This window comes from Flavobacterium sp. (assembly GCF_039930565.1).
GTDB lineage: Bacteria > Bacteroidota > Bacteroidia > Flavobacteriales > Flavobacteriaceae > Flavobacterium.
The window spans coordinates 1-40,595 of record NZ_JBDTTP010000034.1 but is presented as its reverse complement, the minus strand read 5'-3'; the positions used below and the strand labels follow the sequence as shown (position 1 = coordinate 40,595).

Annotated in this window: 33 protein-coding genes; 15 read left to right on the top strand and 18 right to left on the bottom strand. The window is 34.1% G+C overall.

The features are described from left to right. Positions 1–148: 148 nt before the first annotated feature. Positions 149–508 (top strand): DUF1508 domain-containing protein, encoded by a 360-nt coding sequence (locus tag ABI657_RS10310; RefSeq protein ID WP_348097176.1) that lies wholly within the window; start codon positions 149–151, stop codon positions 506–508. Between the two features lie 135 nt (positions 509–643). On the opposite strand, the gene ABI657_RS10305 is transcribed toward ABI657_RS10310, so the two are convergent. Together ABI657_RS10305 and ABI657_RS10300 are read right to left on the bottom strand one after the other, a co-directional pair. Continuing rightward, positions 644–856, bottom strand: coding sequence for a hypothetical protein (locus ABI657_RS10305; RefSeq protein WP_348097175.1), 213 nt, complete (start codon positions 854–856; stop codon positions 644–646). Positions 857–1,207: 351 nt separating this feature from the next. Then, positions 1,208–2,434, bottom strand: coding sequence for a glycosyltransferase N-terminal domain-containing protein (locus ABI657_RS10300; protein WP_348097174.1), 1,227 nt, complete (start codon positions 2,432–2,434; stop codon positions 1,208–1,210). A gap of 133 nt (positions 2,435–2,567) precedes the next feature. On the opposite strand from ABI657_RS10300, the gene ABI657_RS10295 reads away from it, so the two are divergent. After that, positions 2,568–3,701, top strand: a complete 1,134-nt coding sequence (locus ABI657_RS10295; RefSeq protein WP_348097173.1) for a DegT/DnrJ/EryC1/StrS family aminotransferase — start codon at positions 2,568–2,570, stop codon at positions 3,699–3,701. Positions 3,702–3,765: 64 nt separating this feature from the next. Here the strand turns inward: ABI657_RS10295 and ABI657_RS10290 are convergent, their stop codons facing one another. Beyond that, positions 3,766–4,545 carry an META domain-containing protein gene (locus tag ABI657_RS10290; protein ID WP_348097172.1) on the bottom strand — a complete coding sequence of 260 codons (780 nt, stop codon included), beginning with the start codon at positions 4,543–4,545 and terminating at the stop codon, positions 3,766–3,768. 264 nt (positions 4,546–4,809) lie between these two features. Between ABI657_RS10290 and nirB the strand changes: the two genes are divergently transcribed. From nirB to ABI657_RS10255, 7 genes are all read left to right on the top strand, one after another. Continuing rightward, positions 4,810–7,323, top strand: a complete 2,514-nt coding sequence (gene nirB, locus ABI657_RS10285; protein WP_348097171.1) for a nitrite reductase large subunit NirB — start codon at positions 4,810–4,812, stop codon at positions 7,321–7,323. 276 nt (positions 7,324–7,599) lie between these two features. Next, complete coding sequence (gene nirD, locus ABI657_RS10280; protein WP_348097170.1) at positions 7,600–7,977, top strand: nitrite reductase small subunit NirD; 378 nt, start codon at positions 7,600–7,602, stop codon at positions 7,975–7,977. Positions 7,978–8,010: 33 nt separating this feature from the next. Next, a complete protein-coding gene (locus ABI657_RS10275) occupies positions 8,011–8,595 on the top strand; it encodes a DUF4202 domain-containing protein (protein ID WP_348097169.1) in 585 nt (194 codons plus the stop codon). A 63-nt stretch (positions 8,596–8,658) separates the two neighbouring features. After that, a complete protein-coding gene (locus tag ABI657_RS10270) occupies positions 8,659–10,488 on the top strand; it encodes an ATP-binding protein (RefSeq protein ID WP_348097168.1) in 1,830 nt (609 codons plus the stop codon). 158 nt (positions 10,489–10,646) lie between these two features. Beyond that, positions 10,647–11,306 (top strand): response regulator transcription factor, encoded by a 660-nt coding sequence (locus tag ABI657_RS10265; protein ID WP_348097167.1) that lies wholly within the window; start codon positions 10,647–10,649, stop codon positions 11,304–11,306. A 99-nt stretch (positions 11,307–11,405) separates the two neighbouring features. Then, a complete protein-coding gene (locus ABI657_RS10260) occupies positions 11,406–12,902 on the top strand; it encodes an MFS transporter (RefSeq protein ID WP_348097166.1) in 1,497 nt (498 codons plus the stop codon). Between the two features lie 174 nt (positions 12,903–13,076). Then, positions 13,077–13,790 carry an endonuclease/exonuclease/phosphatase family protein gene (locus ABI657_RS10255; protein ID WP_348097165.1) on the top strand — a complete coding sequence of 238 codons (714 nt, stop codon included), beginning with the start codon at positions 13,077–13,079 and terminating at the stop codon, positions 13,788–13,790. 145 nt (positions 13,791–13,935) lie between these two features. On the opposite strand, the gene ABI657_RS10250 is transcribed toward ABI657_RS10255, so the two are convergent. From ABI657_RS10250 to ABI657_RS10230, 5 genes are all read right to left on the bottom strand, one after another. After that, positions 13,936–14,742: an ABC transporter ATP-binding protein gene (locus ABI657_RS10250; protein ID WP_348097164.1), complete on the bottom strand. Its 807-nt coding sequence runs from the start codon at positions 14,740–14,742 to the stop codon at positions 13,936–13,938. Positions 14,743–14,832: 90 nt separating this feature from the next. Further along, positions 14,833–15,714 carry a nitrate ABC transporter permease gene (gene ntrB / locus ABI657_RS10245; protein WP_348097163.1) on the bottom strand — a complete coding sequence of 294 codons (882 nt, stop codon included), beginning with the start codon at positions 15,712–15,714 and terminating at the stop codon, positions 14,833–14,835. A gap of 162 nt (positions 15,715–15,876) precedes the next feature. Beyond that, entirely contained in the window at positions 15,877–17,088 is a 1,212-nt protein-coding gene (locus ABI657_RS10240; protein ID WP_348097162.1) for a CmpA/NrtA family ABC transporter substrate-binding protein, read from the bottom strand. A 29-nt stretch (positions 17,089–17,117) separates the two neighbouring features. Beyond that, positions 17,118–18,551, bottom strand: a complete 1,434-nt coding sequence (locus ABI657_RS10235) for an alginate export family protein (RefSeq protein ID WP_348097161.1) — start codon at positions 18,549–18,551, stop codon at positions 17,118–17,120. 378 nt (positions 18,552–18,929) lie between these two features. Next, complete coding sequence (locus ABI657_RS10230) at positions 18,930–19,634, bottom strand: Crp/Fnr family transcriptional regulator (RefSeq protein WP_348097160.1); 705 nt, start codon at positions 19,632–19,634, stop codon at positions 18,930–18,932. 312 nt (positions 19,635–19,946) lie between these two features. Here ABI657_RS10230 and ABI657_RS10225 point away from each other — a divergent pair, with 312 nt between their 5' ends. Both ABI657_RS10225 and ABI657_RS10220 read left to right on the top strand, forming a co-directional pair. Then, a complete protein-coding gene (locus ABI657_RS10225; RefSeq protein ID WP_348097159.1) occupies positions 19,947–23,465 on the top strand; it encodes a molybdopterin-dependent oxidoreductase in 3,519 nt (1,172 codons plus the stop codon). Positions 23,466–23,557: 92 nt separating this feature from the next. Further along, positions 23,558–24,991: a rubredoxin gene (locus ABI657_RS10220; RefSeq protein WP_348097158.1), complete on the top strand. Its 1,434-nt coding sequence runs from the start codon at positions 23,558–23,560 to the stop codon at positions 24,989–24,991. Between the two features lie 72 nt (positions 24,992–25,063). Here ABI657_RS10220 and ABI657_RS10215 read toward each other — a convergent pair whose 3' ends face one another. Next, on the bottom strand, positions 25,064–25,927 hold the full coding sequence (locus ABI657_RS10215; RefSeq protein ID WP_348097157.1) for a helix-turn-helix transcriptional regulator: 864 nt from the start codon (positions 25,925–25,927) through the stop codon (positions 25,064–25,066). Between the two features lie 96 nt (positions 25,928–26,023). Between ABI657_RS10215 and ABI657_RS10210 the strand changes: the two genes are divergently transcribed. Next, positions 26,024–26,386, top strand: coding sequence for a DUF983 domain-containing protein (locus ABI657_RS10210; protein WP_348097156.1), 363 nt, complete (start codon positions 26,024–26,026; stop codon positions 26,384–26,386). A 72-nt stretch (positions 26,387–26,458) separates the two neighbouring features. After that, on the top strand, positions 26,459–27,334 hold the full coding sequence (gene fabD, locus ABI657_RS10205) for an ACP S-malonyltransferase (protein ID WP_348097155.1): 876 nt from the start codon (positions 26,459–26,461) through the stop codon (positions 27,332–27,334). A 244-nt stretch (positions 27,335–27,578) separates the two neighbouring features. On the opposite strand, the gene ABI657_RS10200 is transcribed toward fabD, so the two are convergent. The 5 genes from ABI657_RS10200 to ABI657_RS10180 all read right to left on the bottom strand — a co-directional run bounded on the left by ABI657_RS10200 (position 27,579) and on the right by ABI657_RS10180 (position 32,216). After that, positions 27,579–28,112 carry a YceI family protein gene (locus tag ABI657_RS10200; protein ID WP_348097154.1) on the bottom strand — a complete coding sequence of 178 codons (534 nt, stop codon included), beginning with the start codon at positions 28,110–28,112 and terminating at the stop codon, positions 27,579–27,581. 101 nt (positions 28,113–28,213) lie between these two features. Next, a complete protein-coding gene (locus ABI657_RS10195) occupies positions 28,214–28,441 on the bottom strand; it encodes a (4Fe-4S)-binding protein (protein ID WP_348097153.1) in 228 nt (75 codons plus the stop codon). A gap of 168 nt (positions 28,442–28,609) precedes the next feature. Then, positions 28,610–29,326 carry a pirin family protein gene (locus ABI657_RS10190; protein ID WP_348097152.1) on the bottom strand — a complete coding sequence of 239 codons (717 nt, stop codon included), beginning with the start codon at positions 29,324–29,326 and terminating at the stop codon, positions 28,610–28,612. 314 nt (positions 29,327–29,640) lie between these two features. Beyond that, positions 29,641–30,261 (bottom strand): response regulator transcription factor, encoded by a 621-nt coding sequence (locus ABI657_RS10185; protein WP_348097151.1) that lies wholly within the window; start codon positions 30,259–30,261, stop codon positions 29,641–29,643. Beyond that, entirely contained in the window at positions 30,258–32,216 is a 1,959-nt protein-coding gene (locus tag ABI657_RS10180) for a sensor histidine kinase (protein WP_348097150.1), read from the bottom strand. Before ABI657_RS10180 ends, ABI657_RS10185 begins: the two co-directional genes overlap by 4 nt. Before the next feature lie 178 nt (positions 32,217–32,394). Between ABI657_RS10180 and ABI657_RS10175 the strand changes: the two genes are divergently transcribed. Continuing rightward, positions 32,395–35,331 (top strand): T9SS type A sorting domain-containing protein, encoded by a 2,937-nt coding sequence (locus ABI657_RS10175; RefSeq protein WP_348097149.1) that lies wholly within the window; start codon positions 32,395–32,397, stop codon positions 35,329–35,331. 105 nt (positions 35,332–35,436) lie between these two features. Here the strand turns inward: ABI657_RS10175 and ABI657_RS10170 are convergent, their stop codons facing one another. The 3 genes from ABI657_RS10170 to purT are packed head-to-tail and all read right to left on the bottom strand — an operon-like array spanning position 35,437 to position 37,495. Then, the gene (locus tag ABI657_RS10170; protein ID WP_348097148.1) at positions 35,437–36,012 is read right to left on the bottom strand and encodes a Crp/Fnr family transcriptional regulator; all 576 of its coding nucleotides are present in this window, start codon (positions 36,010–36,012) and stop codon (positions 35,437–35,439) included. Next, positions 36,012–36,332, bottom strand: a complete 321-nt coding sequence (locus ABI657_RS10165; RefSeq protein ID WP_348097147.1) for a DUF6370 family protein — start codon at positions 36,330–36,332, stop codon at positions 36,012–36,014. Before ABI657_RS10165 ends, ABI657_RS10170 begins: the two co-directional genes overlap by 1 nt. 2 nt (positions 36,333–36,334) lie before the next feature. Then, on the bottom strand, positions 36,335–37,495 hold the full coding sequence (gene purT / locus ABI657_RS10160; RefSeq protein WP_348097146.1) for a formate-dependent phosphoribosylglycinamide formyltransferase: 1,161 nt from the start codon (positions 37,493–37,495) through the stop codon (positions 36,335–36,337). A gap of 805 nt (positions 37,496–38,300) precedes the next feature. On the opposite strand from purT, the gene ABI657_RS10155 reads away from it, so the two are divergent. Beyond that, a complete protein-coding gene (locus tag ABI657_RS10155; RefSeq protein WP_348097145.1) occupies positions 38,301–39,077 on the top strand; it encodes a hypothetical protein in 777 nt (258 codons plus the stop codon). A 37-nt stretch (positions 39,078–39,114) separates the two neighbouring features. On the opposite strand, the gene ABI657_RS10150 is transcribed toward ABI657_RS10155, so the two are convergent. Then, positions 39,115–40,595: U32 family peptidase (locus tag ABI657_RS10150; protein WP_348097144.1), on the bottom strand; the 1,481-nt coding region annotated here is incomplete at its 5' end.

The window sequence follows — 40,595 nt, the reverse complement described above, 5'->3', positions numbered from 1 at the left end:
CAAGTCCCGCTCTGAGTACTAAAGCCTCTTCTTTTGAAGAGGCTTTTTTTATTGTATAAACTTAACTTTGAGATAATAAATTTGCACAGTAAATTTATTTCGTTAGATTTAATAATCAATAATCAATAATCAACAATCAACAATCAACATGGGGGCTTTTGTAATTAGTAAAAGATTTAATGATGAATATAAATTTGTGTTTACATCCAGAAAAGGGAAGGTGATATTCACGAGTTTGAGTTATGAATTGAAATTTGAATGTGAAGAGGCTATTGAAAAGTTTAAAATTAACACAGGGCTTGCTAATTTTTTGAAATTTAAAGGCTCTGGAGGGAAATATTTCTTTAAATTGATGCTTGGGGATATTCATTTTGCAACAAGCCGTAAATACACTACTGAATTGCTTTTGCAGAAAGGAATAAAAGAAATTGTGTTGTATGCTTCAAAAGCAGAAATTTTAGATTTTTCTTCAAATGATTTGATTTTTGAAGAAGAGCCGGTTGTTTAAGATATTAGTAGAATAAAAAAAGCATTTTTCAAGAGGCAAATGCTTTTTTGCATGATTAAATTCATAATTAATAATGTAAAAAAAAACCATCTCGCTTGGCGGGATGGTTTTAAAATCTTTTAGAGCTGTGTCTAATTATTTTTTTGCTTCAACTTCTTTAGCAGTAGAATCAACTACAGCAGCAGCAGAATCAACTACAGCAGCAGCAGAATCAACAACAGCAGCAGCAGAATCAACAACTACAGCTGAAGAGTCAGCAGCAGCAGCATCAGCAGCAGCATCAGTTTTTTTACAAGAAACAACAGTTAAAACAGCAACAACAGCTAAACTTAAAAATACTTTTTTCATCTTACTTTATTATAAAAGGTTAATTATTAATTCGAGGCAAAGATATAAATTTTTTAATATGTAAAATATTTTTTTATTTTTTTTTTAAAATATTTTCCTTCACTACTCGATTTCATTACTCATCAAGTAATATGCCAAAGTAATTAAAATTAAAAATATTATTGTATTTTAGGTGTATTTCCTTTTTTATTAGATATTTTAAAAACAATTGGCTATTGTTGGTTTTTAAATTGTGGTATATTTTGATTTTGGAAATAATTCTTAATCAAGCACTGTCTTTATTTTTATTCAGATTACGGTTTTTAGATTAAAATTTTAGATTAAAAGTGTTTTGGATCTATTAAATAACTCTTAAATAGCTTTAATAATTGTGTTTGTAGCTCCTTTATTTTCCTGAATATAAGATTTGCAGATTTTACCGGTATTGATCAATAAATTTTCATCTGAAAGTAAGCGGTCAAAAGTTTGTTTGAGTTCTTCCTTGTTAGAAATAACCATACAGCCTCCAATATTGGCAAGCTCAATTGCTTCTGCAAAATTAGAATAATTAGGACCAATTACAATTGGAATTCCAAATGTTGCCGGCTCCAATACATTATGGATTCCAGGATTTCCAAATCCTCCTCCTACATAGGCAATAGTGCCGTAACTGTATATTTTTGTTAACATCCCAACTGTGTCAATAATAAAGACATTATAATCGGGTAGTAGTTTGTCTTCTTTTTCAGAAAACAAAATTGTTTTTTTTGAGATGGCATTTTTTAGATTTTCAATTTGTTCTGATTTTATATTATGAGGTGCAATTATAAATTTTATAGTATCAGAAGATTGGTTAATATATTCAATTATTAACGCTTCGTCTTTCGGCCAGGAACTTCCAATTATGATGGTTGTCTGATTGTTTTTAAAAGCTGCAATAAAATCAAGTGAATTGTCTCTTTCCAGTATAGCATCTACTCTGTCAAAGCGGGTATCCCCCGAAACAATAACGTTGTTGAAGCCAATTGACTCAATTTTGTCTTTAGAATATTGATTCTGAACAAAAAAACAGGTAAAAGTTTCTAAAGCTTTTCGGTAAAATCCTCCGTACCATTTAAAAAACAATTGATTGTCCCTGAAAATTCCGGAAATCAAATAAGTAGGGGTGTTATTTGTTTTCAGCTCTTGAAGATAATTCGGCCAAAACTCATATTTAATAAAAAAAGCTAATTCCGGATGCGCTAATTTTAAAAATTTCTTAGCATTTTTTTTTGTATCCAAAGGAAGATATAAAGTGACATCAGCTACTATATTGTTTTTTCTGACTTCATATCCTGAAGGCGAGAAGAAAGTAACTATGATTTTATGTGCGGTATATTTTTCTTTTATTTTTTCGATGACTGGCAATCCTTGTTCATATTCGCCAAGTGAGGCTGCATGAAACCAAATCGTTTTGTCTTCCGGTTTTATTTTTTCCTTTAAGAGAGTAAAAACATTTTTCCTGCCGTCTGTAAAAAGCTTGATTTTAGGACTAAATACTGCTATGATTTTAAGTACAAAAACTGCAATAGAAATGACTAAATTATATAGAAAAAGCATGTGTTTATTTTTGGTGCTAAAATACGTTTCTTTCGAATATTTTCATTGTTTGAAGGTATTAAATAACTATTTTTGCTTTTGATTTTAAAGATTTGATCTAAAACAGAATCTTCAGATTTAAATAAGAAAGTAAATGAAAAAAATTCAAATGGTTGACTTAAAGGGTCAATACGAGAAAATAAAAACTACTGTTGATGCTTCTATTCAGGAAGTTTTAAATACAAATACTTATATAAACGGACCTTTGGTTCATCAGTTCCAAAAAAATCTTGAAGATTATCTGGGAGTAAAACATGTAATTCCATGTGCTAATGGTACTGACGCTTTGCAGATTGCCATGATGGGTTTGGATTTGAAACCTGGAGATGAGGTTATTACTGCCGATTTTACTTTTGCTGCCACTGTAGAAGTTATTGCTTTACTGCAATTGACTCCGGTTTTGGTTGATGTTGATATGAATAATATGAATATTTCGCTTGACGGAATTAGAAAAGCGATTACACCAAAAACCAAGGCGATTGTTCCTGTGCATTTATTTGGTCGCGCCGCCAATATGGATGCGATTATGGAGATTGCAGCTGAACATAATTTGTATGTTATTGAAGATAATGCACAAGCAATTGGAGCTCATTATAAGTCTAAAGATGGTTCAAAAAAGAAATTAGGAACAATTGGCCATGTGGGCGCAACTTCTTTTTTTCCTTCTAAAAACTTAGGTTGTTATGGAGATGGAGGTGCAATTTTCACTAATGATGATAAATTGGCTCACATCTTGCGAGGTATCGTAAATCATGGTATGTATGAAAGATATCATCATGATGTCGTAGGCGTAAATTCACGTTTAGATAGCATACAGGCAGGTGTCTTGAATGCTAAATTACCCAATTTAGATGCATACAATAAAGCGCGACAAGCGGCAGCAAGAAAATATAGTTTGGCTCTAAGTGTAAGTTCAGATATTTGGTCGCCAACGATTTGTGAAAGTTGTGATTGCCACGTTTTTCATCAGTATGTGATAAGAATTCTAAATGGAAAACGAGATGGCTTATTAGCGCATTTGCAGGATAAAGGCATTCCTTGCGCTATTTATTATCCAATTCCGCTGCACAGCCAGAAAGCGTATACCAGTTCTCGATATAAAGAAGAACAATTTCAGGTAACGAATCAATTAGTGAAAGAAGTAATTGCGTTGCCAATGCATACCGAACTTGATGATGAGCAAATTAAATTTATTACGGATTCTGTTTTGGAATTTTTGAATAAATAATTACATGAGAATAATACAGAAATCCCAATTGTCAGTTTTGATAATTGGGATTTTTGTTTTTTAATTAGTCTACCTTCTTAAAAACTATCAATTTCCCAGAAGGATTCGATAAAGTCAATTGGTTATTTTCTATATTATAAATAGTTGTGTTTTGTAAAGCTTTCAAAAAATCCCTCTCCTTATTTCCTTGGGAACAAGCCATTAGAGTAGAAACGACCTTCTTGAAACGCAGCAAATCTTTTTCATAAAAAATTTGTCCGCTAACTGCATTACATCCGCCATAACCCGAAAACCTATTCTCTGATGAATTGATTTCTATTCTCGGTAATTCTCTCTGAAAATCGGTTACAAAAACTTTAAATCCGTTCAGTTCTTCGAGCACCCAAATATCATGTAATCGGTAATCTGTATTATATTTTCCGCAGCCGACAATTTTTGTAGTCTCTAATTCTGAATTGTTTTTAATCTCTATTGATACTTTATAAGGCGAAATGGTGCCGGACATTGAATTTTGGCAATCTGCCTGCTGAATTGTAATTGCCGCTGTTGATGTTTCATTACTCGCTTTATACATCTTAACATTGGCATCCATCGCTTTGACTGCATCAACAGGCGAAAAAATAAGTTTTTCTTTTCCTGGAATTAAAGAAGTAAATACAACATTTTCTTTTTCCATTTTTAATCCCCAAAACGGTTCATTTCCTGTGGCAGTAAAATAATATTTCATCTCGTCCTCTTGAGATCCATATTCTGATGAATTTTTTGTGTCCGAAATTTTGTCTGCTGAAGTTTTACAACTTACCAAAAAGGAAAATAAAAACAAAAAGGCCAGTATATTTTTCATACGTTTTATTTGAAATAGTATTTTTATTAAAATACATGTAAAATTCTTATGAATTTACAACATTTTTCTCAATTACTTATTTAGAATGTTTTCAAATCAGGATATTTATTAAAATTCAATTCTGCAGAAAACCCGCGCTATGTAAAAGATTAAGATAAAATACGTAACAAAAATTAAGGCCTCTGACTCGAAAAATATTTTAAATACGTATTTATATAAGTATAAATACTTATATTTGCGTAGTAATACTTAATTAAAGAAATCATGATTAAAGTAATAGTAGTTGGAAACGGCATGGTGGGTTATAAATTTTGTGAAAAATTTGTTGCAAAGTCAGGACAGGAAAAGTATCAGATTACCATATTTGGAGAAGAACCGAGACGAGCCTACGATCGTGTTCATCTGAGTGAATACTTTGGAGGAAAAGCGGCTGACGATTTATCCATGTCTACAAGTGAATGGTACTTAGAACATAATATTACTTTAAATACTTCAGAATTAATTACTGATATTAATCGTGAAGAGAAAACGATTCGTACACATTTAGAAAAAGTGCATACGTATGATTACTTAGTGCTGGCTACAGGTTCTTCGGCATTTGTGCCGCCAATAGACGGGGTAGAAAAAGAAGGAGTGTTTGTATATCGTACGATTGAAGATTTGGATGCGATTATGGCATATGCCAAAAAAATAAAACAAAAAGGATGCAGTGAAGCAGCTGTTTTAGGTGGAGGATTATTAGGTTTGGAGGCTGCAAAAGCGGTTCGTGATTTAGGATTAAATCCACATGTTGTAGAGTTTGCTCCACGCTTAATGCCTAGACAGCTTGATAAAGGGGCAAGCGATATGCTGCAATCTAAAATTGAGGAGCTTAATATTGGGATTCACCTTAATAAAGCGACACAATATATAGATGGAAAAGATTGTATAACGGGAATGATGTTTGCCGATGATGAATTGTTAAAAGTAGATATGTTGGTTATATCTGCCGGAATTAAACCGCGTGATGAGCTGGCAAGAATTTCAGGACTTGAAGTTGGTTTACGTGGCGGAGTTGTGGTAAATAATCAGATGCAAACATCAGATCCTTCTATTTTTGCTATTGGTGAAGTAGCATTATACAATCAGAATATTTACGGTCTTGTAGCTCCCGGTTATGAAATGGCTGATGTTGCCGCAGAGCAAATCTTAAATGGTTCTAAAACCATGAGAGAAACTATCGATATGTCTACGCAATTGAAATTAATTGGCGTTGAAGTAGCGAGTTTTGGTGATCCTTTTATCGAAAATGATGACGTAACCGCTATTATTTACGAGAATAAATTATCCGGAATTTACAAAAGAATTAATGTAACCAAAGATTCCAAAACTTTACTGGGTGGAATTTTAGTGGGAGATTCAAGTGATTATAATTCACTTTTCCAAATTTACAGCAATGCAATGGCATTGCCTAAAAACCCGGAAGATTTGATTTTAGGTTCCAGAGACGGTTCTGAAGGATCGACTATGGGAAGTGCAATGGATTTGCCGGATACTGCAGTAATTTGTTCTTGTGAGAATGTAACCAAAGGATCAATTTGCTGTTCTGTTTTAGATGAAACCTGCTCCAGTTTTTCAGATGTTGTAAAACTAACCAAAGCAACTTCGGGTTGTGGTGGCTGTAAACCAATGGTTTCTGATCTGGTTAAAGCGGCTCAGAAATCTATGGGCAAAGAAGTAAAAGATGTTATTTGTGAGCATTTTCAATACACCCGTCAGGAATTATTTGATTTGGTGAAAATCAATAAATATGAGAATTTCTACGATGTAATTGATCATCATGGAAAAGGCGATGGCTGCGAGGTTTGTAAGCCTGTTATTGCTTCAATTTTCTCGAGTATTTATAATGATACCGCAAATAAACATTTAACGACACAAGATACCAATGATAGATTTTTAGCCAATATTCAACGAAACGGGACCTATTCTGTTGTGCCAAGAGTTGCAGGTGGAGAAATAACTGCCGAGAAATTAATAGTCATTGGAGAAGTGGCGAAACAATTCGATTTATATACTAAAATTACCGGAGCACAACGTGTCGATTTATTTGGAGCACATTTAGATGATCTTCCAAAAATATGGAAAATATTAATTGATAATGGTTTTGAAAGCGGTCATGCTTACGGTAAATCATTGAGAGCCGTAAAAAGCTGTGTTGGAAACGCCTGGTGTCGCTACGGAATGGATGACAGTGCCGGTTTTGCTATCGAATTGGAAAACAGATATAAAGGAATCCGTTCTCCGCATAAATTGAAAGGAGGAGTTTCAGCCTGTATTCGAGAATGTGCCGAAGCAAGAGGAAAAGATTTTGGACTAATTGCTGTAGAAGGTGGATGGAATTTATACATAGCCGGAAACGGAGGAGCTAATCCAAAACATGCTGTTTTATTGGCTGAACAAATTGACAAGGAAACCGTTATCAAATACATGGACCGCTTTTTAATGTACTATATCAGAACGGCTGGTCCGCTGATCAGAACATCAACCTGGCTGGAAAAACTGGACGGAGGTTTGGAGTATCTGAAAGAAGTAATTATTGAAGACAGTATTGGAATCTGCGAAACATTAGAAGCTGAAATGCAGACTTTGGTCAATACTTTTGAATGTGAGTGGAAACAAGCGCTTGAGAAACCGAGATTATTGAAACGTTTTAGTCACTTTGTGAACTCGGATGAAAAAGATGATAATATCGCTTTTGTTCCGTTAAGAGATCAAAAAATGCCAAAAGCCTGGTCATAAATAAAAGCCATTAATTTTTAAACACATAAACATAGATTTTGAGAACTTGATAGAAGGCGTTTCACTTATTTAAAACACGCATAGCTATGTGTTAGAAAAGAGTTTCTTAATTTTCTTTCAAAACTTTAAAACCTATGTTTCTATGTGTTAAAAAAAATCAATAAAGAAAATATATTACAAACGTTTGCTGTCCTCTTACCCTCTTTTTACTGCGCCATCAAACTCTCTTGATTGTAAAAGGAGGGATAAGAACACAGATTAAAAAATACAACCAAAATGGAAGAAATTTTAAATCAATACGAAACAGTACATCCTAGTGATGCTACAATATGGTTCAAAGCCGGTAATGTGAGTGATTTTCCAACCAATCGTGGGGGTTGCATCAAATACAAAAATAAACAAATTGCTATTTTTAATTTTGCAAGGCGTAATGAATGGTATGCTTGTCAAAATGCATGTCCTCATAAAATGGAAATGGTGTTGTCAAGAGGAATGACCGGTTCAACTGATGATATTCCTAAAATTGCCTGCCCAATGCACAAAAAAACATTTTCATTGGTGGATGGTTCCAACCTTAATGGAGACGATTTTAAGATTGCCACATATCCTGTCAGGATAGTTGAAGACAAAGTATTCGTTGGCTTTTTAGATTAATTATGTATATTTGAAAATATCTTTTTAATAAAAATGAATACACCTTTCCAGAAAGCAAGCGAGTGGATTGATGCAGAAAACGCTCAGGATCCAAACATAGAAACCGATCAGAATACTGAATATCCCAAAGAGCTTTTATACTCCAACAGGATGTACGAAAAACTGATGCAGTTTTGTCCTGATGCTTCAGAAGAGGTTCAGATTGCTTCAAAAGCACAACATATCTGCAGATGGAAAGTAGCGCGTGAATCCTATCCAATGGATCGTGTGGGGTATTTAAGATGGAGAGAAGATTTAAAAAAATTCCATGCCAAAACCACTGCTGAAATTTTAGAAAGAGCAGGATATGATCAGGCTTTTATTGATCGTGTTTCTTTTTTGATTGAAAAAAAACTGCTTAAAAAAGATGCCGAAACCCAATTGCTGGAAGATGTAATTTGCCTGGTATTTCTAGATTATTATCTCGAGCCTTTTGTTGAAAAGCATGATGATGAAAAACTCAAAAACATCATTAAAAAAACATGGGATAAGATGTCGGACAAAGGGCATGAAGAAGCTTTAAAAATTAATTATTCCGAAGAAAATCTGAATTTAATAAAAGCATCTTTAGGATTATAATCTACTTATGAAATGAGCTAAAAACGAATTCGATTTTCCGCTAAAAACAAATATTAACTTCGAATGAAAAAAGGCAATCAGGAAGTTGCAGAGAAAATTACATTCAAAAATTTACGACGATTGTATTTTTTTGCACTCTGGACTATTGCTGTAACCATCATTTTAAGTCAGTTATTAATTCAGTACAATCTAAAACAGCAGCTTAGTGATTCTAAAATTATCAATATTTCCGGAAAGCAAAGAATGTTGAGCCAACGGATTACCAAAGAAGTTTTGATCCTTAATTTTGTATCCGATACTTCCCAAAAAAAAGAAATTGCCCATCTTCGAAATGTGTTATCGCTTTGGAAAACCAATCAGAATGCCTTAGAAAATGGTAGTGACAGTCTGGCTTTTCCAAAAGAAAAAAGCGAATCACTTTCTAAATTATATGCCGAAATAAAACCCAGTTTTAATACTATTGTTGAATCGGTGAATTTGTTTATTTTGAATTTGGAACAAAAAAACAGCAGTGCCGATAATCAAAAACTGGTACAAAAAATTCTCAAAAACGAAGGATACTTTCTTTCGAAAATGAATGAGATTGTGTTGCAGTATGACAAGGAAGCGCATGAAAAAGTAACCGAGCAACGCACAACAGAATATTGGATTTTTGGCTTTACATTATTGGTTTTGGTACTGGAATTCTTTTTCATCTTCAAACCAACCAATAAAAAAATTGAAAATCTGATCGCCCGACTCTTATCTTCTCAAAAGAAAGCTTTAAAGCTGGCCTACGATACTGAAATCATCAGTGAAATTAAGGAAAACTCCGTAAAAGAATTAAAGTCGCTCAATTATGCGATGGAGAATACCTTGCTTTATTGCCGAATTGCACCCGACGGCTCTATCATTCACGTAGGTGAAAAATTCGCCAAACTTTTAAATTACACCAAATTTTTATCTAATAAAAGATTTGCCCAGATTTTAACCACTGACGAAAAAGAGCAGTTAAATTTTGACCGTATTATTTTTGAAAAACAAAGAAGTGGCTGGCAGGGAGAATTTAAAATAATCAACAAAGAAAATCAGGCTATCTGGCTGGATTTATCAATGGTTCCAGTGATGATTAAAAAAGAGGAACTGGAACTTTTAATTGTTTGTTTCAATATTACGGAACGTAAAAAAGCCCAGCGGGAAGTAGAGCGTCTAAATCTTGAAAACAGTACCGAAAAAATCAATCAGCAAAAGATTATTTCAAGCAAGATTGTAGAAAATCAGGAGAATGAACAAAACCGGATTGCCAAGGAAATCCACGATGGAATAGGGCAGATGCTGACGGGTTTGAAATTTAGCCTGGAAAGTATCAATCTGGACGACAAGGAAAAATCAGCACAGAAAATTGAATACCTGAAAAAATTATCACTTGATATTATTATAGGTGTCCGAACAGCAACTTTCAACTTAATGCCGCCCGAATTAAGTGATCACGGAATCGTTTCATCAATAGCAAAACTGACTCAGGAACTCTCTAAACTAACCGGAAAAGAAATTTTGTTCTACAACAAAACCGACTTTGACCAGCGTTTGGATTCCTTAATCGAAATCAATATTTATCGCCTGACTCAGGAAGCGATTAATAATGCCATAAAATATGCAGACTCCTCCCATATTATAGTGCAGCTTTCACACAGTCAAACGCTATTGAGTATTATCGTTGATGATAATGGAAAAGGTTTTGATATGGCAGCAGTTGATAAAAAACGAAACAGTGAATCCGGAATGGGCTTGTTATTTATGAAAGAAAGAATTCAATATATTAACGGACGTGTTTTCTTCAATTCGATTCCGGGAGAAGGAACAAGGATAACTTTTAATATTCCAATTTCAAAATTAGATAATTTAGGTAATTAGAAAATGTGCCAATTTGATAATGGCTTATATTATTTGGAATCTAAATTAATGCATTCTTGATTTTAAATTATCTAATTATTTAATTCAAAAAATACGTATCTTAGCCATTCATTATAGATGAATATACGTAAAATTTCAGAATAAAAATTAAGTAAAATATGAGTGATATTATTCGGGTTGTGCTGGCTGATGATCATGTGTTTGTAAGAGACGGCATCAAATCGTTACTGGAAAACGAAGCAAATATTGAGGTTGTAGGTGAAGCAATTGATGGTGCAGATGCACTTGAAGTAGTAGCGGCACATACACCTGATTTACTTATAGTAGATATTCGTATGCCACATTTAACGGGTATCGAAGTAGTAGAAAAACTTAGAAGCGATAACAATGATGTAAAAATCATTATGCTTTCGATGCACGAGTCGGAAGAATACGTATTGAAATCCATTAAAGCAGGAGCCGACGGTTATTTACTTAAAGGTTCCAGCAAAGATGAATTCCTGAAAGCATTGCATACTGTTGCGAATGGCGGAAAATATTTTAGTGGAGATATCTCTTCCATATTAATTGGACAGCTTACCAATTCCTCTATGTCACCAGAACCTAAACAAAATTTAGGAGAAGAAATGATGATTACCAAAAGGGAAAAAGAAATCCTGACACTTTTATTGTCCGGAAAAGGAAACAAAGAAATTGCTGAAGCGCTTGAAATAAGCAAGCGTACTGCTGAAGTACATCGTTTTAATTTGATGAAAAAGCTGAAAGTGAAGAATTTAATGGAACTTTCCAATAAAGCAACAGAATATTCTTTACTATAAAATAAATAAGTATAAATACTTATTTATTTTGCAAAACCTACTAAAAAGCAGTTTTTAACTAAGTCATAATACTTATTTTTACCAAAAAATATAAGTACTATGGAAAATACAAACTCTTTAAAGCAATCGCATAAAATTTTATTTTTAAATACACTGGCCTTTACAGTTTGTTTTGCCTGCTGGACTTTAAATGGTGTTTTGGTAACCTTTTTAGTAGACAATGGCATCTTTGACTGGAGCGTTGTTCAGGTAGGGTGGTTATTAGGAATTCCAATTCTTACTGGCTCTATAATGCGTTTGCCAATAGGCATACTTACTGATAAATTTGGTGGTAAATATGTGTTTTCACTATTACTGCTGCTATGTTCGATCCCTTTGTTTCTATTACAATTTGCAGATAGCTTTTTCATGTTTGCAGTATTGAGTTTTTTGTTTGGAATGGTTGGGACAAGTTTCGCTGTCGGAATTGGATATACTTCAATCTGGTATCCGAAAGAGTGGCAGGGTCGAGCGTTGGGAATTTTCGGAATGGGAAATGCCGGAGCAGCGATCACTACTTTTTTAGCACCTTCATTATTAAATCATTTTTCAATAGAAGATCCACAAAACGGATGGAAAATACTGCCTGTTATTTATGCAGTTGTGTTAGTTATTATAGGTGTTGCCTTTTTGATTTTCGCCAAAAACAAAAAAATAGAAAACCATACCAAAACGGTTTCTCAAATGCTGGGTTCTTTAAAATCAGCGCGAGTTTGGCGTTTTGGGGCCTATTATTTTCTGGTTTTTGGATGTTTTGTAGCGTATTCACAATGGCTGTTGCCCAATTTCATGAACGTTTATCAGACAAGTTTGGTTATGGGTGGATTATTTGCGACCCTGTTTAGTTTGCCATCAGGGGTAATCAGGGCTTTTGGAGGCTATTTATCTGATAAATTCGGAGCCAGAAAAGTGATGTACTGGGTGTTGAGTTCATCCGTTATTTTGAGTGCTTTGTTAATGATTCCAAAAATGGAAATTACAACTACAGGACCTGGAGTTTTGGCAGCCAAAAAAGGAACAATTACTTCAGTATCAGATCAGAATATTAAAGTTGGAGAAACAGATTTTGCTGTAGGTCAAAAAAAGGAAACCCTATCTGAGAGTACAATTTTTCCAACCAGTACTTCCTGGCAGCAAGTAGTAGTGCAACAAAATCAAACTGTAAAGAAAAAAGAATTATTGGCAAAAGGAATTACCGTAATTAAGTTTGATGCCAATATGTGGGTCTTCTTAGTATTGGTAGTGCTGATAGGAATTTCATGGGGAATTGGAAAAGCTGCCGTTTACAAACATATCCCGGAATATTTTCCGACTGAAGTGGGTGTAGTGGGCGGAATGGTTGGTATGATAGGAGGTTTAGGCGGTTTCTTTGGACCAATTATCTTTGGTTATTTATTAACGGCGACCGGAATCTGGTCAAGTTCCTGGATATTCATTCTGATATTCTCTATTATTTGTTTGGTTTGGATGCACCTTACCATCACTAAAATGATGAATGAAAAACAACCGGAATTATCCAGAAAGATGGAAAGAAAATCCTCAAAAGCAATAATATAAAATAATCTTATTTCGGCGAAAGCCAAATATTCTAATTTCTCTCTACTTTAAAAAGAGCTTTTTGATTGACTTCGGAAGCTCTTTTTTGTGTTTTAAAAAGGGTATATTTGGTGTAAGATTATTTATTTTTCTAGACATCAAATTAATATAGTTATACTTAGAATTCTCAATAAAATGAAAATTATAACTTGGAATTGTAATATGGCATTCAGAAAAAAGGCAGAATTTATTTTGGCTCATAATCCTGATATTGTTGTAATTCCAGAATGTGAAAATCCGGACAAATTGAAATTTCCTGTAGGAACTAAATTACCAACAGATATTCTTTGGTATGGCTCAAATCAAAATAAAGGAATTGGTATTTTTTCCTATAGCGATTACCGATTTAAACTACTTAAATGCCATAATCCAATTTTCAAAAACATATTGCCAATAGCTGTTACAGGAGGAAATGTGGATTTTACTTTATTTGCAATCTGGGCAAATAATCCGGAAGATAAAGACGGACAATATGTAACCCAGGTTTGGAAAGCGATCCATTATTATGAAAACCTTATTACTGAAAATAAAACGATTTTAATTGGTGATTTTAATAGCAATACTATTTGGGACAAGCCTCGACGAGAAGGAAATCATACAACTGTAGTCAATAAATTAGAGTCAAAGAAAATTTTTAGTACCTATCATAAATATTACAATCAATTACAGGGAAAGGAACAACATCCCACTTTGTATATGTATCGTAATGCAAGCAAACCTTATCATATTGATTATTGTTTCGCTTCAAATGATTTCATGGAAATTTTAGAGAGCGTAGAAGTAGGAACTTATCAGGACTGGACAAAATATAGCGACCATAAACCTTTAATAATCAATTTCAATTTATAAAGATAATAACCAACTCCTGTACACAAAGACTATCGAGGCTATTGTAATTAAAAATTTTACTTATGTTGAAGAAAAAATATAAGCTTTTTAAATGATAGAGACGCACAACTGCGCGTCTCCACAATACAAATCAACTCAACTTAAATTAATTTTTATAGACCATTCCCATATCTTCGATAGAGAATTTATCCGTTAGTAAATGCAATAATTTATCCCTTAAGGCAATATATTCCGGCATTTTTACAATTTCAATTTTATTACGCGGTCTAGGCAAATTTACTTCTACGATTTCACGAATAGTAGAAGCCGGACCATTATTTAAAACCACAATTCTGTCTGATAAAAATAATGCTTCTTCAATATCGTGCGTAATCATAACAATTGTTTTTTCGCGGTTGTTTAAGTTCCATAATTTTAAGACTTCCAATTGCATCGAGCCTTTTGTCAGGGCATCCAGAGCACCAAACGGTTCATCCAAAAGCAATACGCCAGGATTTATGGCAAATGCTCTCGCAATCGCTACACGTTGTTTCATGCCGCCTGAAAGTTGTCCCGGCAATTTGTCCTTATGTTCAAAAAGATTTACCATTTTAAGGTTCTCAATCACAATTTCATGCTTCTCTTTTTTAGAACAATCCATAACCGAATCAACAGCCTGAAAAATATTCTCTTCAACAGTCAGCCAGGGCAAAAGCGAATAGTTCTGAAAAACGATTCCACGATCCGGTCCCGGACCTTTTATTTTCTCGTTGGCCAGTTCAACAGTTCCGCCCGTTGGTGTTAACATGCCGCCAATGGCATTCATAATGGTAGATTTTCCACAGCCTGAGTGTCCAATAATAGAGATGATTTCTCCTTTTTGAATAGATAAATTAATATCTCGAACCGCTATGTATTTTCCTTTTGGGGTTGGGAATGATATTTCTAAATTTTTTATTTCTAAATAGCTCATGATGTTTAGTTTTAGATTGTTGATTTTTTCAAGTTTCAAGTTTCAGGTTTTTTTAGAGACCAGTCAGTTAGAACCTCAGAATGTTTTCTATTAAGCTTTATAAGCCACTTTACTTTCAATAAAAGTGAATAATTTATCGAAAAGAAGCCCCACGATTCCGATGATGATAATGGCTGAGATCACTTTTTCTAAACTTAGGGCATTCCAGCTGTCCCAAACAAAGAACCCGATTCCCGCACCACCTGAAAGCATTTCTCCTGCCACAATTACCAGCCAGGCAACGCTTATACTCAAACGCAATCCCGTGATAATATGTGGTAAACTATATGGAATTAAAATTTTGGTTAAATAACGCATTTTCGAAAACCCAAAAGCTTTTGCAACGTTTTTGTGGTCCTGCGGAATCGAAGCTACTCCAAAAGAAGTATTGATTAAAGTAGACCATAACGAGGTAATGAAAACAATAAAAATAGTCGCCATTCCGGTATCTTTAAAAACAACCAGTCCGATTGGAAACCAAGCTAAAGGCGAAACTGGTTTCAAAAGCTGTACAATTGGATAAAAAATTTGTTTGCAAGTGTTGCTTGCTCCCATCAAAATACCAATCGGAATTGCGATTAAGGATCCCAATAAAAATCCAAATAAAACAGTTTTGATCGAATTGAATAATTGCAAGCCAATTCCCTTATCATTTGGACCGTAATCATAAAACGGATCACTTAACATTTCTTTCAAAACAGTAAAAGTGGCTAAAGGTCCCGGCAGCGCATCTTTCGTATAAAAGCTGAGCAAACTCCAAAATCCTATAAAAATTAAAACTCCAATTCCTGCTAATCCGGTTGATTTTAGTTTTGCTGCAAATTGACCGATAATTAATTTTAAGGCATCGCTTTTTGCAGAATCATTGACAGTCCGCGAAGTCAAAGCTTCAACATGACCGGTAGGTAGTGTTAGTATATCTTTATCTGACATGATTATGTAATTTAAATTGAAAATTATATTTATGAATATTCGTGTGAAGTTAATTTTCCACAGATTAAAATGATTTTCCCAGATTAAAGAGCTTTAAGTAGTGTTGAAAAATAATCCTTTACTATCATTAAATCTGTGGAACAAATAAACTTAGTAAGCACTTTATTTTTTGACTACTTTTAAATATCCTGCAGGATTCGAAGGATCAAAAACCGTTTTATCCATAGTTAAGGAGAAAGGTTTCATATCATCATTTGGTACTTTTACCTTCATGCTTTTGGCAACTTCTTCGTATAAATCCTGTAGAATGAGTTTATCTGCAATCGCTTTATAATTTGGAGCTTCTTTTAAATATCCAAATCGTACAAATTGTGCCATTGCCCAGATAGCGTGCGATTTACGCGGATAATTAACCATTCCGCCTTTGTGAAACAACATATAATCTTTAGCATAAACCTGAGTTCCCTGGTTGCATCCCAAATCATAATTTCCCATTAATCTGTTTTCGATAACATCTGCAGGAGCGTTTACATAAGGCGCTTTTCCAATTATCGCAGCCGCTTTTTTACGGTTGGCAGGATTGTCTAACCAAATGCAGGCTTCTAAAACGGCTTTCATTACTTTTACAAGATCTGTTCTGCGTTTTTCACTAAATTCTTTGTTTACGACCAATGCTTTTTCAGGATGGTCTTTCCAGATATCCTGAGATGCCACCTGTGTAAAACCGATTCCCTGTTTTACCGCAACTCCTCCCCAAGGTTCTCCAACACAAAATCCATCCATATTGCCCACTTTCATATTCGCTACCATTTGTGGAGGCGGAATCGTAATGATTTTAGATGTTTTTTGACTCACACCTGCAATTGCCATCCAGTTACGCAGCCATAAATCGTGTGTTCCTCCCGGGAAAGTCATGGCGAAAGTCACTTCTTTCTCGGCTTTTAGTTTTGCTGCTACTACCGGTGCAACCTTATTCATTTGCTTGAAGCCAACCTTTCCGCAAAAATCTTTAGAAAGTGTAATCGCCTGACCATTTACATTAAGCATCATGGCGATTTTCATTTCAGAACCTGCTTTTCCTCCTACCCCGGTGTAAACCGAAAACGGCATAGAATACAGACAGTGCGCTCCGTCTAATTCTCCGGTTAAAATTTTATCACGAACATTTGCCCATGATGATTCTTTAGTAACTACAACTTCAACTCCGTATTTTTTAAACAATCCCAATTCTTTTGCCATTACAATTGGAGAACAATCCGTTAGCGGAATGAATCCTAATTTTACGGGGTCGTTCTGAGCTGTTATTTCCGAAAAGGATGCGATCAAGACTAATAAGGTCAATATAGTTTTAGTGAATGTGTTTGCTTTTTTCATTTTAAATAGATTTAAAAGTTATTTGGAATTTATTTTTTTGCTAAAAAATTAGGTTTGATATTTAACATTACGTAAGCAAATTGAGGCGTTAAATCGGCATTTGCCACATTTTTTACTGCTGCAGAAGCCATAGAGTTGGTGGCTTTCATGATGGAATAGCCAGCTTCGATATTGATTATTTTGGTTAGATTGTACCTTGCTGTTAAATCTAATTCGGTACCCAGATAAGAGTCTAATTCTCCACCCGCACCATTAGATAATTTATTTGCCGATTCAAAACCGTGAACATCCAAAAAGAAACTCAGATTGTCTTTGGCATTGTATTTTATTTTAAAGAAATAGTTCAGTAAACCTTGTTTTCCAAAACCATTGGCAGCATAAAAATAATCCATGCTTCCCCAGAATTTGTGTGGCGTTCCGTACAAGGGATCAAAACGATTGTCTTCAGAAGTTGCTGCTTTTGTACCGTCATCACCAGATAAATAATCAACTCCGGGACCAATAAATAATTTTCTTCCAATTTGCAGAGTCGAAGTGATCGAAGCCATATTGGCATTTAAAGCTTTTCCATCTTTATTATGGCTACTTTGGTGATAAAAACTTCCTGTTAAATTTAAGGTTCGGGTTGGATTCGTGTTGAAATAAATTCCGGTAGTGTTTCTGTTCCAGGTTCCTTCCAAATTTACTTTTGTAGTTATGGCAGGAGTACCTGATGTTACCGTAGTATATTTGTTGAAGTCATCTTTAAAGAATAAAAAAGACAAATCACCAAAGAAAAATTTCTTTGCTACATACCCATATTGAAACGATTTGTATAAAGTTCCAATTCCATTTGTTCCTGCGCCATATGCAGGATTGGTGCCATTATAAATTGTTCCGGTATTATTTTCTTTGTTTTGATTAAAAGCCGCTCCAACATCTACAATCCAGCCTTTGTTTGCATATTTAAAAATAATCGCATCATGGCGTCTGCCTTGTTGTAACCAGTCTAAGCCTCCTAAAACTTTCTGGTCGTCATAAGAGATTTCCTGACGCCCTGCTTTTACAGATAAATTCTGAATAGTACTTAGTGAATCTACTAATGAAATTTCTGCCCAGGCTTCGTGCAGTAAAATTCCGTTATTAGCTTCTGTAGTTGTTCTGTTGATTGAAGAAGCATCCTGTCCCCAAACACGAACATCCTGTAATGAGGTGAAAACTTTAAAACGATATCCTGAATATCCTGCAGATAATCTTGTTCTCTGGGTGGTAAATAAAGCTGCCTTATCTCCTTCTTGCTGCAGTGTTCCTTGTCCGGCACGCATTTCAACACGGTCTCTTAACTGACCAGTAAATGTAAATTGTGCTTTAGCTTCATAATTTCCTAAAAGTGTAATTGCGAATCCTAAAACAACACATTTTGTGATTTTAGATTTAAAAACAGATCCTGTCTGAGTTATTGTTAAAGTAGTTAATTTTGACATGGTTTGTTGTTTTGATTAGTATGAAGCAAACTTACATACGTATTAATACTTACGTGCTATGTTTGTAACATGTCAAAACATTTTTTTTTAGCTGAATAAATCGTTTTAAAATCAATTTATTTACTGTTTTATCGCAGGAAATTTGAAATATCTAAGTCATAGCAAGGTTTTACAAACACTAGGTATTGAAGTTTCGGCTACTATTTTGAGGAAAAAGGAATTACTTAAATAAAATATAAATCTTTTTTTAAGTGTTTTTTGGAGGTAAAAGCAAAATGACTTAGAAATATACGTAGAATTATTTATAAGTAATTGTAAAATCTTAAAATGGAGATTTTATAAAGAAGAAATGTTTTGAGAAATAGCACTTAAATCTTGTTAGAAATATTTATGTTCCATTATTTCTGATTGCAATTTAGGAAGAGCCAATAAGCCAATTTTTTTGCCAACAGTTTTTATAAGTGTCTCTTTTTTAAGGCTTGAAAGTACACGAATAGCCTGCTCTTCAGTAGTTCCGGCAAAATCAGCAATTTCTTTTCTCGAAAGTTCAATTTCAATCAATCCATTGGTTTGGCCAAATTTGCGATGAATGTATAATAGTAAATCAATAACACGTTCCCGAACATTCATATGGGCAATTTTGCGGATATTATTCTCGCTTTTATTTAACTCATCTGCGTAAAATAACATTAAGGCATAGGTAAATTCAGGAACATTTTGAAGTATTTCCATCATTGTTTCATTGCTGAAATTACACAAAACAGTATCTTCGAGGGCGTATGCGCCAATTAAATATCGTTTGCTGGCCCCAAAACCACGAAATCCTATTGTGTCTCCATTTTTGGTTAAGCGAACAATTTGCTCACGTCCGTTGATGCCAGTTTTTACCGTTTTGACCTTTCCTTTGCAGATAAAATATAATCCCTGAATTGGAGCGCCTTCAATAATAAACTGATGCGATTTTTTGCAAACGAAGCTATGTTTTTTGGCAACATACTGTTTCATTTGCTCTAAATGGAGATGTTTTTTTATAAAACAGTTTTCGTTTGTACAGGTATAACAAATGGCCAATTCTTCTTTCATGGGATAAATTTGTTTAGCTATTTAGTTCTTAGTAATTAGTGAAGAGTGATTAGCTTTTAACTGGCTAAATAATAATTAACTCTTTATTGTTTTGAATCTAATTTTAGCTTAAAGCTAATTACTAATGGCTATTCACTAATTACTATATTAAACGAATCGCAGTTCTTTATTTATTTTGATTCAAAAATAGAAAAATAAATTGATAAAATAAGTATTTATACGTAAAAATACTTATTTTTGTCTAAGTTAAATAAGTGCTTTGTTTGAAGTATTATTTAAAGATCATAATAGTAGTATTTAAAAACAACCGGAATGCAGAACACAAAAATCAAAACAACCTGTTCATACTGTGGTGTTGGCTGCGGAATTATCGTTACCAATGATGCGAAAAATGGTGTAATGGTTGAAGGAGACAAAGATCATCCTGTGAATAAAGGGATGTTGTGTTCTAAAGGAATGAATTTGCATTATGTTGTCAATGATACTTCAGACAGGATTTTATACCCTGAAATGCGCGGAAGTAAATTCTATCCGCTGGAACGTGTGAGCTGGGATACCGCAATTGACCGTGCAGCAGCTGTTTTTTCTTCTATCATAAAAAAGCACGGACCGGATAGTGTTGGTTTTTATATTTCAGGACAATGTTTAACTGAAGAATATTATCTGGTCAATAAATTAGTAAAAGGGTTTTTAAAGACCAATAATATAGATACCAATTCCAGGCTTTGCATGAGTTCTGCGGTAGTTGGTTATAAAAAGACATTTGGAGAAGATGCTGTGCCTATTGCATATGATGATATTGAATTGGCAGATACATTTTTGATTACAGGAGCTAATCCTGCGTGGTGTCATCCTATTTTATTTAGAAGATTGGAAAAACACAAAGAAAATAATCCTAAAGTAAAAATTATTGTTGTCGATCCAAGAAGAACGGATACAGCCGCTTTCGCCGATTTACATTTGCAGATTATTCCTGGTTCTGATATTATTTTATATCATGCAATGGCGAAACGTATTATCGAAAAGGGATATGTAGATCATGACTTTGTGAAAAATCTTGCTGAAAATTTTAAAGAATATAAAGATTTAGTTTTAAATACTTCACTGGAAAAAGCCTCAAAATTATGTGGGATTTCAGTAAACGATATTAAACTGGCTGCTGATACAATCGGTAAAGCAAAAGGATTCATTTCGCTTTGGGCAATGGGACTTAATCAAAGTGCCGTTGGAGTAGATAAAAATACGGCTTTATTGAACTTGTCCTTATTGACCGGGCAAGTAGGGAAACCGGGTTCAGGACCATTTTCATTAACAGGTCAGCCCAATGCAATGGGGGGAAGGGAAGTAGGCGGAATGGCCAATTTATTAGCGGCTCATAAAGATTTAGCGAATCCTGAACATCGAAAAGAAGTAGCGGACTTTTGGGGAGTGGATGCAATTTCAGAAAAACCGGGTTTAACAGCAACTGAAATGTTTGAGGCGCTGGAATCCGGGAAAATGAAAGCCGTTTGGATTATCTGTACCAATCCGTTGGTAAGTTTACCGGATTCCCGTCGTATTGAAAAAGCGTTGCAAAATGCAAAATTTGTGGTAGTTCAGGATATTTCTCATAATGCAGATACAGCCAAATATGCCGATTTATTATTGCCGGCAGCCGGATGGTTGGAAAAAGAAGGCACGATGACCAATTCTGAGCGTCGTATTTCGTATTTGCCAAAAGGTATAAACGCTCCTGGTGAAGCGCTTCCGGATATAGAAATCCTGATTCGTTTTGCTAAAAAAATGAATTTTAGCGGCTTTAATTTTAATAGTGCCGAAGAGATTTACAAAGAACATTGTGCGCTGACCAAAAACACCAATATTGATATTTCATTCTTAAATTATCACCGCTTAAAAACCGAAGGTACTTTTCAATGGCCTGTTCCTGATTATGGACATCCGGGAACACCTCGTCTTTTTACGGATAAAAAATTCTACACACCATCACAAAAAGCAATTTTTAATTTGCCGACAGCAATTGAAAATACTTCTGAACCACCAAGTCCACAATTTCCTTTTATCCTGACTACTGGAAGGGTTCGCGACCAATGGCATACCATGACCAAAACAGGAAAAGTTTCGCGATTGATGACGCATACACCAAGTCCGGTTTTAGAAATTAATCCAATTGATGCTTTTAAAAATGATATCAAAGATGGGGATATTGTTACCGTTACAAGCAAAAACGGAGAGGTTCGTGTAAAAGCTAAAGTTACGGATTCGATCAGGGAAAAAGTAGTTTTTCTGCCAATGCACTGGGGGAAACAACTGGAAAATGATTTAAACAGAACTAATAATTTAACCAATACTTTGGTTGATCCGGTTTCAAAAGAGCCTGATTTTAAATATACTACGGTTTCAATTGCCAAATATGTAAAACCTTTTCAAAAAATAGCAATTGTGGGTGCGGGTGCAGCGGCTTTCCGTTTCATTCAAAATTATCGTGAATTTAATTCTACCGATGAAATTGTGGTTTTTTCAAATGAACTCAATCCATTTTACAATCGTGTATTGCTCCCTGAATATATGACAGGCGAATTTACCTGGCAGCAATTATTAAAGGTAAAGGATGGTGAAGCATTGAATAAATTAAAAATTACCATGAATGCCGGTGTTGCTGTTGGTAAGATAAATGCTGCCGAAAAAACAATTATAGACACTTTAGGCGACACACATATTTTTGATTCCTTGATTTTAGCTACCGGAAGCCGTCCTTTTGTACCGGAAAATGCACAATTACATTTGCCGGGACGTTTTACCGTAAGACGAAAGGAAGATGCTGATCGTTTAAAAAAACACCTTGACGAGACTAATTTACCTCCGGAAGAACAGCATGTTGTAATTGTTGGCGGAGGCTTGTTAGGATTAGAATTGGCTGCAGCCTTAAAACATAAAAAAGTAAAAATTACTATAATCCAAAGGGCTTCGCGTTTGATGGAACGTCAATTGGATCGTGTTTCAAGTAAATTATTGGCAGAAGAAGTGCAGCTTCGTGATATACAGATTTATTTTGATAATGAGGTGAGTACTGTTTTTGAAACGAATAATGATAATGAACTTGAAATCGCACTGAAAAGTGGCCGTATCATTACCGCAAATGCTATTGTCTATACGATTGGAACGATTCCGAATATCGAAATTGCAAGAGAAACCGGACTTTCCTGTGGTCGCGGTGTAAAGGTAAATCAGTATTTACAATCATCAAATCCGGATATTTATGCCATTGGTGAAATAGCCGAATTCAACAATCAGTTATTCGGAATCACATCGGCAGCAGAAGAGCAGGCAGATATTCTGGCTAACTTTTTGGCCGGTGATATCAGCAGTTACTACAAAGGTTCTGTTTTAATGAACATCCTGAAACTGGAAGATATTAATTTGTGCAGCATTGGAGAAGTTGAAATTCCGGAAAATGATGATTCGTACGAAGAAATAATTTTTGCCGATTTAAAACAGCGTTATTACAAAAAATGCATCGTCAAAAATGATTTATTGGTTGGCGCCATTTTGATGGGAGACAAAAATGAGTTCGCCGAGTTTAAAACGATGATCGAAAGCAAAATCGAATTGTCAGAAAAACGAAATTCATTACTCAGAGGAAGTTCAAACGCCAAGCCGGTTCTCGGAAAATTAGTTTGTTCGTGCAGTCAGGTTGGAGCAGGAAATATTGAAGAAACCATTAAAAGCGGGGTGAATAATTTTACTGATTTATGTAAAAATACCGGAGCAGGATTAGGCTGTGGAAGCTGTAAAACAGAAGTTAAAGAGATTTTAGCAAAGTGTAAAGTGTAGTTTATTTTGTTTCAAGTTTAAAGTTTCAGGTTTTATGAAACTACAAAAACTTGAAACTACAAAAACTTGAAACCTGAAACAAAATTAGAGACATGGAATTAACGAGATTAATAGTAAAAGGAGGCGTTATTTCGCCTGGAGAACTTAGGGAAGTGGTCAATATGGCTGCTGATCAGGGTTTAGATTCGATTTCATTTGGTTCAAGACAGGATATTATTTTTCCAAAAGGCTTTAAAGCTTTGGATAAGGAAAAAATGGGAAAACATCATTTTGTTTTTCCCGATGAAAAGAGCGGTAATAATATCGTTTCGTCTTATGTTTCTACGGATATTTTCAGGAATACCAATTGGCTTACTGGGAATAAGTTTTTATATATTTTAGAGCAATTTAAAGAACAGCCCAAGCTTAAGGTCAACATAAATGATCCAAAACAACAATTAGTTCCGTTGTTTACCGGACATCTTAATTTCATTGCTTCCGAACATGAAGATTATTGGTATTTGTACATTCGTTTGCCGAAATGGCAGCGTATGGAAGTCTATCCAGTGTTAATTTACAGCTGGGATATTGCCGCTTTTTACTACGAAATTGAACGTATTGTTACTACTGAAGAATCTTGCGGAATCGATATGATTTTTAGTCTAGTAAGTGAAGCTTTAGATACTAATAACAGGACAATTGACAAACCTTTAAATGTTCCGTTTTATCCTTTTCCGTATTATGAAGGTATGAACCGAATGGGAATCGACCAGTATTGGCTTGGTTTATATTGGAGAAATAATCTTTACGATTTGGAATTTCTGAAACAGATGTGTGATTTGTGTTTCGATTGTAAAATCGGAAAAATATGTATCACGCCCTGGAAATCATTTATCATAAAAGGGATTCCGAAAGACAGAAAACTGGAATGGGAGAAATTTTTAGGAAAAAGAGGAATCAATGTCCGTCATTCCCTTTTAGAGTTGAACTGGCATTTACCTGTAGCAATGGATTGGGCTTTGAACCTGAAAACATTTCTGGTACGAACACTGGATCAGTTTGATATCAGTACCTACGGTTTAAATTTCGGAATATCCGAATACAATCGTGACGGACATTATTTTACTTCGATTGTAGTCGAAAAAAATGATTTGCCAAAAGATTTAGAATCGATTAAGATTCGTGATACTTACAATGTGTTGTATGCGAAGAATTTTGATCCGAATACAAGAGAATACATCGTGCATTCTCAGGATATTGACAAGTTGGAACTGCCAACTATTTTAATCGAATTAAGCAGGAAATACTTTGAAGATTTGGGAAACTCAGTCATTGAAACAGTAGAAAATAATCAGAAAAAAGAAAAACTACAATTGGTTATTTACCAATGTCAGGAATGTTTAACTACTTATAATCCGGAATACGGAGATGAAAGCCAGAACATTCCGAAAGGTATTTTATTTACAGATTTAGCCCAAACGTATTGCTGCTCTTTGTGTGAAGCACCAAAAAGCAATTTCAGGATTCGGGAAGCTGTAACCATTTAATTTTTTTACCATATAAGTTATGTAAGAAAATTTAAGTTTTTTCTCTTTGTCACTTATGTAGTTTTTATTTTTTTAGTTCTTTAATTCCCGAAAAGCCGTTGGAGAAACTCCAGTTTGTTTTTTGAAAACTCTCGAAAAATAAGAGTAATCATCGTAACCAACAGCAGATGCAATTTCGTTTATGCTCAATTGTTTATCGGTTAACATTCGTTTGATTTCAAGAATAACCCTATCCATAATCACTTCAGTAGCTGTTTTTTGTAAAATTTCATTGCAAATTCGGTTCAGGTGTTTTAAGGTAATATTTAATTTTTCTGCATAAAATGAGGGAGACTTTTCTTGTTTAAAATGCTGTTCCAGAAGCTTTTCAAATGTATTGATTTTTACATTGTAGGAATGCGTTTGATGGGAATACGTTTCGCCATATTTTCGGGCAATTTCAATGTGAATGCAATCCAGCAAATTCAGCATTTTATCCAATTGAAAATTATTTGGCTGGATATTTTCTTCAGTTAATAATTTAAAATAAGGCAAAATCTTTGGAATTTCTTCAGCTTCAAAAACCATTTCAGGACGATTGTGAATCGAATGATAAAAAGTATAATCGTTGATTTTTTTCTGTCCGAAATATAAATTATAAAGTTCTTGCGAGAATATAATCACAAAGCCTTCAATATTATCAGACAAACTCCAATGATGCATTTGTCCGGGCTGCAAGACGAATAAACTTCCTTTTTGGATTTCAAACCGGTCAAAATCGATTTCATGAATTCCGGATCCATCCGTAAAAAAAACCATCAAATAGGAATCATGCCGATGAGGTTCTTCGACAAAACTGTGGCTTTTTAAATGCTCCTTAAAAGTATTCACATAAAAATTACGATGAATATCATTACAGCTAAAATTCTGTACACTATAGACCGGATACTTTTTCATAATGAAATGTCTTTATTGTGCTATAAGTGGCGAAGATATAAAAAAGGTTTTGATAGAATCTCATTTACCTTTGTATAAATATAAAACAACAATATCATGTCTGGTGCATTAACTCATATTTTAAGCAACGAATGTCCGGTTTGTCATAAAGGAAAAGTTTTTAAAGACAAAAACATCTTCCTGAATTTTGGTCTCCCGAAAATGAATGAAACCTGCAGTCATTGCCATTATAAATTTCAAAAGGAACCTGGATTTTTCTTTGGTGCCATGTATGTAAATTACGGATTAACAGTAGCTCAGGGAATTGCAACATATTGTGTGGCTCAGTTTTTCTTTGAAAAGAATTTCGATTTAAGAATCATTCCCATTATTGCTATTGTCATTATCTTATTTACTTCTTTCAATCTGCGATTCTCACGATTAGCATGGATTTATATGTTTAAGGATTATTCAAGCTAAAAAAAGTGTTATTTTTGCCTTTCAATTGAAACTAATTTTCAATTTATTAAATAGCAATCTTAAATTAGACAAATGAAAGCATACGTATTTCCGGGTCAGGGCGCACAGTTTACAGGAATGGGCAAAGACTTATATGAAACATCGGTATTGGCCAAAGAATTATTCGAAAAAGCGAATGAGATTTTAGGTTTCAGAATCACAGATATCATGTTTGAAGGCACTGCCGAAGAACTAAAAGAAACAAAAGTAACACAGCCAGCCGTTTTTTTACATTCGGTTATTTTAGCTAAAACATTAGGTGATGATTTTAAGCCTGAAATGGTAGCGGGACATTCCTTAGGCGAATTTTCAGCTTTGGTTGCCAACGGATCTTTATCTTTTGAAGACGGACTGAAATTAGTTTCACAACGTGCTTTGGCGATGCAAAAAGCCTGCGAAATAACGCCTTCAACAATGGCTGCGGTTTTAGGATTGGCAGACAATGTAGTCGAAGAAGTTTGTGCTTCAATTGACGGAGTTGTAGTAGCGGCAAATTATAACTGTCCGGGACAATTGGTAATTTCAGGAGAAACTTCTGCAGTTGAAAAAGCGTGCGAAGCCATGAAAGAAGCCGGAGCAAAACGTGCCTTGATTTTACCTGTTGGAGGCGCATTTCACTCTCCAATGATGGAGCCTGCTAGAGAAGAATTGGCAGCAGCTATTGAAGCGACAACTTTTTCAACTCCAATTTGTCCGGTGTACCAAAACGTAACGGCAAGTGCAGTTTCGGATGCAAACGAAATAAAAAAGAACTTGATAATCCAATTGACAGCTCCTGTAAAATGGACACAATCTGTACAGCAAATGATTGCTGACGGCGCTACTTTATTTACAGAAGTTGGTCCAGGAAAAGTGTTAGCTGGTTTGATTGGAAAAATTGATAAAGAAGCCGCTACGGCAAATGCTTAATTTTTAGCATTTAATATATCCTAAATAATGAAACCCTTCTTAACATTATGTTTAAGAAGGGTTCTTTATATGTGAATATTCACTTGCAGACTGAAAGCATGCCAGGTTGCAGCACTTATTTATTAACCACAAATTACACAAATTAGCACTAATTAATTTGTGAAAATTTGTGTAATTTGTGGCTAAATATTTTTAGAAGCTAAAAATAGAATGCGCTAAGTGCATAATAAACAATAGATAACAATTACGCTTGTTTAGCAAACTGCAATTCGATGTTCAGTTTGACTTCTTCTCCAACCAAAACACCACCGGTTTCAAGAGCAGAGTTCCAGTTTAAACCCCAGTCTTTACGGTTGATTTTTCCTTCGATACTTAAACCTACTTTTGTATTTCCCCATGGATCTGTCAGGATTCCGCTAAATTCTACCGGAAAAGTTACTGTTTTTGCAATACCTCTGATGTTTAAATCTCCTGTGATTTCATACTTTTCATCATTGATTTTTTTAAATGACGAAGCTTTGAAAGTTAATTTTGGATGGTTTTCAGCATCAAAAAAATCTGCACTTTTCAAATGACCATCTCTGTCTGCATTGGCAGTATCAATAGAAGCGATATCGCCTGAAAATTCAATAGCTGCATTTTCGAAATCATCACCTTCTGTTGTGATGGTTGCATCGTACGTTAAAAATTTTCCTGAAACATTGGTAAACATCATGTGTTTCACTTTAAAACCAATTTCTGAGTGAGTGGGGTCAATTGCCCATTTTGTAGTTGCCATAATTTTATTTTTTAAATATTAATTTCATTTTGATAAGACAAAGTTACGCCTGTTATAGGGAAGGAGCACTTAACCTAGATTAAGTAATGATTTTTTTATAATTAATTCTTGTTCATATAATATGTCAAAGCTCCCGAAGGGCATTTGTGTATGGTTTCGATAATTTTATCAGTGGTAGAATTACCAGCCTGAATCCACGGTTTTTCTTTTGGATGAAAAACGTCCGGATTATTTTTTACGCATTGGGCGGCATGAATGCATTTTCCCGATTGCCACACTATGGTTACTTCACCGTTTGTATATTCTTTTGTAAGGTTATCTGGGTTCATGTTTAAAGTTTTTGGAATTGGATTTTTGGTTTAAAAAAGATCAATTTTTATCTAATTTAAGCTTTCTTATCTGGTTTTAGAAAAATTTAGATAAAAAATAAAAGGTAATAATTTGAAATTCAAAATATTACCTTTTAAAAAGTAAGATTGTTTATTTAATTCTCAAAATTAATAATTCATCGGAATATCCATTAAAAGAAACTCTGCGTCAGTATTTGCTTTGATATTTAAGGTTTCAAAATCTGAAATTCCCAAAGCATCACGAGTGTTTAATTCCTGACCGTTGATGGTTACGTTTCCTTTTAAGATGAAAGCATAAACGCCATTTCCTTCTTTTTTTATTTTATATTCGGTAGCAATTCCGGCATCAAAATTTCCCATATTGAACCAGGCATCCTGATGAATCCAAACTCCTTTATCATCAGCATTTGGTGATAAAATCTGAGAAAGTTTATTGTGTCTGTCCGCTGCATCCAAAGTGATTTGCTGGTAGCGTGGATCGACATTTCTTTTGTTTGGAAACAGCCAGATTTGCAATAATTTAGTCTGCTGATCCGCATTTGGGTTAAACTCACTATGCTGAACTCCGGTTCCTGCACTCATGACCTGAATATCACCATTTTTGATGATCTCCGTATTTCCCATACTGTCTTTATGCGCTAAATCGCCTTCTAACGGAATGGTAATAATTTCCATATTATCGTGAGGATGTGTTCCAAAACCCATTCCGCCAGCAATCGTGTCATCGTTTAAAACTCGAAGTGCTCCAAACTGAATCCTTTCCGGGTTATACCAGCTTGCAAAACTAAAACTGTGATAAGCGTTAAGCCATCCGTGATTTGCATTTCCTCTTGTTTCTGCTTTGTGTACTACTATATTTTCCATGATGTTATGTGTTTTGTTATTTATAGTACAAATTTACAGCGAACATCAATGAAAAGCACTTAATGTAGATTAAGAAAGATTCTTAGGAGCTAATTTACTAAGATTCTAAGGTTTATATGGTGGTAATTTTTCTGGAGCAGTAATTTTAGTTTTCAAAAGACCTGTAGTCCTGCTATCCACTATATCTATTGTTGCGAACCCCGCAACAACAGGATACCGCTTCTATCAGGGCTAGATAAGAAATTTTATTTTCATAAGGTCGTGCATGCCTGAAATGAAGCAAATTATTTCATCAAATAAACGTTTATATTTTTCTACTTCTTGCTATTCTGCATAGCCCATATCAGCAAGGCATTTTTTTCTTTAGGCAAGCCTAATTTTTCGATTATTTTGCTACGGTGTCCTTCAACTGTTTTTTCAGACAGGAATAATAATTCAGCAATTTGTTTTGTCGTTTTTTGCTGTGTAACGAGTTCAATGATTTTTCTTTCAGACAAAGTTAGATTTGCCAATTCAGTATCATCATTTGGTGTGTCTGTTATCAAATCATTTTTAAGTGAAATACTCGTATATTCATTTCCTTTTTTTACTTCCTCCAGACATTTTTGCAATTCGGTTTGTGCATGCTCTTTCAGTATGTAGCCGTAAATTCCGTATTCTTTCGCCTTTTTATATATTGTCATCTCCTTGTGCATCGTCAGCAAGATTATCTTGGTTTTAATTTTGCTTTCCTGAACCGCTTTAGAAACATCAAGACCATCCAGTCCTGGCATATTAATGTCAAGAATCGCAATATCCGGCAAGTGGAGTTTAATTAAATTCAATGCAGAAATCCCATTTGAGCAGGTATCCTCAACAACATAACCGTAAGATTCTACAAAACTTTTTGTACCCTGAAGCATAAAAGGATGGTCGTCTGCAATTAATATTCTCATGGTTTCTTTTTTATTTCTATGGTAATAATGGTACCGCTAGTATCAGATAAAACGATTGCTTTTCCGCCAATCGCCCTGCTTCTTTCAATAATATTGTGCAAACCAAACGAAGATGTATTGTTTAAGGTTTCCTCTACATTAAATCCTTTTCCATTATCTTTTATTTCAATATTAATAGTGTTTTCAGTTTCAGTAATAGAAATTTTGGCTGCAACTGCATCAGCATATTTTATGATGTTAGAAAGTGCTTCCTGTACGATACGATATATTTGTAATTCATGTGAAGAAGATAAAACGTAACTATAGTCAATCTCGGCAGTCACCATGAAATTATTCACTGATTCAGCTCGTTCTACCATTTGATTGATACTTTCTTTTAATCCAATTTTATCAAACATTATAGGGTGCAAATTTCTGCTGATACTTCGGATATCATTGATAATGTTGTCAATTTTTTGATTCGTGATTTCTCTTTTTTCTTCCAGGGAGTTTTTTAAACTCAATAGTTCATGGCTAACGCTGTCATGCAAATCACTTGCAATTCGCTTACGTTCTTCTTCTGTTTTTTCCAAAAGTTGCTTGGTATACAACTGTGCACTTTGCTTTTCCAGACGTAATTTTTTTTGTTTTTGTATTAAGTTGAATGCGAAACTTATAAAAAGTATTCCTATCAAGCTTGCACCCAACAGTGCAATTGTTGTGTTTTTATTGGTAATGGTCTGCTCTTTTATTTTTAATTGTTGGGCTTTCTTTTCAGTTTGGTATTTTTTTTCTAGCTCAACAGTTTTTATTCGGGTAATAATGTTTCCTATACTGTCTGCAATAATTTTCTTTTGCGCTTCATATCCAAAAGCACTTTTGTAATCATTATTCTGAATGGCATTGTTTTGTAATAAGCCATAAAACATATTCACTTTTTCGTATTGCTGATTGCTGATTAAAGTGGGTAATGCCTTTTTTATATCTGTAAAATTAGAATAACCCGGGTTCTTTTTTATTTCATACAGTGCAGCTGTTAATTTGTACTCCTGAGTTAAATCATCTGAATCTATTTCTTCAACTACTGGTTTTAAGCCATCAAGTAGTTTTTTGGCTTCAGGCAGCTTGTTCTCATGAATTAGATTTTCTGCCTTAAAGTCAAATATTTTGATTTTTAATATTTTACTCTCGTCTTTACTGCTAACAAAAGCCTGATAAACAGAATCGATTAATGGTCTTTCGCGTTTATCTTTTAAATATTCATAAATCGAAATTTTATTAATCAAACCGATATAAACGTTATAAGTATTGTCAATTTTTTTATATGCCTGAATAGCTTTATCTGCGTTTTCAATGGCTCTTTTTTTGTCACCAATGGCAGTATAAATATTAGCATAATTAGAATAAACAAAAGCAAGGCCCTTCGGATTATCTATTTTGCTGAAAGATTCGAAAGATTTCTGATTAGCATCCAGGCTTAAATTTTGCTTCCCCATTACATAATAAATATAGGACAAATCATAGTAAGCCCTGGCAATGTTGTAACAGCTATCATAATTGTCGGGTTCTAATGCGGTTATTTTACTAAAATAATCGCATGCTTTTTTTAAATTGTACTTATCATAATAATAGTTGGCCAGATAAGCATCTACAAAAGTGGTTTTTAATACAGGTACTTCTTCCCTGTATTTGGTATCAAATTCTTTGACAGTTGCCATAAACTGATCATTAAAATCATATGAATCCGCAAGATATACGCAGGCTATATCTAAAACTTCAGCTGCATTTAAATATTTTTTCTCTTTAATTTTTTGATTGTAATACTTATGAAAAACTACTAAATAGTTATCGCTTTTTTTATAGTTTTCTACTTTGTGCAGCCATGCTTTAACTGCGTCTTCTTTAACTGGTTCTTCTTTTACAAAAACAACTTCGCTGTCTTTGTTACTATTACACCCTAAATACAGAATTGACATTACAATTAATAGAATGCACACAAATGGATTCCTCATTTCAAATATATTTTCAGCAAATGTATCTATTTCAAATGAATTTCAACTCCTGAATAAATATTCAGGGGTTACCCCTTACATGATTTTATTTATTATAATACCAACTTTGTTGCTGCATATTAATAACAATTAAAATTAATCTATGAAAAAAAAATTACTCTTTCTGAAAAACAGCAATCATTTAATGCTTATCTTAATGTTCTTTGCTTTTAACTGTCTGCAAGCGCAAGTTACTTCCATACCAGATGCTATTTTTGAGCAATGGCTGATAAATAATGATATTGATACCGATGGTGTTTTAAATCATCAGGTAGCAACGGCAGATATTAGTGGTGTTACCGAATTGGATCTATATTATGTAAATATCAGGGACTTTACAGGTCTTCAGGATTTTAAAGCTTTAACTAATCTTACCACTGGATATGCTCCTGCAACGAGTATGGATTTGTCAGCACTAACGGAGCTGGTATCATTATCACTTTATGGTAATAGTTTAATTACGATTGACCTTTCACACAATTTACAATTGACCAGTTTGAATTTGGGAAATTCCGGAAATTTGAGAATGGTAGACGTATCCGCTAATATTGCACTAACAAAAATAGAAGTCAGCGGTTACAAATTAGCTAGTTTAGACCTTTCGAATAATATAGCATTAACAGATATATCCTTAGGAGGTGGGTTGGTAAACTTAAACATAACCAATGGTAATAATCATAATGTTACACGTTTTTGGGCTGCAAATTGCAGCCGGTTATCTTGTGTAAAAGTAGATGCAGGTCTGGATACTTCTGGTACCATTTCTGACGGAGAAGGAGGTTTTTATCCTATCTGGCAAACATACACAGATGACGAAGGTAATCATAATACGACTTTTTCTGAAACAGATTGTGGTGTTTATACGGCAATACCGGATGCTGGTTTTGAGTATTATTTGACACAAAACGGCATTACAGTAACTGACCATAAAGTGTTGACGTCTGATATTGCTGGTATAACAGCTATTGATTTAACAGGTGATTATAATGCTGTTGGTGATTTTACGGGGATTGAGGATTTCGCTGCATTAACTTATTTTAAATATAACAGAGGCGGAAAAGGTGTTTTTTCTGCAATAGATTTGTCACAAAATACCAATTTGACTTTTCTGGAAATTAAGGAAAATGACAACTTAACGACCATAAATATTTCTCAAAATACCAAGTTACAGGAATTAAATATAACGGATGGCGCATTAACAAAACTGGATATTTCTAAAAATCCATTAATTACTAAATTGTCTTGTTCCGGAAATTCTAACCTGACTGTTTTAAATCTTAAAGGGAGAGCTGATCAAACTGCATTTGAAGCTGGAAATACTTTCAACAGCAATCCAAAACTGAGTTGTATTGAAGTTGATGATATCGACTATGCTACAACAAATTGGCTTAATAAAGATGTTACTTCAAGTTATTACACTACTGGCTGTCCGTCAACGGCAATACCGGACCGCAACTTTGAACAAGTATTAGTAAACAATGGCTATGATGACGTGATAGACGGTAAAGTGATTACTGCTAATATTACTGGTGTTACAAGTCTAAACGTTGTATATACCACAGTAGAAGATATTACAGGTATTGAAGATTTTGCCTCTTTAAAAAATCTTACAGTTTATAATACAGGTTTAAAAAAAGTAGATCTTAGTCAAAACAAATTGCTTGAGTCTATTAATTTTGGATATAATAATTTAACAACTTTTGATTTATCTCAAAATACAGCTCTAAAAACGGCTTACATAAGCGACAATACACTTGCAACTTTAGACTTTCATAACAACACTAATCTTGAAGATGTTTTTTTAGGCGGTCCATTATTAAACTTAAATATGGCGAACGGAAACAATGAAATTATTACTCGATTTTCGTCTCAGAATTGTAATTTATTATCTTGTGTAAAAGTTGATAATCTTGAAGTAGCTACAGCTCCTATTTGGCTAACTAAAGACGGTTCCAATACGGTTTTTTCTATAACGAATTGTACGCAATATACTGCGATTCCAGATGCAGCTTTTGAGCAATTGCTAATAGACAACGATATAGATTCTGGAGTTGTTGACGGTAAAGTATTAACACATGAAATTAATACTATTCCAAGTTTAAGTATTTATAGTACTACTATTGCAGATTTTACAGGATTACAGGATTTTACGGCCCTAACTTCATTAGATTTAGTAAATAATGTCAATCTAACCCAACTTGATATCTCAAAAAACACACAATTAACGCATGTTTATTGTAAAAATAATAAACTGACAAATATTGATGTTTCAAAAAATCCAGAGTTAGTATCCCTTCTTTTAAATAATAATGCATTGGTTAGTTTAGATGTAACTAAAAATACCAAACTTGTTGTTTTACATTGTGTTGGTAATCAGCTGACTTCTCTGGATGTTTCTCAAAATACAACTTTAACAACTTTAGATTTGGGTAATAACAGTGTAACAACATTAGATGTAAGTAAAAATCCTGAATTAACATACTTAAAATGTTATTCGAACCAGCTTGTTACACTTGATTTGTCTACCAATACGCAATTAACCACTATTAATTGCCAGAATAATCAATTGAAATCAGTAAATCTGAAAAATGGTAATAATACAAACTTACAAGCATCCATCCCTTCTAAAAGTGTAAAAAATAAATTGGTAACATATCCTATCGGAAACTTTGGTTTTCAGGCGAATGATCCTGCATTAGTTATTTTGGTTGATAATAAAGTATATTCAGATGATAACTGGATGAGTTATAAAGATGCTTCTGCTGTTTATTTGGAAAATATTTCTTTAGGAACTGGAGAAAACAATTTTGAAACTGTAGCAATAACTCCAAATCCTACTCAGGGAGAATTGTACATTAGTAATATAACTTTAGAGAAGGTAACTGTTTTTAGTTTGCTTGGAAATGTTGTAAAAACAGTACAGTTTAATTCAGAAAGTTCAACTAATACAGTTGATTTGTCTGATTTGACAGCAGGTTTATATCTTGTAAAATTATCGTCAAACGGTTTGGAAAAAACAGTAAAAGTTTTGAAAAAGTAATGAGATAAAATTTAATTTAATTAGTTTTAAAAGCTCTAAAATTCAATTGTTGCAATTGAGTTTTGGAGCTTTTTTATTGGATAAATTTTAAAAATTGCAAACTGGTTATTTCTTTAAAAGACGGGCCTTCATTTTACTAAAAAATTCCGGTGTCACGCCAATAAAAGAAGCAATTTGTTTTTGAGGAACTTTATGCACCAAAGTTCCGTATTTTTCGCAAAATTTCTCGAAACGTTCTTCTGCAGTCAAACTCAGATTATCCAATAATCTTTCCTGGTTAGCAACCAATGAGTTTTCGATTAATATCCTGAAAAAACGTTCCAGTTTTGGGATCTCGAGAAACAGTTGTTCCTGATTTTCCTTGGATAATGAAACGACTTCGGCATCTTCTAAAACTTCTATGAAAAGCTGTCCCGGCTTTTGCGAAAAATAACTGTACATATCACTCATCCACCATCCGGTACAGGCAAATGCCAAAACATGCTCTACAATATTATCGTTGATGTTTAAACTTCTTAAAATCCCGGAATTTACAAAATAAGAATGTTTGCAGATTTCACCGGCGTTCAATAAAATAGTTTTGGCTTTGTAAGTATGGGTTTCTGTTTTGGATAAAAACAACGCTTGTTCATCCGGAGTAAGCGAAACATGTTTGGCAATATTTTCGAGTATTAACGCCATTATTTTTTTTCTTCTATTAAAGTAAAAGAAGTCGCCTTAAAACGATTTTTTTCGATGGTTCCCGTTACAGAAGCTTTTCTTATGGCTTTGCAAAAACCGTCTTCGGCATGTGCATCTCCGTGTTGGTCAATTTTTGTTCCGTCAACAAAATAAGTTTTGCCATCGATACGAACGGCTAAATCACAGCTTTCACCTTTCATTCCAAATTTACATTCTCCACAGGATGCTTCCACGATTTGGGGTTTGTCAATTACTTTTTTGCTTTGAGCCTGAGTTGAAATTCCGATTAACAGGAAAATCATAAATGCTGTTTTTTTCATTTTTAAGAGTTTACAGTTATTAATTTAGAAGTTACTTTTGCACGTTCCACAACTTCTTCAATTGGGGTTGAAAGAGAATCATAACTCAAAACAACCCCCATTCGGCGATACGGTCTTGAAGTTGGTTTCCCGAAAATCCTGAAATCGGTTTTGGGTAAAGCAGCTACTTTTTTTATTCCTGTAAAAGTAGGGTTTTCTGAATTTTCAGAAGCTAAAATTACAGCACTTGCGCCTACTTTTTCTAAGGTAATTTCAAAAATTGGAAGACTTAAAATTGCCCGTAAGTGCAATTCGAATTCATTGAAATTCTGCGTTCCTGCTAAAGTTACCATTCCCGTATCGTGCGGTCGGGGAGAAAGTTCAGAGAAATAAACACCGTCATTGGTCAGGAAAAATTCGACCCCAAAAAGCCCAGCGCCTCCAAGTGCTTCGGTAATTTTTTCGGCCATATCCTGCGCTTCGTACAAATCGGCTTCAGCAACTTGTGCCGGCTGCCAGCTTTCCTGATAATCACCGCGTTCTTGTCTGTGCCCGATTGGAGCACAAAATAAAGTTGGATTATTATTTTGGGTAATCGTCAAAAGTGTAATCTCCGAATGGAAATTAACAAATGCTTCTACTATCACTTCTATAACATCGCCACGGGATCCTGCGACAGCATATTGCCAGGCTTTTTCAATATCTTCCTGAGTTTTAATTGTCGATTGTCCTTTTCCCGAAGAAGACATTAAAGGTTTTACCACGCACGGAATTCCAACTTCCTTAACGGCTTTTCGTAATTCTTGGGCTGAGGTTGCGTATTGATATTTGGCTGTTTTTAAACCTAATTCTTTTGCAGCCAGATCACGAATGGCTTTACGATTCATGGTAAAGTTGGCTGCTTTCGCTGAAGGAACCACAGTAATGCCTTGTTTTTCGTAATCGTAAAAACGTTCGGTTCTTATGGCTTCTATTTCAGGAACAATAAAATCGGGTTGGTGTTTGGCTACAATGCGGTCAAGTGCTTCGCCGTCGAGCATGTTTATTACTTCAAAACCATGTGCAACCTGCATTGCCGGAGCATTTTCGTAACTATCGACAGCAATAATGGTTTGTCCGATTCGTTGTGCGGCAATGACAAATTCCTTGCCTAATTCACCTGAACCAAGGAGTAATATTTTCATTTTTTAATTTAGTTTTAAGGTTTTGATTTGCTTTTACAATTATTAAAGAGCTAATAAAAGTTAGGATCATTAATGCAAACGATAATAACAAAATCATTAGTATGGAAAATAAAATTTGATACGAAATTTGTGAATGTAAAACAACTGATGTTCCGTTCATGAATAATCCGATTATATAAATTATAACAAGAGTTATTATGATTTTTGAACTGACTCCAAAAGAAAATTGAGAGCAAGCTTTAAAATAAGTTATTTGATTTAGTGAAAAACTAATTTTTTTTGCTGTGTTCCAAAAAAGAAAAACAATGAATAATGGAAACAGAATTCCCCAGAAAATCGAATTCCAGAAAATACCGAAATCACATATTTGGATGCATTGAAAGATAAAATAACTGTCTGAAAAAATTAAAAATGGAAAAAAAGAGCAAACTAAAATTCCAGCAATAATTGAATCTTTTTGAATACTGTTTTTGAATTCCATTTCGATTCTGTTTAGAGAGTAAAGATAAATAAATTGAAATTTATTCTCACGCAGATTTTGGAGATTTGGCAGCTTTATATTGTAAATGATAATTTTCTCTTTGCGCTATTTGCGTGAGGGATAGAAGCGGATAGCCCACAGCCTGACAAAGGAAGTGCGAGGACTTGCAGCGGATAGCCCGACCCTTGTGGTCACGCCCAAATAGTTTTATGGAGTAAATTTTTGTTAATAATTATAATATAACTTCATGGTTCGTTGTTTGGAAACCTTTTTCTAAGCTGTACTATATTTCTATATTTGCCCTCTTACAAATAAAACCCAACAATGAAAATCAATTTTTTTATTATAATGAGTGCTTTATGCATTACATCGCTTTTACAAGCACAATCGGCAGGAATAACATTTAAATTTGGAATGGGAGAACAAAAAGCTGATGCGATTCTTTTTAAAAAGGACAAGCAAAAAATAAATGGAATAGTAAAATTTCCCGGATTTGCTGATAAAAAAGTAAAAATAAAGGTAGGGGAAGAGAATGGAAAATACGAAAGTAAAGACATAGATTCCATTCAGGTTTTTGACGAGAATAAAAAGCTTTCTTACACTTTTGTATGGACAAAAACAAAAGTATATAAAAAGAAAGGTACAGAATTTAAAATTATTGATGAAAGGTGGATATGTAAAACAATCAATGGAAAGATTTCTTTATATATTAGTGGTGAAGAATTGGGAATAAAAGAAGTCAAGGAAGAAGATGAAAAGACTAAACAGAAAATAAAAGAGAATAAAATGCAAGTTGTCTCTAAAGATGTCAACCATTATATGAAAAGAAATAAGGAGGATTACCCAACATTGGTTTCAGTAAGTTCAAATGCTTTTTCTGCTGGTTATAATGTTTTTTTTAAGGAGTATGGGGTTTATTATTTTAGTGATAGTCCGGAAATCGCTAAAAAAATTGAAGATAAAGAATACAAGTACGATGACATTGAGAAAATTGTGAATTTATATAATGCGAAACGAGAGAAAAAAGCAGAACAAAAAACTACAAAAACTAAGGAAGTAACAAAGCCGGCATCCAAAACAAAAACCACTAAGAAAAAATAAAAAACAAAAAGCGATAATTTAAACTATCGCTTTTTTTTTAATGAAAATGATCTTCTTCGATTTCGAATTCGGCATCTTTTTCCCAGATTTCCATTTCGCAGGGCTTGCAGTTAAATTTTAGTTTGTATTCTAATTCGCCCTGTTTTAAAACCAAAGGTTCTTTTACCTTGACCCCTGCAATATCTTTTTGGTGTATAGGACATTTTTTTAATTCGTATTTGATGCAATATTTAGTAGTCATTACGCGGGATTTTCCAGGATCCCATTGTAATTCAAATGCTTTTTCGATTTCGGTAACACCGTGACGTTCGTAGAATTTACGGGCTGTTTTGTTCGAAACGTTATACATGAAATCCAGTTTGGTTTCAGGATATGGGTGAGAAGTTTTTACCAATTGATGTTCTTCACGCACATAATTTTTTAAACGAATTTCTGTTAACTGATCGAAAACATTTCTTCGCATTTCGTTGATTTTAGAAATAGGAAGGAACCAGTTTTGAGAAAACATTACGTTAATTTCATCGGCAGTGTAAGGTGTAAAACCTGTTTTTGCCAAATTGATTTTAAAGTTTTCTGCGATAGATTCGTTGTTTTTAGTTTGCTCTTTTGGATGAACTAAATTCACAGTACTTACATTCCCGTCTTCGTCTGTGGCGATTAATTCAAAACCATTTTCGTTTTCGGTCAATAATAAAGTTGTACTAATTTTACGTACCGCACTGTCTTCTCTTTCTACTATTTTAATGAAAGCCGCGTCGTTATTTCGATAAATAAAAGTTCCGTCTTTTATTTCTTTTAAAACATTAGGATAAGCTAAACCATTTTCGGCTTTGTTAACGTAAATTCCCTCTGCTTCATTATTTTCGTTGATAAAACAAAGTCCGTCACCATTATTTAATAATTCGCCGTTCTCGATTTCGTAGGCGTTTCCAATAGTTTTAAGAAGTTTACCAATGTATTGTCCTTTTGATTTTGGGCTTTCCCAGGAACCAATTGAACTGTGTCTTTCGTTTACAAAATAATCCGTGTAACCACGATTGAAACTTTTATCCAGAGCCGAATCAAAAGTGAAAGTACATTTTCCAGAAGAAGCTTTAGTGTATTTGTCACTTCCTTCTAAGAAACCATCTAATTTTTGACGTAAATACGAAACATTATTTTTTACATAAACGATATCCTTAAGACGGCCTTCGATTTTGAAAGAAACAATTCCTGCTTCAACCAGATTTGGAATTTGATCTGAAACATCAAAATCTTTAATAGAAAGCAAGTGACTGTTTTTGATTAAAGTTTCTCCGTTTCCGTCGATTAAGTTGTAAGGTAAGCGACAGTTTTGGGCACAGGAACCACGATTGGCGCTGCGCTCCCCATTAGCCACACTCATATAACAATTTCCGCTAAACGAAACACATAAAGCTCCGGTTACAAAAAATTCTAATTCTACATCAGCTTCGTCATAAATCGTTTTAATTTGATGCAGGTTCAATTCGCGGGCCAAAACCACACGTTTGATTCCAG

Coding starts and splice junctions, on each gene's coding strand:
- ABI657_RS10225 (WP_348097159.1), top strand. CDS start 19,947: ATGCAGAACACAAAAATCAAAACAACCTGTTCATACTGTGGTGTTGGC.
- ABI657_RS10200 (WP_348097154.1), bottom strand. CDS start 28,112: ATGGCAACTACAAAATGGGCAATTGACCCCACTCACTCAGAAATTGGT.
- ABI657_RS10215 (WP_348097157.1), bottom strand. CDS start 25,927: ATGAAAAAGTATCCGGTCTATAGTGTACAGAATTTTAGCTGTAATGAT.
- ABI657_RS10260 (WP_348097166.1), top strand. CDS start 11,406: ATGGAAAATACAAACTCTTTAAAGCAATCGCATAAAATTTTATTTTTA.
- ABI657_RS10210 (WP_348097156.1), top strand. CDS start 26,024: ATGTCTGGTGCATTAACTCATATTTTAAGCAACGAATGTCCGGTTTGT.
- ABI657_RS10220 (WP_348097158.1), top strand. CDS start 23,558: ATGGAATTAACGAGATTAATAGTAAAAGGAGGCGTTATTTCGCCTGGA.
- ABI657_RS10165 (WP_348097147.1), bottom strand. CDS start 36,332: ATGAAAAAAACAGCATTTATGATTTTCCTGTTAATCGGAATTTCAACT.
- ABI657_RS10300 (WP_348097174.1), bottom strand. CDS start 2,434: ATGCTTTTTCTATATAATTTAGTCATTTCTATTGCAGTTTTTGTACTT.
- ABI657_RS10295 (WP_348097173.1), top strand. CDS start 2,568: ATGAAAAAAATTCAAATGGTTGACTTAAAGGGTCAATACGAGAAAATA.
- ABI657_RS10270 (WP_348097168.1), top strand. CDS start 8,659: ATGAAAAAAGGCAATCAGGAAGTTGCAGAGAAAATTACATTCAAAAAT.
- ABI657_RS10190 (WP_348097152.1), bottom strand. CDS start 29,326: ATGGAAAATATAGTAGTACACAAAGCAGAAACAAGAGGAAATGCAAAT.
- ABI657_RS10265 (WP_348097167.1), top strand. CDS start 10,647: ATGAGTGATATTATTCGGGTTGTGCTGGCTGATGATCATGTGTTTGTA.
- fabD (WP_348097155.1), top strand. CDS start 26,459: ATGAAAGCATACGTATTTCCGGGTCAGGGCGCACAGTTTACAGGAATG.
- purT (WP_348097146.1), bottom strand. CDS start 37,495: ATGAAAATATTACTCCTTGGTTCAGGTGAATTAGGCAAGGAATTTGTC.
- ABI657_RS10250 (WP_348097164.1), bottom strand. CDS start 14,742: ATGAGCTATTTAGAAATAAAAAATTTAGAAATATCATTCCCAACCCCA.
- ABI657_RS10255 (WP_348097165.1), top strand. CDS start 13,077: ATGAAAATTATAACTTGGAATTGTAATATGGCATTCAGAAAAAAGGCA.
- ABI657_RS10195 (WP_348097153.1), bottom strand. CDS start 28,441: ATGAACCCAGATAACCTTACAAAAGAATATACAAACGGTGAAGTAACC.
- ABI657_RS10170 (WP_348097148.1), bottom strand. CDS start 36,012: ATGGCGTTAATACTCGAAAATATTGCCAAACATGTTTCGCTTACTCCG.
- ABI657_RS10235 (WP_348097161.1), bottom strand. CDS start 18,551: ATGTCAAAATTAACTACTTTAACAATAACTCAGACAGGATCTGTTTTT.
- ABI657_RS10180 (WP_348097150.1), bottom strand. CDS start 32,216: ATGTCAATTCTGTATTTAGGGTGTAATAGTAACAAAGACAGCGAAGTT.
- ABI657_RS10240 (WP_348097162.1), bottom strand. CDS start 17,088: ATGAAAAAAGCAAACACATTCACTAAAACTATATTGACCTTATTAGTC.
- ABI657_RS10155 (WP_348097145.1), top strand. CDS start 38,301: ATGAAAATCAATTTTTTTATTATAATGAGTGCTTTATGCATTACATCG.
- ABI657_RS10310 (WP_348097176.1), top strand. CDS start 149: ATGGGGGCTTTTGTAATTAGTAAAAGATTTAATGATGAATATAAATTT.
- ABI657_RS10175 (WP_348097149.1), top strand. CDS start 32,395: ATGAAAAAAAAATTACTCTTTCTGAAAAACAGCAATCATTTAATGCTT.
- nirB (WP_348097171.1), top strand. CDS start 4,810: ATGATTAAAGTAATAGTAGTTGGAAACGGCATGGTGGGTTATAAATTT.
- ABI657_RS10185 (WP_348097151.1), bottom strand. CDS start 30,261: ATGAGAATATTAATTGCAGACGACCATCCTTTTATGCTTCAGGGTACA.
- ABI657_RS10230 (WP_348097160.1), bottom strand. CDS start 19,634: ATGAAAGAAGAATTGGCCATTTGTTATACCTGTACAAACGAAAACTGT.
- ABI657_RS10290 (WP_348097172.1), bottom strand. CDS start 4,545: ATGAAAAATATACTGGCCTTTTTGTTTTTATTTTCCTTTTTGGTAAGT.
- ABI657_RS10305 (WP_348097175.1), bottom strand. CDS start 856: ATGAAAAAAGTATTTTTAAGTTTAGCTGTTGTTGCTGTTTTAACTGTT.
- ABI657_RS10275 (WP_348097169.1), top strand. CDS start 8,011: ATGAATACACCTTTCCAGAAAGCAAGCGAGTGGATTGATGCAGAAAAC.
- nirD (WP_348097170.1), top strand. CDS start 7,600: ATGGAAGAAATTTTAAATCAATACGAAACAGTACATCCTAGTGATGCT.
- ntrB (WP_348097163.1), bottom strand. CDS start 15,714: ATGTCAGATAAAGATATACTAACACTACCTACCGGTCATGTTGAAGCT.